Below are 57,671 nucleotides of genomic sequence, written 5' to 3'. Positions count from 1 at the left end.
GCGACAACGGCGTCGGCATGGACCGCGACGAGGTGGTGGCGAACATCGGCACCATCGCCAGCTCCGGCACCAAGCGCTTCCTCGAGGCGATGTCGGGCGAACAGAAGGCCGATGCGAGGCTGATCGGCCAGTTCGGCGTGGGCTTCTATTCGGCCTTCGTGGTGGCCGACAAGGTCACCGTAATCACCCGCCGCGCCGATGCACCGGCGAGCGAGGGCGTGAAGTGGGAGAGCGACGGCAAGGGTGAGTATTCGCTGGAGCAGGTCGAGCAGGCCGGGCGCGGCACGTCCGTCATCCTGCACCTGAAGGCCGACGAGGACGAGTTCCTCAAGCGCTGGCAGTTGCGTTCGCTGATCACCAAGTACTCCGACCACGTCGCCTTCCCGATCCGCATGCCGGTGGAGAAGGACGGCAAGCCGACCGACGAATTCGAAACCATCAACGCCGCCTCGGCACTGTGGACCAAACCGAAGTCGGAGATCAGCGACGAGGACTACCAGAGCTTCTACAAGTCGCTCGGCCACGATTTCAACGACGCGCTGGCGTGGACGCACAACCGCGTCGAGGGCAGCCAGAGCTTCACCACCTTGCTGTACATCCCCTCGCAGCCACCGTTCGACCTGATGATGGGCGGCCGCGACGAGCGCAAGGGACTGAAGCTGTACATCAAGCGCGTCTTCATCATGGACGCGGCCGAAGAGCTGCTGCCGAACTACCTGCGCTTCGTGCGCGGCGTGGTCGATGCCGACGACCTGCCGCTCAACGTCAGCCGCGAGATCCTGCAGCAAAACCGCCAGCTCGAGCGCATCAAGTCCGCCTGCGTCAAGCGTGTGCTCGACCTGATCGAGAAACTGGCCAAGGACGAGCCGGAGAAATTCGCCACCTTCTACAAGGCCTTCGGCAACACGCTCAAGGAAGGCATCAGCGAAGACGCCAACAACCGCGAACGCATCGCCAAGCTGCTGCGCTTCGCCAGCACCAAGGGCGAAGGCACGCAGCAGAACGTTTCGCTGGACGATTACATCGGCCGCATGGCCGCAGGTCAGGAAGCCATTTGGTACATCACTGCCGACAGCTACGCCGCCGCCTTCGGCAGCCCGCAGCTGGAAGCGTTCAAGGCCAAGGGCATCGAAGTGCTGCTGATGTTCGACCGCATCGACGAATGGATGATCGGTTCCCTGAGCGAATACGAAGGCAAGAAACTCAAGAGCGCCGCCAAGGGCGACGTGCCACTGGACGAGGCGGACAAGGCGAAGCAGGAAGAAGCCACCAAGGAAGCCGAGCCGTTGCTGAAGAAGCTCAAGGAGCTGCTCGGCGATCGCGTTGGCGATGTGAAAGTCTCCGCGCGCCTCACCGATTCACCATCGTGCCTCGCCCTCAGCGATTACGAAATGGCCCCGCATCTGGCGCGTCTGTTGCGCGAAGCTGGTCAAGACATGCCGGAATCCAAGCCGACACTGGAGATCAATCCGCAGCATGCGCTGCTGAAGCGCGTCGAAGCGGAAACGGACGAGGCGAAGGCGAAGGATCTGGCGACGCTGTTACTGGAGCAGGCGGAGATTGCGGCGGGCGCGCAGTTGCCGGATCCGTCGGCGTTTGTGCAGCGGATGAATCGGGTGTTGTTGGGGTGATTGGCAACTCTCGTTGCCGAGATGAGAAGGCCGCCAGCTTGGCGGCCTTTTTTTTGGCGACACATCACCGCGCGTCATTCGGCGGTTTTCCCCCTCTCCTATGGGGAGAGGGCTGAGGTGAGGGGTGGGTGCTCGCGGGAATCTCACCTATCTGTCGCCCCAGCGAAGAGTCACCGCTGCGCCTTGTCGATCAGTAGCGCCTCTGCTGATAAGCAGTACTTGCCCTTACGTAATTGCGGAAGCCATCTGCGATGGGTTCGAGCGCAGAGAAGGAGTCCACATCGGTCTGGTCTTGCAAGGCGTCCGTGCGGCCCGGGTCGAAGGGAACCGTCACACCGAGACGGCATTCAGAGCACTAGGATGTAGCGGGTCACCGGGACGCAAGGAAACATATGCAAATGATGAAGCTGGTAACCGCAGGCGTCCTCATGGTTCTGCTGACAAGCGCCGCCCATGCGCAGACCAATGCGGGCGAACAGAAAGCCGATCCAAACCTTCCCTTCACCATCACGAAGGTGGCGAGCTTCGATCTGCCCTGGCGTATCGCATTCCTGCCCGATGGCCGCATGCTGGTGACCGAGAAGGTCGGCCGTGTCGATCTGGTCACCCAGCAAGGCGAGAAGACTGAACTCAAGGGTGTCCCGGCCAGCTATGTTGAAGGCCAGGACGGCATGCTGGGCGTATTCCTCTCGCCCCATTACGCCACCGACCACAATGTGTATCTCACCTATGTCGCGCCGGGTGACTACGGCGGCGGCCTGGCGATGGGTCGGGGCCGGCTCGTGCTGGACGGCAAGCAGCCCCGGCTGAACGGATTCCAGGTGCTATGGCGCCAGATGCCCACGGGCAAGGGCGGCCAGGCAGGCGCTCAAATCGCCTTCTCGCCGGATGGCAAGTACCTCTTCCTCACGGTGGGCGACCGCCAGCGCTTCACTCCAGCGCAGGATCCCAACCAACCGGTAGGCAAGATCCTGCGGCTGACGTTGGACGGGAAACCCGCGCCGGGCAATCCGTGGGCAGGCAAGGTCGGTTCCCACACCATTTCGTTGATCGATCCGCCAACCGATACCGAGAAAGCCAAGACTGCGCCGGTGGTCAGCACCTATACGTTCCCCGGGCCCAACCTGACGCCGGCCGAAACCTGGACCACCGGCCACCGCACACCTTATGGCCTCGCCTTCGCTCCCGATGGTCGACTGTGGGAACTCGAGCATGGCCCGCGCGGCGGCGACGAACTGAACCTGATCAAGCGTGGCAAGAACTACGGCTGGCCGCTGGTCTCCTATGGCGTCAACTACAACGGCGTGCCCATTCCCAGTCCTGATACGCGGCCCGATCTCGCCAAGCCCGTGATCTATTGGGTGCCGGTGATCGCGCCGGGCAATCTGATGTTCTACAAGGGCCACATCTTCTCGCAATGGAATGGCAGCGCCTTGATCAGCGGCCTGGCCAGCGAGGCAATTATTCGCGTCACGTTTGACGGAAACGGCGGCGCCACCGTGGCCCAGCGCTGGAGCATCGGCAAACGCATCCGCGATATCGAAGAGGCGCCGGACGGTTCGCTCTGGATGGTGGAAGACGCCGAGCCCGGCGGCCTGTTCCGCCTCACGCCGAAATAGTTCGGCGGATCAGCCGCCGAACATTATCGGCAATGTGTTGCATCCGCCGGTTGCATCCGCCGCCGGAAGCGGACATCGCCACGATGACTCACTAAGCCGTGAAGGTGTTTGTGGGGAAAGGGCCTCAAAGCAATCTTGAGGCGGGCGTCCAGGCCCTCATCGGGCGAGGTAGAAATCCATGGGGATAAGCTCGACGGCCCATCCGCCTTCTTCGCCCAGCGTGGCGGCCGGATGCATGGATGCGATGCGCAGCGCCTCGTCATGGCTGTCCGCCTCGATGATGAACAGGCCGCCCACCACTTCTTTCGATTCGGTGTAAGGCCCATCGCTGATGTGCGTCTTGCCGCTGCGCGGGCGAAGCGTCCTCCAGCTGTCCAGATCGCCAAGCGACGCGGAGACCAAAACCTTGCCGGTAGCGCGCATCTTCTCGTCCAATGCCGGGCACTGGCTCACCAATGCCTTGACGTCGTCTGGCGCCATCGCGGTGAATTTTTCGGGGGTGAAGTAGGCCAGGCCGAGGTATTTCATGGGAAATCCTTTTGAGTGGGGATGCATTGATGACGAAGCTGATGATCGGAAATCGACAATGCTCAGGGAGAGTTTGTAGCGGGTCTCGGCCAGCATGTCTGCTTTGGGTCGAATGGGACCTTTTCAGAATCTAACCATCGGCGCCAACCGGCGGGCTTTTTGTCTCCTCTCCCCTTTGGGGAGAGGGTCGGGATGAGGGGCGGGTGCTCGCCACGAACTCACCTGACGAAGCGAGTAGAAACAAGCAGAGCTTTCGTGCTCCTGTGGAGCGCGAGTCACTTTTCTTTTGCTTGTCCACGTGTGCGCGGGAGTGTGCACGAACAGCGAAGCTGGCCCGAAAGGCGTAGGGCAGGATGCCCGGAGTCAAAGAGAAGTGACCAAGAGAAAACGACATCCCGCTTGGCGCTTGCCGGGCATTCATACCCGACACCAGCTCACCGCTGCACAGGGGCCGCGGGTAAAGCGGCGGCCCATCCTTCCCGCACTCGGTGCACCTGCTGCCTGTTGCTGTTGCCGGGATAAAACTTCGAGCAGAATGCACGATCCGCATCGGCGATACATCGGAGGTCGACATGTCAGCGAACGCAGCCATCTTCCGTCAGTTGCATGGTGGCCCGCAGCCGCTGCGGTTACCCAATGCCTGGGACGCCGGCAGTGCCAGGTTGTTCGAAAGCCTGGGCGCCGCGGCCATCGCCACCACCAGCGCAGGTTTGGCCTGGGCGCTTGGCTACGCGGATGGGGGAAAGCTGCCGGTGGACGCCGCGATCCATGCCGCGGCCGGCATCGCGCGCGTCCTCACCGTGCCGTTGTCGGTCGACATGGAAAACGGCTACGCCGATGATGCCGCGACGGTAGGCGAGACGATCCGGCGACTGCTCGATGTCGGCATCGCCGGCATCAATATCGAGGACGGCGCTGGCGCGCCAGCCGTACTCGCCGCGAAAATCGAAGCGATCAAGAACACCGCCGCAAAGGCGGGTTCGGACATCTTCGTGAATGCACGCACCGACGTGTACTTGGCCAACCTGGTCGATGCCTCGCGGCGGGTCGATGAAGTGCTGTCACGCGGCGCGATCTATCGCGCGGCCGGTGCCGACGGCTTGTTCGTTCCCGGCCTGCACGAACCGGCGGAAATCCAGGCCATCGTGGCGGGGGCAGGCCTGCCGCTCAACGTGATGGCATGGCCGGGCCTGATGCCGGTCGACGAGCTGGGTCAGCTCGGCGTGCGGCGCTTCAGCGCAGGCTCCGGTATTTCGCAGATGCTCTGGGGCAAGGCGGAAACATTGGCGCGGAATTTTCTCGATAGTGGGCGTTCCGAGTCGCTGGCCACGGGTGCTATGCCTTACGGCCGAATCCAGGCTTTGTTCGCCGGAACGTAGAGCGGCGGCCCATCCTGGCCCGCACGTCGGGTGTCCGCTTGCAGATTGACCACCCTACGGAGTCAGTCAAATCAAATCGTGGCAACCCCTATCTGTATCGGGCCATGTCTTAGATGTGTTGCCTCATGGCAAGGTGTCGTGCACGATTCAGGATCGGAATTGCGGTCAGGGGGACTGCCAAAATGGAATTACTTTTTCGTCAGTTGCCAGCCAATGAGATGGAGCGCCCGCCGACGCAGCGGGATCAGTTCGATAACGATGATGTCGAATTGGTCGATGCCTTGGTGCGTGAATCCATTCAGAACTCGCTCGACGCGAATGACAGGAACCAGTGCGAAAGGGTTCGGGTCTGCTTCCGCGTCATGCAGTTCAGCGGGAGTGGGCTGAGCGATGTCTTAAACTTTCTCAAGGTGGAGCAGCTCAACCCTCATCTTTCCGCAACCGGTCTATCGATGCTCGACACATCTGAGGAGATGTCGGTTCTCACCGTGGAAGACTTTGGTACAACCGGATTGACAGGGTGCTGGGACGGTTGGGATCAAGCACCCTTTTGTGACTTTTGGCGAAGAATGGGGCGCTCGCACAAGGGTGGTCAGGCGCTAGGCCGGTGGGGCTTGGGGAAGTTGGTTTTTTCGAGTTCATCTCGAGCCCGCGTGTTTCTCGGGCTGACCGTTCGAAGCGATGATGGTGAGCCGCTATTGATGGGGCAGGCAGTCCTCACCCATCACACGCTGCCCGATGGGACAAGGCTCGACTCACATGCGTTTTATGCGGTGAGGGGAGATGAAGAGTTCCAGTTGCCGGAACGCACTCCCCAGACGATCCTTGCGTTCAAGGAGCTCTTCGCCCTGAAGAGGACGGATGAGCCTGGCCTTTCGATCGTGGTTCCAGCTTTGCGGGACAACATCACGCTCGACCGAATATGCCAAGGTGTTTTGCGGAACTACTTCTTTCCGATTCTCTTTGGCCGGCTTGAGGTTCAGGTTGGTGACGTCCTCATCAACGAATCTTCATTTGCGGAACTTGCCGAGAAGCTCGATGCCGAACACTTCTCCGGCGGTCATCTCGCTGCATTCATTCAGGAAATGAAATCCACTCGGGATCCGGGTTTTCGGCCTTCGCTTGTTCTGCCCGCAGATTGGCACAGGAAGGATATGGAGGCTGTTCTCGTGGATAGGCTCGAATCATTACGCCGGCAATTCAATGAAGGCGCCATGGTGATGGTCAGAGCGCCAGTTCTCATGAAGCGCAAAAACGGTGAGGAGTTCCCTTCCTTCATCGATGCGTTTCTCAAGCGCGCGCCGTCTGATCACCAGCCGCTGTATGTCAGGCACGCTATCGTGCTGAACGCGGAGCACAAGTATTTTCGGGCGCGCAAGGTTTTCGGTGCGTTGATCGCCGATGACAGGGCTGTATCCGAGTTTTTGGGGGATGCCGAGAATCCCGCACATACAGGGTGGTCTGCGTCCGCAGAAAAAGTAACTGGTAAATGGCGTAGTGCCGGGGATCGTCTGAAGGACATTCGCCAGCTCTTGAAAAAGCTTCACAACGTGTTGGTCAGTGCGGTGGAGACGCTAGACAAGGATGCACTGGTAAGCGTTTTTTCTTTGCCCACAGAGGATGGCTCCAAACAGGCGGCACCCAAGGGTACCGAGGCTCGTCCACCGAAAGTGCCACCTATTGAGCCCAGGCCTCGAAGCTATCGGTTGAGCGATCTCCCTGGCGGGTTCAAGTTGCAGGATGGGAAGATTTCTGAAGATGACCTCCCTATCACGATTCGTGTCCGTGCTGCCTATGACGTTTTGCGTGGTAACCCATTCAAGAAGCACACCGCAGCTGACTTCGACTTCGCGAAGAAAGGCGTCGAGATTGAATCTCTTGGAGCGGAAGTGAGTGCGGCTTCCGCAAACACCCTGCTGGTTGAGGTCAGGAAGACTCGCTTTGTGGTCAACGTGACGGGCTTCGACGCCAACCGTGACCTCATTATCGATGCGGAGAAAACGTCATGAGCCGCCGGTTCAACTACACAGGGCGGAAGAAGCTGCTGCGCACGGATGTGCGTATTCACGTGCAAGAGGCAAAAGGTGGGCATCCACAGTCTTTCACGGCAGAGGTGAAGATTCCGGTTGACTTGAAACTCGATCCGCAGGCGCGAGTTTACGTGGAGGCTTACATCGGTGCTTCGTCCATGCGCTTTGACTTCGGAACCGCGTCTGCGGTGACGCCACCGGATGACTGTTCACTCACCGACATTGATGAGGGTGCACCCGTTCTGTTCAGGGTTAGGGTGGTCGACGAGACCCAGCACGTCGGTCGTCTCCTTGCTTCCGCCAACGGCATCAGGCCTGAGGGCGAGAACGATGGCAAGCATAGAAAATCTCTGCTCCCATTGCGCAGTTGCGACTTGGGTGAAGAGGTCTGGCGGTTGGTCTTTGATCCAGACGCCGGTCCCGAATTGGCGGTCAACAGTCGCGTTCCTGGCATCATGGAACGACTCAAATCCGACTCCGTCCTGATGGGAATGATTTACCCAGAAGTTGTCCGCCAGATAGCTCGGCGGATCTGGGATGAAGACTCTGGTGTCCCTGAAGATGCTGAATGGTTTACTGACTGGAAGTTATGGCTGGAGGAGCAACTTGGTCGAGCTGTATCTGCGGATGAAGTGACTGACGTCGATGAGCTTGCGGATGACATGGCGAAGAATTTCGCTACCAAACACAAGTTTGCGACGGCCATGGCGGAGTTGTCGGGGGAGGAAGCATGACTACGGTACGGATTCTCAATGATGCAGGGTTGCAACGGTTCAAGGAATACATCGCTGCAGTAAAGACAGCTCCTAAACTGGAGCCACCCAGGGAAATCCTTGAAGATGGAAAGTTCTCCGAGCCATTTACACCTTCGCTAGAGGTGGAGCTGCAGCAGTTCGAGAACGCCTACGACTTCGGTGTGTACCTCAATACGGTGTTTGCAGACTGCGAGCCCAGAGAGATATCCCGCAACCACGCTTTATGGTCTTGGTTCGCGCTCTTCTTCTTCGATGTGATAGCCAAATCCAATACATCCGGGGCGCGGAAAATTCTCGAGGAAGCGGTCTATGTTCTCGATAAGCGATTCAGCTTCCAGCGCTACTACCGGCACTTGGTGAGGACACCTTGGCTCGCCGTCTACAAACACGGAGAAGTGGCCAAGGTTCTGCTTATAGCTGCCGCGGGCGGCACTCGTACAGAGGTGGGGGAGCAGCTCGGAGCGTATCCCGACCTTTTTGGTAGTGAGAACATCATCGCGGCGGCCTACCGGATGTACTTCGATGTTGATGCGCAAAAGCCAAAGCGTGGTACCAGCGGCAAGCTGGGAGGAACTCCCCGCAGGCTCACGGCAGTCGTCCGTCAACTTCAGCTCACGTATGACCTCAACGATTGTCCCGTCGATGAATTTCTGGGGCTTCTCCCCCGAGAATTCTCCAAGTGGTTGCCGTCTGCCTAGGTAGGGGCATGCAACGTTCAGAGCCGAAGGAACGGCCTTTTTCTTGAGATCTCTTCATCGAAAAAGACGCGAAAAGTTATGACGTTGGCTTTGGTTGCGTAGCAAGTTTCCTTCGACTTTTTCAACGACTCGGGCACTACAAGGCAGATCCCGTTGTCAGCCATGTCCGAGATTGCATCTGCGGTCACGCGGTCATCTACTGTGGTAAGAAAGACATCTCCGTTGAATCGTTCAAGGGAGAGCTGTTTCCAACGCTCACGCAGAGTTGTCTTCAACGAAACGATCGCGGCGTCATTGAAACCCCGGGACTTCGACCTGAGGGTAGACACGTCTGGGAGAACGAAGTCGGGTCTTCGGCTTCCAAGGATGACCTGTTCTTCGTGGCGGATTCGACCGTCTCTGAAAACGCGTCCCACATGATGCTCGAAAGAGCGACCAGCCCGACTTTTCCTGGTCTGGGCGGCGCTGAGGAATGTGGCGTCCAGTTCGGGGAAGCCGCGGACGATGGCAGACACGAGATTGGCATCCATGGACACTGTTCTGAGTACCTGGGCGGCTCGGAATCTCACCTCAGACCGTTTGTACAATGCGTATTCGATGTCCCGGCTGATGCGCATGACAGCGTCTCCCGGGTTTGGGATATTCCAAGGGTCCATCTTGTCAAGATTGTTTTCCTCAAGCCAGGCAGCTTGAGCTTGTAGAGCGAAGTCTTCGGATGCAGGCATTCGCGATGCGTCCATGATGAACTGATCCAGACTGCCCTCACGTAGTGCTTTTGCCAGATCCTCAATCAACTGCTCGGTGTCGTCCTGCTTCGCGCCCGGGAGGTTGGTAGGGTCGAATAGCGCGAAGTGAAAGTCCGAGTCCAATGCAAACATGGACTCAAGGAGTTCCGCTTCCTCTGATGCAGAGTCAATGACCATGAACCAGTGGCTTGCCTCGCCCACGTCATGTTCAAGATATCCGCCAATCAGCCACGAAGCTGGCGTCAGATCAGTGAATTCACCGCGCGGAACGCGGGTGAAATGCATCTCGGTGCCCTTGTTTGAGTAGTGCTTGAGGGTTGAGTGTTGTGTCTCGCCGGTCGCGGGCCAGACTGTCCAGAACCGGGCATCAAATATGTGCGGCTTGTCGCTGTTGGTATTCAGAAGCGATGGAAAGAAATCAGACTCTCTGATTTCACGGGGAATATAGACCCCGTTCTGGTGGCCATTTTCGGCACCATCGGCCCAAGCGCAGTCGTTGCGCGCCAACTTCTTGATGAAGACGGTGGAGCTCTTCCCAACCCACTTCTGTATATCCGCCCATGATTGCTGCCGCATGCGTGCTTATCTCCAGCCCTTTCTTTAGGGCGATTGGGTCAGGTCCCGCTAGGGTGTTGGATGTTGAAACGAATGTCAGTAACCAATGATTGCAGCTTCCCCGTAGTCAATTCGCACTCCCAAATGACGATTACGCGCCAGCCGAGGTCTGCGAGTTGCTCGTTCGTTCGTTCGTCACGTTCGACATTCGCTTCAAACTTCTTTTGCCAGAAGCCAGCTCTGGTTGCTGGAATTGCAGCGTAGCGGCAGTCTTTGTGCCGATGCCAGAAGCATCCATGCACGAGCACGACCGTGCGGTACTTCGACAGCACGATGTCCGGTTTGCCAGGAAGATTTTTGGGGGCGACGCGGAAGCGCAAACCCGCCGCGTGAAGGTACTTTCTGACGATGATTTCCGGTTTCGTATCGCGCCCGCGAATACCGGACATCATCCGGCTTCGCGTGGCACGATCAACGATATCCGTCATCAGGCAGCCTGTTGCATTCCCATGCACTTCATGAAGATCGGGCAAGCGGCTTCGCAAACGTCGTCGCCGAACAGCGCGAACATGTCGGCCATGATTCCATCGAGTTTGGCGCACTCTGCAGGCGTGAATGTCCGTTCGTTCGTCGCGATCGTGAAGATGTCGTTTGGTGCATCTTCGGGATGGAACAACAGTCCGCGCAGCGACATTTCGGCGAACCAGATCGACATGCCTTTGTGGCTCTTGTTGGCGAAATCAGGAATGCGTGATGCGTTCACGGGACTCTCCTTGTTCAAGCGTAGGCCGTGAGTAACGGCTGTTGATGGATACCTTCTTCCTCTTGCCGGATCAATTCCACGACGCGCGGCACCATGATTCTTGCCACTTCGCGCATGACCGGCATGACAACGCTGTTTCCGAACTGCTTGTAAGCCTGCGTATCACTCACCGGAATCTTGAAACTATCCGGCAACCCCATCAGTCGCGCACACTCACGCGGCGTCAGCCGGCGCGGACGCTTGCGGGGCCCTTGCGACACCAGAATTTCCGAGCCGTCTTTGTAGTAACGCGCGGACAAGGTGCGCGTCACGCTATCGCCATCGACACGGCCGAAGCCGAATCCGTTGCCAGCGGCGCGATGCTTGGCGGCGTAGTTCTGCAGATAGGTCCAGAGGTTCGGGGTGAGCGTGTAGCGTGGATCGATCTTCGCCTTGGCGCCGATGGTGAAGTGCGATTCGGGCAGTTCGCTGCCGTCTTGCGGATGCAGGATGCTGCGGAGGCGCGGACCGTCCTTCGGCAATTGCAGGTCTTCCCACGCAAAGTCGGTGGGGTCGCGAAAGCCCACGATCAGGATGCGTTCGCGATGCTGCGGCACGAAATGCTGACCATCGATGACCTTGCAATGAAGGGTGTAGCCGAGGTCCTTTTCCAGCACTTTCTTGATGACGCGAAAGGTATTGCCCTTGTCATGACTGACAAGGTTCTTGACGTTCTCGAGTAGGAAGGCCTTGGGTTGCTTGGCCTTGATAATGCGAGCCACGTCGAAGAACAGCGTGCCTTGAGTCTCGTCGGCGAAGCCATGCTTGCGACCGAGCGAATTCTTCTTCGATACGCCGGCGATGCTGAAGGGCTGGCATGGAAAGCCGGCCAGCAACACGTCGTGATCCGGGATGTCGTTTTCATCTACTTGAGTGATGTCGCCGGCGAACGCGTGCATCGCGTCAGGGAAATTCGCCTGATAGGTTTTCTGCGCGTACGGGTTCCATTCGCTGGTGAATACGCAACGACCGCCGTAGGCCTCGAAACCCAGACGGATGCCGCCTATGCCGGCGAACAGGTCGATGAAGGTGAACTCGGCTTCGCCTCGCTTGGTTGGCGGCTCCAGCGGCAACAGGCGCTGGCGGATCGCATCGGCAAGATACGGAGGCGGCTCGGTTTCGCCGAGTTGCCAGCGACGCACAGTGCGCGCGTCGACGCCGAGCAATGAAGCAAGTTCCTTCTGCGTGTAGCGGCCCCGCAAGCTAGCCAGTAGGTGGCGGACGTCTTCCATGGGGCTTCCTTTAATTGGGAATATATGCGGTCAGTATGTCCGCTGTGTGTCCCTTTTCGCAAGGGCTCCAATCTTGAATCAAGCATGTGGCACTGTTGACTCAAGACTTGAGACTTAGCAAAGGGGAGAAAGGCATGACAAGCAGCAAACGCTCGACCCAGGCCATGGTCGGTCTGGCCGCAATCTTGGCCACGCTGTGCGCGTCGCCGGCGATGGCAGCCCGACCAGACGATGCTGCGCTGGTTGCACGCGTCGATCGCGTGCTCGCCACCACGCCGTTGATCGACGGCCACAACGATCTGGCGTGGGAAATCCGCGAGCGTTTCGGCAATGCGGCTGGCGTGGACCTTGGCGTCAGTACCGCGAATCTTCCGCTGAAGCCGGTAGACGGTGAAATGCCGTCGCCGCTTATGACGGATATCCCGCGTCTGCGCAAGGGTCATCTCGGTGCGCAGTTCTGGTCGGTGTGGACTCCGCCGACGATCACCGGTCCGGCGGCGGTGAAGATGACGCTCGAGCAGATCGATATCGTGCACACCATGGTGGCGCGCTATCCGAAGGATCTGCAGATGGCGTATTCGGCGGACGACATCATGCGGGCGTTCAAGGCTGGCCGCGTGGCATCGCTGATCGGTATCGAGGGTGGTCATCAGATCGACGACTCGCTGCCGGTGCTGCGCCAGATGTATGCAGTTGGCGCGCGCTACATGACGCTGACCCATACGCTGGACAACGACTGGGCCGATTCGGCCACGGATGCGCCGAAGCATCATGGGCTGACGCCGTTCGGGCGCGCGGTGGTGCATGAGATGAACCGCCTCGGCATGCTGGTCGATCTCAGTCACGTGTCGCCGGATACGATGCGCGCTGCCCTGACTGCCTCGGTCGCGCCGGTGATGTTTTCGCACTCCGGCGCGCGCGCGCTGGACGATCATCCGCGTGACGTGCCGGACGATGTGCTGAAGATGGTGGCGCACAACCACGGCATTGTCATGGTGACGTTTGCGCCGTCCTATGTGTCGCCCGCGCGCGCGCGCTGGGAAGCGGATCGTGCCGCCGAGCAGACCCGCTACAACGCACCACCGTACGCCGGCCTCTACATTGGTCAGCCCGAGCGGGCGAAGGCGGCGCTGGCCGAGTGGGACCGCAAGCATCCCCAGCCTATCGTCACGCTGGCGATGGTCGCTGATCACATCGAGCACGTGCGCAAGGTGGCAGGGATCGACTGCGTCGGGATCGGTTCGGATTTCGACGGCATTCCCGACACGCCGCAAGGCTTGGAAGGCGTCGACAAGTATCCGGCCCTGCTCGTGGAGCTGGCACGACGCGGCTGGACCGACGAGGAACTTGGCAAGCTGGCCGGTGGAAACATGTTGCGGGTGCTGCGCGAAGCCGCCGCCGTGGCCACGCGGCTGCAGGCAAGCGAGCCGCCGTCATCGGCAACGATCGGGCAACTGGATGCGGACGTCGCGAAGAAACCTTGAGGTGGGTGGAACCGGATTCGATCGCGCGGCATGACCTTCGGCATATCCGGTGCCGCGGCGCACGGTCTACGCTCGGGCATCTTCCGGGGAGATGCATCCATGTTCAAACCACTGATCGCAGGTATCGCGTTGGCACTCGGCGGCGCTGTCGCCGCCCAGGCTGCGCCCGCCACTCCGTCCGCTGCCGCTCCCATGGCTACGCCGGCGTGGGTGGCCAAGAGCAACGCCGACGCCCAGTCGGTGCTGAAGGTGCTGGCCGAGTTCAATCCTGAGTTCGCCTCGCAGTTCGGCTTGCCAGGTTACGACGACAAGTCCATCGACCTGAAGCCGGGGATCGAGCAGCGCTCGCGTGCCGCGATGACGGCGGCGCGCGACAGCTTGCAGAAAAAACTGGCGGCGGAAAACGATCCGGATGTGCGCCAGGATCTGCAGATCATGATCAAGGCGGCCGATCGCAATATCGAGGACAGCAAGATCAACGAGCAGTATCTGCTGCCGTATATCGACGTCGGCCAGACGGTGTTCCAGGGCGAGTTCACCCTGCTGCAGGATCAGGTCGCCGCCGCCCGCCGTCCGTCCGCGCTCAAGCGCCTGCAGTGCTACGTCGGCATGACTCCCGGCTGCACGCCGGTGACGAAGGAGGCGCAGGCGCTGTTCCAGGCGAAGCTGGACAACCCGAAGCTGATCGGCCCGTACAAGGTCGAGGTCGAGCAGAACCTGTCCAACACCGCGCGCTATGTCGACGGCATCCGCAAGCTGTACGCCAAGTACAAGATCGACGGCGCCGGTCCCGCATTGGACGCCATGCAGAAGCAGCTGGATGACTACGACGCATGGGTCAAAGCCACCGTGCTGCCGCATGCGCGCACCGACTTCCGCCTGCCGCCGGAGGTATACGCCAACAATCTCAAGCAGGTCGGCCTCGACATCAGCCCACAGGAGCTGATCAAGAAGGCCGAGCTGGAGTTCATGGAAACCCAGGCGCAGATGCAGATGATGGCATCGGACGTGGCGAAGGCCGAGGGCATGGCCCAAGGCCACCCGGTAGACGCCACCGACTATCGCGACGTGATCAAGGGCCTGAAGAAGCAGCAGCTCGACCGTGATTCGATCGAGCCGTACTACCACCAGGTCATCGGCAAGATCGAGGACATCATCCGCCAGCAGAACATCGTCACGCTGCCCGATCGCAAGATGATCATGCGCGTGGCGTCGGAAGCCGAGAGCGCGGCCGAGCCTGCGCCGCACATGGACCCGCCGCCGCTGATCGGCAACCACGGCGAGCGCGGCAGCTTCGTGCTGCCGCTCGGCAATCCGCCGAACGGCAAGGGTGACAACCAGGCTTACGACGATTTCACCTGCAAGGCCTGCGCTTGGACGCTCACCGCACACGAGGGCCGGCCGGGCCATGAGTTGCAGTTCTCGGCGATGGTCGAGCACGGCGTGTCGCTGGCGCGCTCGCTGTTCGCCTTCAACAGCGTCAACGTGGAAGGCTGGGCGCTGTATTCCGAATACATGATGATGCCGTACGAGCCGAAGGGCGGGCAGATGATCGCCCTGCAGCTGCGCCTGCTGCGCGCGGCGCGTGCGTTCCTCGACCCGATGCTCAATCTCGGGCTGATCACGCATGACCGCGCGCACGACATCCTGGTCAACGACGTGGGCTTGTCCGAAGCGTTCGCCCGCGAGGAACTCGACCGCTTCACGTTCCGCTCGCCGGGCCAGGCGACGGCGTATTTCTACGGTTACTCACGCCTGCTGGAGCTGCGCGCGCACACGCAGATCGAACTGGGTAGCAACTTCAACCTGAAGCAGTTCAACGATTTCCTGATCGCCCAGGGGCTGTTGCCGCCTGACCAACTGGCGGAGGCGGTGGACACGCGATTCATTCCCGCCCACGGCGGCAAGCGGGCGCAGTAAACCTATCGATCAGGTAGTCGCTACTGGCGCATATGATGTCAGTAGCGGCTCGCCGGTTTCTGCCGTCGTAGAGCTGAAGTCATCGCGCCAGGTGATTGTTGGATGTTCGCAAATTCTTGCTTTTGACAAGATGAAAATCGCTTCGGTATAAATCGTCTGTCCAAGGGAATGGCCTGAGGACATACAGGGGAAAACCGATGATCTTCAGCTCGTCTCGCGTGCGCATTGCGCGCGCCGCATTTTTTGCGCTCGTTGCCTGCGCCACGCTCTCCGGTTGTATCTCCGCAAAGATGTATGTGGATCCGGGCTTGCCCAAGGTCAGCCGGACCGACATGCCCGTATTGCCCGAGACGCATCCGGTGCAGGTGCTGTTCGAGTTCCAGACCAAGGGCAACGCCAATGCACGGGCGACTTCCGCGATCCAGCCACGCGTAGTGGCCGTGGCTGCCGAGTCCGGTCTTTTCAGCAAGATCTCGACCAGCGCGGATCAGTCTGACGCCGGCATCCTGAAGATCGTCATCAACAACATGCCGCTCACTGACAATGTCGCGGCGAAGGGCTTTGGCACTGGCCTGACGCTGGGTTTGGCGGGCAGCTTGGTCAAGGACGGTTATGTGTGCACCGCGTCCTACAGTCGCAATGGCAAGACCACCGACGTTCTCGTCGACCACGCGATCTACACCACGATCGGCAACCATTCCGCACCCGAGGGACTGACGCCGATGGATCCGCAATCGGCAGTTCATCTGGCGATGGACCAGATAACCTGGAACGTGCTGAAGCAGCTTGCCGAAAAGAAAGCGTTCTGAGGCCCTGATGCACATCCACTTACGCATGGCAGGCCTGCTGCTTCTGCTGGGGTTGGTCACCGGCTGTGCAAGCATCGCCGCTCCTACCTACCAGCCTTCCGTCGATACCACCCAGGTGCTTCTCGAACATCGTGAAGCACGGTTGGCTGTCGGGCCTTTCGTAGCCTCAGTCGGGGTGCCGAACACAGGCTTGAGTGTGCGCGGCAATCAGCTGTCGGCTGGCGGCAGCGACGGTACGTTTTCCGACTATCTGCGCAATGCCCTGATCACCGAACTGAAGACGGCGGGGCGATTCGACCAGCAATCACAGATGCGGATCGAGGGAGTGCTTGCCAACAACGCGCTGGATGCCGGTGCAGCGACGGGGAGTGCTACCGTCGCTGCACATTTTGTCGTGACGAAGGCCAGTGTGAATATTTACGACAAGACGCTGACAGTAACCCACACGTGGGATTCATCCTTCATGGGGGCCATCGCCATACCTTCGGCCGTGCAGAATTACGCCGGTGCGATCCAGAAGCTGGTATTCAAGCTGGTGACGGATCCGGACTTCGTCCGGGTGACCACGACCACGAAGGGTGTCTGACGAGTAAAACCAAAACCCGGCCGGAGTAAGCTGGCCGGGTTTTGGCGTAGACCATCAAACGGGGACAAGCCAGGCGCCGAACGGATTCAGCTAGCCGGCGTAGCCATTTTCAGCACTGCACCCGACCACCGGCAAGCTGCGTGCACGGATGAAAGACAGGCTTGGGCGGCGGCCCGTGGTCATGATCATGATCATGATCCCAGTATGGCGGCGCAGCACCCCAGTAGGCGGGTGCCTCACCATAGACCGGCTGGGCGAGCTGATCACGGTATTGGTCGTTCTGCTGTCGCAGGGCATCGTTCTCGGCGCGCAACCGGCGGTGGTTGGCTGCCGCGTCGAGGAGTGCTTGCTGCCGGGCGTCCTCGCTGCGCTGTTTCGCCGCGAGCGCCTCGTCGGCCTGCTGCTGTGCTCGGGCGTCCATCCGCTGCTGGTAGGCGTCGAGACGTTGCTGGTAGAGCGCTCCGAGGTGACGCGAGTCCGCGTAGCGCTTCGCCAGAGCGTCCTGGCCCAGGTCCAGATACTGGTCGATGATTTCGCTATCGCTGGCCTGATGGATCAACTCGCCTTTGCCGGCGGGGCAAGGGTGGTCGGTGTATTCGACCTGGCCGGCCCTGGTGCATTTGTAGATGCTTTGCGCACCCGCCACCTGCGCGGTGAGCAGCAGGATGGCGATGCACCAAAGACGCTTGCTGGTAGCCAAGGTGTTCATCATGACGCTCATTTTGCACCGACCTTGCCGACGTTGCGTAATGAAAATGTCGAGGCTGCGGCCAGGTAGCGTTTCCCGGGCCGGTTCAGATGGTTTCGAGGCGGGTTTGGGGTCGCCGTCCGGCCTGCTTCCAGCTGCGCAATCCGATCACTGCCAGCACGATGAAACCGGCATACAGCACCGAGGTGATCATCAGCGACTTGTAGACGTATTCGCCCACGTAGATCACGTCGACCACGATCCACAGCCACCACGCGGCGATATGCCGGCGTGCCTGCCACCATTGCGCGACCAGGCTGAAGGCGGTCAGTGCCGCGTCCAGCCAGGGCAGGGCGGCGTCGGTCCAGCGGTGCATGACGAAGCCCAGTGCGAGCGCACCGACGGCGCCGATCAGCAGATGCACGCTGGCCTGCGCGACCGGCAGCGGCGCGACCTGGACCAGGCCGTCGTCGCCGAGGTTCTGCAGCCAGCGTACCCAGCCATAGACGATCAGCACGCCGAACGCGACCTGCAGCAGCGCGTCGGAATAGAGCTTCGCATCGACGAAGATCCACGCGTAGATCACCACCGACAGCAGCCCGATCGGCCAGCACCACGGCTTGCGTTTGGCAGTGAGCCAGACCGCCCACGCGCTGATCAGGGCGCCGATGAGTTCGATCCAGGACATCAGAGGTCGAAGGTCACGGAGAGTCGCGCCAGTCGCGGCGCGCCAGGGAACAGGTAGCTGTCGCCGCCGGAGGTGCCGGTGTCGCGCCAGTAGAAATGGTTGAACACGTTGTCGATATTCAGCCGCCAGGTCATCGCGTGGCCGCTCCATTGGGTGACGTAACGCAGGCCGGTATCGAACACGTTGTACGCCGGTACGCTGATCAGACCATTCGGCGTGGCGGGGTTGGAGCTGCTGTAGCGCCAGCCACCGAGCAGGCTGATATTTGCCGCGAACGGCAGGCGATAGTCCAGGTACATCGATGTGCGCAGGCGCGGCACGTTGACGATCTGGTGGCCTTCGTAGCTGGGCGTGCCGGTGTCCTCGGCGCGCGCCTGGATCAGGTTGGCGCTGGCGGTGAGGCGCAGGTTGTCGCTCAACTTGCCGGCGGCATTGAGCTCCAGCCCGGAATGCACTTCGTTGCCCTGCTGCACGAAGGTGAAGCCCTCGGCGGTGTTGTCGGGTCGCGCGAACTGGTACGGCTGATGGATGCGGTATAGCGCGGCCTGAAGGCTCAGCGCATCGCTCCACTCGTATTTGACGCCGGCTTCAGCCTGGCGCGCCAACAGCGGCGCCAGCACGTCGTTGCCGTTGGATGCCCAGTACGGCGCTTCGCCGCCCAGCGACAGGCTTTCGCTGTAGCTGACGTAAGCCGTCAGCGCTGCAGTCGGCTGCCACAGCACGGCAGCCTGCGGCAGCAGCTTGTTCTCCACGGTGTGGCGCTGGAGTACGCCGCTGTCGTCGAACGCGCTCTCGTTCAGCCGCACGTAGCGGCCGCCGGCGAGTAGCTGCCATTGCGAGCCGAAATGCACGCGATCGAGCGCGAACAGCGAGCGCTGCCAGCTGTCCAGCCGGCGCGCCGAGGGTCCGGGCTGGTTCGGCGACGGCGCGAAGTAGGGCGGATCGACCTCGTCGATATTCGCGGTGCCGACATAGTCGTAGACATACGGGCGCTGGTTGAGCGTGCGCTGGAACGTGCTGGCGCCGACACTCATCTCATGCGTGAAGATGCCGGTATCGAAGGTGCCCTTGAGCACCGCGCGCAGCTCGTCGTTCTGGCGGGTGTCGTCGGGGCTGCGGTAGTCGTAGACGTCGTAGTCGCCGTTCGGCGCGAAGAAGTAGCCCGGCGTGGCGCCGCTGGCACAGTCCGGCGAATAGAAGCAGCCGTAGGCGAAGGCCACGTTGTCATCGATCACCACGTGACTGTGCCCGGCCGATACCTGCGCCTGCCAGCGGTCATTGAACTCGTAGTTGAAGCGCAGTGTGCTGTTGCTGGCGTGGATGCCGACCGGCTGCTGCCACGGCTCGAAGCCGAGCATGCGGGTGCGGCTGGGATTTGGCGGGATCACCGTGCCGCCGAGCAGCTGGTAGCCGGAAACCGAGCGCTGGCCGCTGGTCTGATAATCGGTATCCAGTTGCAGCGTGGCGTTCGAGCTGATCTTCCAGTCGGCGGCCAGCGAGATGAAATTGCGCCGGCCATCGGCATGTTGCACGTAGGAGTTCATGTCCTCGTGCGCGGCGTTCACGCGCACGCCGAAGTCTGGTGTCAGCCAGCCGCCGATGTCGAGTGCTTCATATCGCGAGCCCTCCGAGTCGGTGCCGACAGTGGCGGTGTGCACATCGTCTGGCCGCTTGCTGACGTAATTGACGAGGCCACCGGGCGCGACCACGCCGGCTTCCAGGCCGGCGAGACCCTTGAGTATCTCCACCTGCTGCTTGTCTTCCAGCGTCATGTACTGCTCGCCGGTCATGCTGAGGTCGTTGAAGCGGAAGCCGCTGGCCAGATCCAGCGCGAAGCCGCGGATCGCGATGTCCTGGTAGTAGCCGACCGGCGCGTAGTTGTCGCCGAGGGCGGCATCGGCATGCGCCAGCTCGCTCAGCGTGCGTGGCTGGCGGTCGTCGAGCAGGTCGCGGGTAATCACCGTGATCGCCGCGGGCGTATCGTGCAGCGGCGCGTTGCCGAGGCCGCCGAGATCGGTGTCGGTGGCGCGATAGCCTTTGCTGGCGTCCGCGTGCACATGCACCGGTGCCAGCGGCGTAGCCTGCGGCTGGGTGGTGTCGTCACCCTGCGCGTGGGCGAGCGTGATCGCCGAAAGCAGGGCAAGGATCAGCGGAGTGCGGGCGAGGGAAGTGCGGAGTAGGGCCATCGTCATCGTCTTCTGGGGAACGGACGAAGCGACGGCGATCCGGACGCCCGAATGGACGCGCCAGATCAGCAAGCTCCCTACGCCGGTACAAACCGGATCAGGTTCCAAGGGACTCTCTCAGCCCGGCAATCGCCGGGCACCCCCGCTTCAAGAACGCCTATTGAACCACGAAATTACTGCTATGGGGTCATGCGCAATCGCGGATGGCCTGCAGAAGGCGCTGTCCTGGTGGCGTGCCAAACCATGCCGCGTGGCCGATCAGGAAGGTGTCGTAAGCCACGTCGGCGTTGGCGCGTGAGTGGGTGATCGCCTGGAAATACTCGACCTCGGACAGCGCGAAATCCACATGCACAAGCGGCAGCAGGTCGGCCAGCAGATGGATGTTCGCGGCATCCAGCCGGCGCTGTTGTCGGTAGCCTTCGATCAGCGCGCGGGCGATGTCGGGATGCACCGCTGCGTCGCCGGTGTCCAGCGCCAGCCAGGCGATCGCGTTGCGCTCGATCGCGGTGGCGAGATCGAACAACGCGAAGTTGGCCGCGGCGAGGCCGAAGTCGAGCACGGCCGTGATGCGTGCATCCGCACTGTCGCCGCTCCAGCACAGGTTGGAGACATGCCAGTCGCCGTGCGTCCACAGTCGTGGCTGCTGCGCCAGTCGTGGCTGGGCGGCGGCATGCCAGGGTGTGAGCAGTTGGGTTAGATCGGTCGGCCAGTCGCGATCGCGCAGATAATCGGCCAGGCCCGGTCGTGCGGGCAGCTGCGCCTGCAGCGTGGCGATCGGATCGGGTGAGGTGACCAGTTCGCTGCGTGCGACCAGAATATGGGTGTCGCGCTGGGGTGCGCGATAACCCTCGGCCGCATCATGCAGTGCAGCCAGCATGTGGCCGGCGCGCAGCGCGTGCTCGCGGTTCGGCAACGGCGACCACGAGATCGCCTCGCGGTAAAGGTCGATGCCGGTGGCGCGCTGGTGCACTTCGTAGATCCAGTCGCCGATCGCCACCGCGGTGTGCCCCTGCGCATCGCTCAGCACCCGCGGTATCGGCATGCCGTTGGCGCGCAGGTGGGCGATGAAGCGATGTTCCTCGCTCAGCGTGGCGACCGAACGCACGCTGTGGTGGTGGCGTTTGACGAAGACGACTCCGCCGGCCGTCTCGACCAGGCAGGCGGCCGATAGCGGACGCGGGCTGTGCCAGTCGATACGCACGGAGCTGCCGAGTTGCGGGTAACCGTGCAACAGCGTGTCGACCTCGTCCGTGGTCAGCATGGGCCAGTCCGGCACGGTGTTGTCGCCGGCCAGTCCGTGCGCGAGATGGGTGGGGTCGTTCATGGGCAGACGGTTAGAGACAGGCAGCGATTATCCCTGAAGGCACCTCGAATGCCGGGATTTTTCCCGATCGTTGTAGGAGCGGCTTCAGCCGCGACTCGGGCCGCGGCAGATTGCGGTCGCGGCTGAAGCCGCTCCTGCAGGGCCGGCAGGAGGCATGCCACGCTGCTTTCGGATGGAAGCGCCATCGCGTCTAATGGAGCGCCTTTCCCATGTGCCGCCATCCGATGAGCGCGATGTTGCTGCTGTTCGTCTGTCTGATCCTGGGCGTGCTGGTGGCGCGCTTTGCGCAGCCGCCGGCGGGCATCGTGGCGGGGATCAACTGGTGGGTGATCAACGTGGCGCTGCCGGCGCTGGTGCTGGATCTGATCCCTGCGGTGAAGTTCGATCCGCAGCTGTGGTTTCCGGTGGCAGCGATGTGGCTCACGTTCGGCGGTGCCTGGCTGCTGTTCGGCCTGCTCGGCCCGCGGCTGGGCTGGTCGCGGCAGCGCACCGGCGCGCTGATCCTGGTCTGCGGCCTGGGCAATACCGCTTACATGGGTTATCCGTTGATTGAGGCGTTGCATGGCAAGCCGGGCTTGGCACTGGCGGTGGTGGCCGACCAGATCGGCGCGTTTCCGGTGCTGGCCTCGGCCGGCATCGTGGTGGCTTCGATCTATTCCGGGCGTGCTCCACAGCCGCGGCTGATCGCCAGGCGCATCGCCACATTCCCGGCTTTCATCGCGCTGGTGGTGGGCATCATCGTGGGTCTGCTCGGTGGCTGGCCGGCACTGCTGCATGGGGTGTTTGCGCCGATCGGCGTCACGCTGACGCCGCTGGCGCTGTTCTCGGTCGGACTGCAGTTCAAGTTCCACCCCGGCAATCGCCAGCTCGGCGCGGCCGGTTGGGGACTCGGCTGGAAGCTGCTGCTGGCACCATTGCTGTGCTGGGCGATGGGCATGGCAGCCGGTGTGGGCGGGCTGGTACTCACCGTTGGCGTGCTGCAGGCAGCGATGGCGCCGATGGTTTCCGCAGCGATCCTGGCCGATGAATACGAACTGGAGCCGTCTCTGGCGAATACTGTGCTGGGTGCCGGCATCGTGCTGTCGTTGATCACCGTGCCACTGGGCAATCTGCTGCTGGGGTAGGAACCATGCCGGCTTGCGCTGGATCGCCGCTGCGCCGAGACTAATCGGCAACTCATGAACGGATAAGGGGATCCTGTCATGGCAGGTTTTGAACTGATCAAGCGCTTCTTCGGCAGCGATCCCGCCGAGCGCCGTACGGCGCCGCGCAGTGGCGTACCCAAGGGCGCCTTGATACTGGTGGTGGATGACTCGGCCACCATCCGCGCGGTACTCGGCAAGATGCTCAGCCAGGACAACCAGGTAGTACTGAAGGCGCCGGATGGCGAGACGGCGATCGAACTGGCGCGCAAGGAATGCCCTGACCTGATCTTTCTCGATATCGTGATGCCCGGCATGAATGGTTTCGCGGTGCTGCGCGCCTTGCGTCGTGACCCGCTGACTCGACACATCCCGATCGTGATGATCAGCGGCAACCTGCAGGCGACCGAGCAGTTCTACGTGCAGCGATTCGGCGCCGACGATTTCATGAAGAAACCGTTCGGCCGCAGCGAGGTATTTGCGCGCATCCAGCACCTGACCCAGAGCGGTCGGCTGGTGGTGGGTGAGCGTGCGCCGCAGGAGACGGTGACGGGAGAGCCTGAGCACAGCGCCGCCGAGCATGCAGCGATTCCGGATATCGCGATGCCGGATCCGCACGATCTGATCCTGCCGCCCGGCGGTTCTTCCTGAGTCGTTCGCCGGCCCGGACGCGCCATGCACGCTACCTCGATGACTGAGCTGCGTGTCGACGTGTGGCTGTGGGCCGCACGCTTTTTCAAGACGCGCAGCCTCGCCAAGCAGGCGGTCGACGGCGGCAAGATCGATGTCAACGATGCCGGCTGCAAACCGGCGAAGCTGCTGCACGTCGGCGACCATTTGAAGATCAGCCGTGGCGAGGAGCGGCTGGAAGTCGAGGTGCTGGCCTTGTCCGACAAGCGCGGCCCGGCCAGCGCGGCGCAGGCGCTGTATCGCGAAACCGAACCTAGCCGTGTGGCTCGTGAAGTCGCACGCGAGCGGCGCCAGCTGCTCGGAGCTAGTGGTCCGGTCAAGCGCCCGGACAAGCATGCGCGTCGTCAATTGCGCCAGATGAAAGACTCACGCTGAGCAGTGCATCCCAGAATATCGGCCGGATCTGCAGCAACATCGGCGCAAATCCACGGGGTCGCACTGATGGCGCGGCCTCCCACGACCCGGGAGCTGGTATGGACGGACTCGCATTGAGGAACGGCATCGGCTTCTTCAAGCGTCTGCTTGGTGGCGGCAGTGATGAGCAGCGAGCGCAGTTGCAACTGCAGACGACCTCCGCTGCACGCATGCTGGTGGTCGACGATTCACCCACCATCTGCGCTGTGCTGGGCAAGATGCTGGGTCAGGATGGTTACCACGTGACCAAGGCACTCGATGGCGAAAGCGCGATCGAGCTGGCGCGCAGTGAACTGCCGGCGCTGATCTTCCTGGACATCGTGCTGCCCGGCATCAACGGTTTCGCGGTGCTGCGCGCCTTGCGCCATGACGAACTGACCCGGCACATTCCGATCGTGATGATCAGCGGCAACCCGCAGGCGACCGAGCAGTTCTACGTGCAGCGCTTTGGTGCCGATGACTTCATCAAGAAACCGTTCGGTCGCGCCGAAGTGTCCGCGTGCATCCATCAGCTGGTCTGCTCGGGACGACTGGCAGCACGCGTTGCAGCGCCGGAGGTGGTCGTCCTGCCATCACTCGTGCCCAGTCATCTTGAGCCGGTGACCATGCCCGGTCTCGCCGCCTGAGCACGTCGCAGACGATTCCATGCGGTGTCTGCGATCCGCCCTCACGGATCGCAGACACCCGGCCCGGTGCAGACAGGGTCAGCTGTGCAGCTACTTCAAACCTGGATGCCGAGTGCTTTAGCCACGCCAGCGGCGTACGCCGGATCGGCCTTGGCGAAGTGACCAAGCTGGCGACGCACGATTTCCTCCGGCACGCCCTGCATCGCGGCGGCGATATTTCCGAACAGCTGCTGCTTCTGATCCGCGCTCATCAAGCGGAACAGATCGCCAGGCTGGGTGTAGTCGTCGTTGCCGACTCGGTGGTCATAGCGGTCGGCATCACCGGAGATCTTCAGCGGCGGTTCCTTCACCGACGGATCCTCGACCGGGCCGCCGAACGAGTTCGGCTCGTAGTTCACGCTGCCGCCGCCGTTGTCGCCGTAGCGCATCGATCCGTCACGCGCGTAGTTGTGCACCGGGCAGCGCGGCTGGTTCACCGGTAGTTGGTCATGGTTCGCGCCAAGTCGGTAACGCGCCGCATCGGCGTAGGAGAAGATGCGGAACTGCAGCACCTTGTCCGGGCTGAAGCCGATGCCGGGCACCACGTTGGCCGGCGAGAAGCTCGACTGCTCGACCTGGGCAAAGTAATTGTCCGGATTGCGGTTGAGTTCCATCACGCCGACTTCGATCAGCGGGTAGTCCTTGTGCGGCCAGACCTTGGTCAGGTCGAACGGGTTGTACGAGGTCTTCTCCGCGTCGGCCTCCGGCATGATCTGCACGTACAGCGTCCACTTCGGGAAATCCTTGCGCTCGATCGCTTCGTACAGATCACGCTGGTGTGATTCGCGGTCCTCGCCGATCAGCTTGGCCGACTCGGCATTGGTGATGTTCTTGATGCCTTGCTGGGTCTTGAAGTGGAACTTCACCCAGTAACGCTCGCCGGCGTCGTTCCAGAAGCTGTAGGTATGGCTGCCGAAGCCATGCATGTGGCGCAGGCTGGCCGGGATGCCGCGGTCGCTCATCAAGGTGGTGACCTGATGCAGCGATTCGGGCGACAGCGACCAGTAGTCCCACATCGCGGTGGCACTGCGCATGTTGCTGCGCGGGTCACGCTTCTGCGTGTGGATGAAGTCGGGGAACTTGTACGGATCGCGGATGAAGAACACTGGCGTGTTGTTGCCGACCAGATCCCAATTGCCTTCCCCGGTATAGAACTTCAGCGCGAAACCACGCACGTCGCGCTCGGCATCCGCTGCGCCGCGCTCGCCAGCGACGGTGGAGAAGCGCGCCAGCATCGGCGTCTGCGTGCCCGGCTTGAACAGCTTGGCCCGGGTGTACTTCGTGATGTCGTGGGTGATCGTCAATGTGCCGAACGCGGCCGAGGCCTTGGCATGCACGACGCGTTCGGGAATGCGCTCGCGGTTGAAGTGCGCGTGCTTCTCGAACAGTTGATGGTCCTGCACCAGCAGCGGGCCGCGCGGGCCGGCGGTGAGGCTGTTCTGGTTGTCGGCCAGCGGCGCGCCGGCATCGGTGGTCAAGGTCTTGCGATCATGGCTCATGGGCGGCTCTTGCTCGGGGGGACTTCCGCAGGCTACGCCCAGGAATGCATCGAGGGAATTTGATTGTGTGGATGCTTCCGATAGCCAGCGACTATCGGAAGCTCACTTTCAGCTCCGGTCAGCAGGAGCGCGAGCTGCAACGATGGCTGAACAGATGCCTGGACAGTTGCACCGACTGTCAACGTGATTCGTGTCCATGCCGTTCCTCGCACTGTGCCAGCCAACCGACGATGGTCTGGAACAACGCGGGGGAAGGGGGCCTGAATATTTCGATCGCGATGATTCAGCGTGCGGGTGTCGGTCAAGGTACACGGATGCCATATTTTCCCTGTGGCACCGGTGCAGTTCTCTTCGATGCATGTCCAATCCTGCCAATTAACATGAACGAGGGTGTTACTCATGAATACAAAGACGACGTTCCGCTTCAGCCTGATGGGCCTGCTGGTATCCGCCGCATTCGCTTCTGGTGCCGTAATGGCTCAAGCCGCGCCGCAGACCGATGTGCCGGGTCATCCGCGCGTCAATGAAGTCAACAATCGCCTGGACAACCAGCAGAACCGTATCCAGAACGGCGTGAAAGACGGCCAGATCAACGCCAAGCAGGAAGCGCGCGACGAAAAGCAGGACTCCAATATCGCCCAGCGCGAAAGCGCAGACGAGGCCAAGCACAACGGCCATCTCACCAAGGCGGAGCAGCACAATCTCAACAAGTCCGAGAACCACGACAGCCGTCGCATTCATCGGCAGCGCAAGAAGGGTTGATCCGCTGACGTAAGAAGACGCGTAGCCTTACCTGCTGTTCCGAGCCTCCTCGTGTCCGCACGAGGAGGCTCTTGTTGAAGGGTCACCGAAACCCGGGATTTCGTTTGAGTACACGTCGGACAAGCGGTCTGTTGCTGTCACTGATGCTCGGCGGCGTACTGCTGTTGAGCGGCTGCCACGGCAGCCTGTTTGCTGCGCTCAATACCACCGACGAACATAAGGGCATCGTTGTCGAGCGCCATGTTGTGTTCGACGCACAGCATCATCTGGCGCTGGACATCTATCGTCCTGCCCATGCGCAACATGCGCCCATCGTGGTGTTTTTCTATGGCGGCGACTGGACGCATGGCAAGCGCCAGTGGTACCGGTTTACCGGTACCGCGCTGGCCGCTCGCGGCGTGACCGTGGTGATTCCGGATTATCGCAAATACCCCACGGTGAAAATGGATGGCTTCATGCATGACGCCGCGCGCGCCGTGGCATGGACACACGAGCACGCCACGCAGATCGGTGGCGATCCGCAGGATATCTTTGTGATGGGGCATTCGGCTGGTGGCCAGATCGCCGCACTGCTGGCCACCGATCCGGTGTGGCTGCAGGCATACGGCATGCAACCACGCGATCTCGCTGGATTCATCGGCCTGGCCGGCGTCTATGACTTCGTGCCGATCGCGGCGAAGGAAAAGGACATGCTCGGCATGTTCGGCAAGACACCGGCCGAGCAGCAGCGCGCACAACCCGTTTCGTTCGTGCATGGCGCCGAATCGCCGATGCTGTTATTGCACGGGACGGCCGATCATGAAGTCGATCCATCGAACAGCAAGTCACTGGCGCATGCGATGCAGGCGCAGCACGAGGACGTGACCTTGAAGCTCTACCCGGGTGTCGGTCACTCGGACCTGCTGTTCTCGATGTCACGACCGTTACGCGGGCAGGCACCGACGCTGGACGATGTGCTGACCTTTATCCACTCGCATGAGATGGGTGCGGCAGGCGACGAATCGCCTGACCCGTCACCCTAGTCAGTTTTTATCTGGCGAGACAGGTTTGCGTGATATGCGAAGCCATCGCGTCATTACTGCGTGCGCATTCAAGGCAGCGATTTCAGACGATAGAGTGCTTCCAGCGCTTCGCGCGGAGTCAACGTGTCCGGGTCGATTTCGTCCAGCGCGCGTTCTGCTGCGGACGGTTGCGCGGGGGCAAACAGACCCAGTTGCGGTGAGGATTCTGCGGCAGGTTTGGCGGCCGATGCATGGTTGTGCATGCCGCGTTCCAGCTCGGCCAGCGTGCGTCGTGCGTCGGCGATCACCGATTTTGGCAGGCCGGCCAGTGCGGCTACCTGCAGTCCGAAGCTGCGGTTCGCCGGGCCGTCCTTCACCGCATGCATGAACACCAGTTGTTCGCCGTATTCGACCGCGTCCAGATGCACGTTGGCGATGGTCGGAAACTCGCTGGCCAGTTCGGTCAGTTCGAAGTAGTGCGTCGCGAACAAGGTATAGGCGCGGCTGTTGCGTGCCAGATGCACGGCGGCGGCGCGTGCCAGCGACAGACCGTCATAGGTGCTGGTGCCACGGCCGACTTCGTCCATCAGCACCAGGCTGTGTTCGGTGGCGTTGTGCAGGATGTTCGCGGTCTCGCTCATTTCCACCATGAAGGTGGACTGGCCCCGTGACAGGTCATCGCCGGCGCCGATGCGGGTGAAGATGCGGTCGATCGGGCCGATTACTGCGCGTGATGCGGGTACGTAGCTGCCGATATGTGCGAGCAGCACGATCAGCGCATTCTGCCGCATGTAAGTGGATTTGCCGCCCATGTTCGGGCCGGTGATTACCAGCATGCGGCGCGCGTCGCCAAGTGCGAGGTCGTTCGGCTCGAACGGTTCGTCGCGGACTTTCTCGACAACCGGATGACGGCCGCGCTCGATCGCGATGCCGGGTTCGTCGGTGAGTTCAGGTGCCGCCCAGTCCAGCGCTTCGGCGCGTTCTGCCAGCGTGGCGAGCACGTCGAGTTCGGCCATCGCGGCAGCAGCGGCTTTCAGCGGTTCGAGTTTCTTGGTCAGCGTGTCGAGCAAGGCCTCATATAGCGCGCGTTCGCGCATCAGCGAGCGTTCCTTCGCCGACAGCACCTTGTCCTCGAATGTCTTCAGTTCTTCGGTGATGTAACGCTCGGCATTCTTTGTCGTCTGCCGGCGCGTGTAATGCGTGGGTGCCTTGTCGGACTGGCCCTTGCTGATCTCGATGTAGTAACCATGCACACGGTTGTAGCCGACCTTCAGGGTATTGATGCCGCTGGCGGCTTTCTCGCGCTCCTCCAGCTCGACCAGATACTGGTCGGCATGGGTGGACAGTCGGCGCAGCTCGTCGAGTTCCGTGTCGTAGCCGTCGGCGACCACGCCGCCGTCGCGTTGCAGTACCGGCGGTTGCGCCACGATGGCGCGAGCGAGCAGGGCGGCGCTGTCGGCGTGATCGCCGATGCGCTCGACCAACGCGTGCAGCAGCGGACTGTCCAGCGAGGCGATCTGTTCGCGCAATATCGGTGCGGCGGCGAGGCCATCGCGCAACGTGGACAGGTCGCGCGGTCGTGCCGAGCGCAATGCGACGCGGGCGAGGATGCGTTCCAGGTCGCCGATGCCGCGCAGCTGTTCACGCAATGATTCGTAGCGACGACTGTCGATCAGCGTACCGATCGCCTGATGGCGTTGGCGCAGCAGCTCGCGCGAGCGCAGGGGTCGATTCAGCCAGCGGCGCAGCAGGCGCGCGCCCATCGGCGTCACCGTTTCGTCGAGCACGCCGAGCAGGGTGTGTTCGGTGCGGCCGCTGGGATGGGTGTCCAGTTCCAGATTGCGGCGCGTCGCGGCATCCAGCGCGATCGTTTCGCTGGCACTTTCCACCGCCATGCCGGTGAGGTGCGGCAGCGCACTCTTCTGGGTTTCCTCGACATAGCCGAGCAGGCAACCGGCTGCGGCCGTGGCGAGCGGCAGGTTGTCCATGCCGAAGCCGCCGAGGTCGCGGGTGCCGAAGAAGCGGTTGAGCTCACGTTTCGCCGCATCGCTGTCGAAGTGCCACGGCGGCCGCTTGCGCAGGCCGGGCAGGTTGCTGACCAGTTTCGGCCAGGCGACACTTTCGTCGACCAGGGTTTCGGCCGGTTGTAGCCGGGCCAGTTCAGCCGCCAGCGCTTCGGCATGCGGTACTTCGTTGAGCAGGAAGCGGCCGCTGGAGAGGTCGACCCAAGCCAAGCCGTACGTACCATTCGCTCCTGCGGCGATCGCCAGCAGCAGGTTGTCGCGACGTTCTTCCAGCAGCGCTGCATCGGTCACCGTGCCTGGCGTGACGATGCGCACCACCTTGCGCTCGACGATGCCCTTGGCCAATGCCGGGTCGCCGATCTGTTCGCAGATTGCCACCGACTCGCCGAGGCGCACCAGCCGCGCCAGGTAATTCTCCGCCGCGTGATACGGCACACCGGCCATCGGAATCGGCGCGCCAGCCGACTGCCCGCGCTGGGTCAGCGTGATGTCGAGTAGTCGCGCCGCCTTGCGTGCATCTTCGTAGAACAACTCGTAGAAGTCGCCCATGCGGAAGAACAGCAGTACCTCCGGATGTTCGGCCTTGGCCGACAGGTACTGGCGCATGAAGGGTGTGTGCTTGGTGAGATCGTCGTGGCTCATGCAATGCAAGTCTTGGCGTGGTCGCGCGTAACGGGTAAAACGATGGCCCTGCGCATGGCGCAAAGCTCATTCAAGTCCGGGAGTCTCGCATGGAGTTGTCGTCTGTTCCTACCGATGCCGAATTGCTGGCGCTGGCTGGCGAGGTCGCGACCGAGGTGCAGCAACGCAAGCTGACCCTGGTCACGGCCGAATCCTGCACAGGTGGCTGGATCGCCAAGACGCTGACCGATCTGCCCGGCAGTTCGGCCTGGTTCGATGCCGGTGTGGTGACCTACAGCTACGAGGCGAAGGAAGCGTTGCTGGGGGTCAACCCGCGCACGCTGGAACATGCCGGCGCGGTCAGCGAGGAAACCGTACTGGAAATGGTTTCCGGCGCGCTGGCGCGCTTTGGTGCCGGTGTGGCGGTGGCGGTGACCGGCATCGCCGGGCCGTCCGGCGGCACACCGGGCAAGCCGGTGGGTACGGTCTGGATCGGCTGGAAGCGTCGCGGCGGTTACGGCCATGGGCGGTTGTTCCACTTTCCCGGTGATCGCGAAGCGGTCAGGCGGCAAACCGTGGCGGCGGCGCTCATCGGTTTGCGCAAAACGCTGACGGAATGAGCTGGCACGGGCGCTCAGATCGGCTTGACCGGTGTGGGATACTGCCAGTCTGCAAGCGATCCGACTGATCGCAGCCCGTGAGACCCGATCCGGGCATCATGTTCACCATTCACAGCCCAACCGGATACAAGACGATGGATGACAACAAGCGCAAGGCACTTACTTCCGCCCTCGGCCAGATCGAAAAGCAGTTCGGCAAGGGCGCGATCATGCGCATGGGCGACCGCGTCAACGAAGCGATCGAGACGGTTTCCACCGGCTCGCTGGGGCTGGATATCGCACTCGGCGTCGGCGGCCTGCCGCGTGGCCGCGTGGTCGAGATCTACGGGCCGGAGTCATCCGGCAAGACCACCATGACCTTGCAGGCGATCGCCAGCTGCCAGCGCGCCGGCGGCACCGCCGCGTTCATCGATGCCGAGCACGCGCTCGATCCGACTTATGCGGAAAAGCTGGGCGTCAAGGTCGATGACCTGCTGGTGTCGCAGCCGGATACCGGCGAGCAGGCGCTTGAAATCGCCGACATGCTGGTGCGCTCGGGCGCGGTCGACATGGTTGTGGTCGACTCGGTCGCCGCGCTGACGCCGAAGGCGGAAATCGAGGGCGAGATGGGCGACTCCCACGTCGGCCTGCATGCACGCCTGATGAGCCAGGCGCTGCGCAAGCTCACCGCCAATATCAAGAAGTCCGGCACCCTGGTGATCTTCATCAACCAGATCCGCATGAAGATCGGCGTGATGTTCGGCAGCCCGGAAACCACCACCGGCGGTAACGCGCTGAAGTTCTATGCCTCGGTGCGCCTGGACATCCGCCGCATCGGCGCGGTGAAGAAGGGCGACGAGATCATCGGTTCGGAAACCCGCGTCAAGGTGGTCAAGAACAAGGTGGCGCCGCCGTTCCGCCAGGCCGAGTTCGAGATCCTGTACGGCGAAGGCACCTCGCGCGAAGGCGAGATCATCGAGCTGGGTGTGGCACAGAACCTGATCGACAAGTCCGGCGCCTGGTACAGCTACAACGGTGACCGCATCGGCCAGGGCAAGGAGAACGTGCGCCAGTTCCTGCGCGACAACCCGGCGATCACCAACGAGCTCGACAAGTTGCTGCGCGAGCGCCTGCTGGTACCGGTCGGCAAGCCTGCCGCCGCGGCACCGGAAGAGGCGCTCGAGGAAGCGTGAGCGGTGACTTGTAACAGTCTGTTGCGGAAAACATGGCCCGGCTTGCCCGGGCCATGTCCGTTTGCATGTTCATGAAACGGCCGCCCGGCAAAGACGATCCGGCCAAGCCGAAGCGAAGCGCCTACGATAAGGCGCTCGGGCTGCTGGCGCGCCGGGAACATTCGCGCAAGGAGCTGAAAACCAAGCTGCGCCAGGGCGGTTACGAGGGCGAGGAAACCAGCGAGGCGATAGACCGTCTCGGCGAGCAGCAATACCAGGATGATGATCGCTTCGGCGAAGTGCTGCTGCGCAGCCGGATCGCGCAGGGCTACGGCCCGATGCGATTGCGGATGGAGCTGAAAACCCACGGTTTGTCCGATGCGCGTATCCGCGAACTGCTCGACGCAGCCGAGGTCGACTGGGACGCTTCTGCTGCCGCCCAGTTGCGTCGCCGTTACGGCGGCGCGGGCACGGCGGACCCCGCCGAACGCACCCGTCGGGCGCAATTCCTCTTGCGCCGCGGCTTTGCCGCCGCCACAGTACGGAATGTTACCCACGCCGATGTGGACGAAGCCGACGACGATGTTTCCTGAAACCCATCACCCAGGGGCGATGGATGGACTGATCGAGTGGCTGGGCCGCGGTGTGGCCATCTAACGCCAGCCACCATGATCCGCATGAAAACCTCCGAAATCCGCTCCACCTTTCTCGATTACTTCCGCTCCAAGGGCCACACCATCGTGCCGTCCAGCTCGCTGGTGCCGGCCAGCGATCCGACCCTGTTGTTCACCAACTCGGGCATGGTGCAGTTCAAGAACGTGTTCCTCGGCAGCGAAAAGCCGGGCTACCTGCGTGCGGCTGACGTGCAGCGCTGCCTGCGCGCCGGCGGCAAGCACAACGATCTGGATGCGGTGGGCTATACCGCACGCCATCACACGTTTTTCGAGATGCTCGGCAACTGGTCGTTCGGCGACTACTTCAAGCGCGATGCGATCATCTACGCATGGGAGCTGCTGACCGGCGTATTCAAGCTGCCGGCGGACAAGCTGTGGGTCACCGTCTATCACACCGACGACGAAGCGTTCGACATCTGGAACAAGGAAGTCGGCGTGCCGGCCGAACGGATCGTGCGGATCGGCGACAACAAGGGTGCACCGTTCGCCTCCGACAATTTCTGGCAGATGGCCGACACCGGCCCCTGCGGCCCGTGCACCGAGATCTTCTTTGATCATGGTGCCGACATCGCTGGCGGGCCGCCCGGCTCACCCGACGAAGATGGCGACCGCTACATCGAGATCTGGAATCTGGTGTTCATGCAGTTCGACCGCGCGCCGGATGGCACGCTGAGCCCGCTGCCGGCACCTTGCGTGGATACCGGCATGGGTCTGGAGCGCCTCGCCGCGGTACTGCAGCATGTGCATTCCAACTACGAGATCGATCTGTTCGCGCACCTGATCCGTATGGCGGGTGAGCTCACCGGTACGAAGGATCTGGCGAACAAGTCGCTGCGCGTGATCGCCGACCACATCCGCGCTTGCTCGTTCCTGATCGTCGATGGTGTGCTGCCGTCCAACGAAGGTCGCGGTTACGTGCTGCGCCGGATCATTCGCCGCGCCCTGCGGCATGGCTGGATGGTCGGTGTGCGCGGCGACTTCTTCTGGAAGATGGTCGCGCCGCTGGTCGAGGAAATGGGCATCGCGTATCCGGAGCTGGCCGCGAAACAGGCCTTCGTCGAGGAGGCGCTGCGCACCGAGGAACAGCGCTTCGGCGAGACGCTGGAACACGGCATGCGGCTGTTCGATGAGGTCGCTGGCAAATCCGGCAAGATCATTCCCGGTGCGGATGCGTTCCGCCTGTACGATACCTATGGCTTCCCGGTTGACCTCACCGCCGACATCGCGCGTGAGCGTGGGCTGGAAGTCGACATGGACGGTTTCGATCGATCGATGAACGAACAGCGCGAGCGCGCCCGCGCCGCTGGTCGCTTCGAGGCCAAGGGCCAGATGCCGGCCGAGCTGGCCAGCCAGTTGAAGCCCACGGTTTTCCTCGGTTACGAGGCGCTGCGCAGCCAGGACAGCAAGGTGCTTGGCATCGTGCGTGGCGGCAAGCAGGTCGATCAACTTGGCGACGGCGAGGAAGGTCTGCTGATCCTCGACCGTACGCCGTTCTACGCCGAGTCGGGTGGCCAGGTCGGTGACACCGGTGAGTTGCTCAATGCGGCCGGCCGGTTTGAAGTCAGCGATACGCTGAAGATGGGTGGCGTGTTCTTCGGTCACGCTGGCGGCTGGCAGGGTGGACAACCGCTGCGTACTGGCGACGTCGTCGAAGCCAGCGTGGATGCCTCGCGTCGTCAGGCGATCATCCTCAACCACTCGGCGACACATCTGCTGCATGCAGCCTTGCGCAAGGTGCTCGGCGATCACGTGGCGCAGAAAGGTTCGCTGGTAGCACCGGAGCGTCTGCGTTTCGACTTCTCGCATTTCAAGCCGTTGAGCCACGATGAACTCGCCCAGGTCGAGGCGATGGTGAATGCCGAGGTGCGCCGCAATGCGGCCGCCGAAGTGCACAACATGGGTTACGACCAGGCGATCGAGTTCGGTGCGATGGCGCTGTTTGGCGAGAAGTACGGCGACGAAGTGCGCGTGCTGAAGATGGGCGAATTCTCCACCGAACTGTGCGGCGGCACTCATGTCAGCCGCACTGGCGACATCGGTCTGTTCAAGCTCGTCAGCGAGGCCGGCGTGGCTTCCGGCGTACGCCGAATCGAAGCGGTGACTGGCGCTGGCGCACTCGCTTACGTGGCCGACGAAGAGCGTCGCCTGGGCGAGTTCTCGCAGCTGCTTTCCAGCAGTGGCGACGATGCGGTGGAAAAATTGCGCCAGCTGTTCGATCGGCAAAAGAAGCTCGAGCGCGAACTGGACTCACTGCGAAGCAAGGCCGCCGGTTCTGCGACCGCCGATCTGGCCGGTTCCGCAAAAGATGTCGGGGGCATCAAGGTAGTCGCCGCGCGGCTGGAAGGGCTCGACGCCAAGTCGCTGCGCGACAGCGTGGACCAGCTCAAGCAGCAGCTTGGTGACTGCGTGATCCTGCTGGCCGGTGCGGCAGATGGTCGCGTTTCATTGATCGCCGGCGTGCATGGCAAGGCGCTTGGCCGGATCAAGGCTGGCAGCGTGGTCGCGCATATCGCCGCACAGATCGACGGCAAGGGCGGTGGTCGGCCTGACATGGCCCAGGGCGGCGGCTCGGATGCGCCCAACCTGCCGGCCATCCTGGCAGCATTGCCGGATTGGATCGCCGCTCAGTGAATGCGGCCTGCATAGGCCATTTGTTCGTGTTCAGGCGCATTGCGCATGCTAATCAGGCTCAGTTAGTATCGGCGCAGTGTCGACGCTGCCCGTGACGGTGGCGTCGCCAGTCAGGACGCTCAGGAGGTGTTTTGGCTGTGAGCCGGGAAGGCGGTAGGGCCTTCGACGGATCAATCGTCGAACTGTGGATGGATGGGCTCAGGGGTGAGGCGCCGTCGATCTGCAGGCCTGTGACCAACAGCATTAATGGAGTAAGAAATCATGTTGATTCTGACCCGCAGGGTCGGTGAGACCCTGATGATCGGCGACGAGGTGACCGTTACCGTTCTGGGCGTGAAGGGCAATCAGGTGCGTATCGGCATCAATGCACCGAAGACGGTTGCCGTGCATCGCGAAGAAATTTATCAGCGCATCAAGGGCGAACACGAAGGCGGCAGCGTCCCGGATGAGCCGGCCGAACACTGATCGCAGTATTTAAGACTTTACCTGGACCTCGCCGGCCAGTATCCTTGCCGGCTCCGCAGTAATGCGGATAAAACCCCGGAGAGATGCCCGAGTGGCCGAAGGGGCTCCCCTGCTAAGGGAGTATAGGGTCAAAAGCCTTATCGAGGGTTCGAATCCCTCTCTCTCCGCCAGATACGCAACTAAGCCCCTGAAATGCGGGGCTTTTTTGTGGCTGAAATTTACCTACCCATGATTTTACCCATGCCAAGGATGGCCTTTGGAAAGGTCGTTTCTGGACTGGTGAAGCGGATTCGATTTTCAGTCCTAGTCGCGAATCAAGGGTTGATACAGCCACGTGCCGAGCTTCGCAAGGCCGAGTAGGAGACCCCAAAACCCTGCCGCATTTCGAGCCACTATTCAAGCAAGCGATATTGATCCTGGGTGAGCTGCGCCAGGTAACCCGATAGCTGATGGAAGTTTTGAGGCTGGTCAGCGTGTAGGTCGCGGACCTCATCGCGGTGACGGCAAATTAACGCGTCAGCATGGCGGGGAAGGGGCTCATGTGAACCCCGAATCCCCACATCTGTGGAGAGTTAGTGTTGCAAGACGAAACAAAAAAAACCGCCCTTGGGCGGTTTTTGAAGTTGGCGCGGGGGGAGGGAATCGAACCCTCTATCTCTACGGTGCTAGCAGACACTGTTCACTATCGTCTCAAAGATGACATGGTTCGGATCGGTCCACACCCAGCCCCGCGAGATCCCCTCACCAAACATGCCTTTTAAACTATCCATACGAATCTCCAGTGACGTATCAGTTAGGTAGAAGAAAAACAAATCTACATAGACCGCTATCAACACGTGAGCCAGCACGGAATCCGAACCACATCCTTTGACCACGACAGCTACCAGAGCTGCTTTGAGCGCCATACCGATGGGCTCAGAGCCGCATGGGACATGCTTTCACTGGCCCTCCTGTCGAGCTACGTCGGCTTCAATGAGTGATCCAGTGATGAGTCAATGACACGCTACGAAATATAAGACTGCGACAACGCAGTGCTGTGCACGTATCTCTTCGCGAGAAGCAATGTAGTGGTATTGACTGATGAAGGAATCATCGATTAGCCTGTCACCGCTGGTTCCATCAGCAGCCCTTAAACTGGGGCTCGAGTGGCGTGATGCCTCACAGGTCGATCGTGCGTGATCTTGCGTATAGCTAGGTTGCGTGCGTTTCCATAACCTGCGCTTGAGGCAACTATGAATACCAACGCCAAACCGTCGTTTGTCCTTAACGACGACGACAAAGCCGTACTCGAGGCTGTGCTCACACAGCTCGACATCTTCCCCGAGTCCTTGTTTATACCGGCACCCTTTTCGGTGTCGCAGCTCACTTCAGCTCTCAATGGTTCGGAGCCAATCTCACTCTACCAGCTGCTGGCGAGTGCCCATTTCGGGTTCTTGCCGATCCCGAGCAGCTACAGGGCGTTTTGCAACCATGCCGAGCGAATCAATCGATTCCGACCAATATGGGACGCTCTTGAGCTGCTCAATGACCCTCTGGGGCGAGAGAACGAGGCTGCTCGCGAATTTGGTTTCCATAACCGCGATGACTTGAAGCAGTTTTATCGCGCGTTGAACGAACTCGCAGAGTCCTTCGGTTTCGACTCCTTTGAAGCGGTTTGGGACAGCGGAAACTCCGCCACGCAGGGCAACGATGGGACAAGCCCGGATGAGTACAGGGTCTATGCGTCTGGGCCGGCTTTCTTGGGGGAGTTTGCCAAGCGGGCGCGTGCGGCCGACATGCCCGATGTCACTTTCGGTGTCCACGGCGACTGGGTGCTTTACCTGCATCGCGACGGGGACACTGTGCATGCCCACCCGATCGATCCGGTGTTGTTGCGCCATGGAGGTTTTGAGCCACACACGCCTGAGTTTCGAGAGCTTGTGCCGGACGAAGTCATCGAAGCGCTGTTCGAGTTGGCGTCCACAAATTATCCCGGGTGCTTGTTCGACCTTGTGCCACCGCCGATCCACATGGCCATTGAGCTGATCACAGGGGACTCGAAATGAACGCACCGTATCCGGAAAACTTTACTAGCGTACCTTCTAGCAACTGCCTTCCCATGCGCAGCGAATGTGCCGACAGCGTGAGTGCCATTGGCCGATCGAATGCACACTCTGGCCTTATGGCGCAAAGTGACATCCTTAAGCGCATCGGTCGTTCGAAATCCTGGGCGTACGGCAATGACCTCGTGCCTATCCACGATGCTGAGGGAAAGCAACTCAACGCCGACGCGAAGCCACCATTTCCTTGGCACCAGCTGCCGAAACCGCGCATCAACGCGGGGAAGAAGCTCTGGTTGGCGGCAGATATCGAGGAGTGGTTCCGCCGCTTGGAGGCTCGCACATGCCAATCGGCAGATGCCTTCATAGCCAGCCCGAAAGCACGCCGGAAGGTGACGCCATGAGCCTGAACAATAACGTCATTCGCGGGCTTGAATCTGACGAGAAGTCGGTGAGTCCGATCACGTTGGCCTTACGCGAGCTTCAGCCGAACCAACGCCGCCGTAAGCAGAAGGATTTCGAGGCGCATTACGATGAAATTGCAGCACTGATCGAGCATGGCGTTTCGCTCAAAGACCTCCGCTTAGCCCTCGCGACGGGTGGTCTTTCGATGTCGGCAGCAACGTTCAAGAAGAAGTTCGAGACAGAACGCAAACGCCGTTCTCGCACCAATCAGACGGATGAGGTATGTGGCGGGAAACCACCAAACTCCACGAACGACGGGATCGGGGCGCCATGAGCGCCTCTCACCGTCTTCCGTCAGAAGTTATCGACGCACTCCCGCCCGTCCTAAGTGAACTTGTCCGTCAACGATCGGCAAGTCGCATCTTTTCATACGAAATGGTGCTCACCACGGCTCTCCTGGCGATGTCAGCAGCCTGTATGTCTCGCGCAGTGGTCGAACATCATGACGGCATGGTCAGCCCACTCATGGTGTATGGAATTATCGTTGCCGAGTCGAGCATCGGTAAGTCCCCTGTGTTCGATGAACTGTTCAAGGAAATACTGCGCCACGACAAGTTCGGCAATTTAGCTCTTGATTTAGCGACGAAACGCTTTGCGCGTGCCATGGAGTACTGGAAGATCAAGGACAACGTCTTGAAGAACGCCATCGTCAAAGCTATGCAACTTGGTGAACCAGACGATCATTTCTGTTCAGATCGTGAAGCTCACGAGGAAAACAAGCCAGAAGAGCCTCTCCGTCGCATCTGCATGATTCAAGGCATGAGCAGTGTCGCTTTCATGAAAGCCATGAACGGCAAGCGCAACCGAGTCATCCTTGCTCACGCCGAGGCGAAGTCAATCTTCGATAGTGAAATGATGGAGTTGATCGACTTGTTTTGCACGTTCTGGGACGGGAAGAATTCATCCTCGTATGAAAGCGCCGTCGCCAAGTACGTCATTGACAACCCCTATCTGGCAATCCTCTTCGTTACACAGCCAATCTTTTTCAAGCAATTCATCAAACGGAATAGGGGCGCGGCAGCAGGATCAGGCTTCACTGCGCGCACCTTGATCGCCATGGCGACCACAACACCCATCGACAGCGATGAGAGCCTCAGAGCTTGGAAAGTATCAAGTGCGTATCATGATCGGATGGTGGAAGCTCTGACTGAAGCTGACATTCGTTTTGCCGCGAATGACGTTTCACAAACGATTCTGACTCTGTCACCCGAAGCTGAATTGCTTTGGGATCAAGAGTTCAAGGCAATTAAACGTGAGATGGAGCCCGGCGGTAGGTACGTTGGCATCAAGCCTTTCGCTGGAAAATACATGGAGAACGCGACGCGCATCGCGGGCATCTTCCACTTCTTCTTCTATAGCAACAGCACGATCATTCAAAAAGAAACTATGCGCAGCGCAATCGACGTTGCCTTTTTTTATCTCGTAGAACACAAACGAATCTTCGACGAAGATGATGGTCTGACCAGGACCGTCGAGGACGCATGGCTCGTGCTCAAGCATTTGTACAAAAAATATTGGGTGAAGGGGAGTACGCAGGTTCTCTACAACGGTGCCCTGAACGGAGGACCACCCTCCACCCGTGCGGGCGTCCGATATTTTCAGCCGGCCATCGATCACCTGATGAACAAAGGCTACCTCACCACTGGAATGTGTGGTAGGACAAAGATCATCTACCTCACGTTGGATGCGTTTCGAAAACTTGCGCTAAAGACATTTGATAGCCCGATACCGGAAGATTTTTCCCAAGCATCCCCATTCATACAGAGTTGCAACAATCAGTCTGAAAGTGCTCGCGCCACGCTGTCTTTTTTTGACTTTGGTCTTGGTGCGTCCGCCGGCCGACAAGGAGACGGTACGAACGGCACCGGGAGCACAGCTGGGCTTAGCTAGCGCGGTCTGCGCCTACTTCGGATTTGAGGCGGTACTTTTCCGAAACCTCCGCGATTCTGCGACAACAATCGCAGAATCGCAGGATTCTGGAAAACAGAGGCATCTATTTTCCTTCGGCCCCTTCGTTGGGGCCGTTTTTTTGCCCGAGTACCTAGCCATACCTCTGATGGTTACGCCCCTCACCCCGCCTACTTGTCGGGCCTACCAGCCACGTAGTGAGTGCGATCCTGTTCCGTCATGGTTCTGATGCGCGCTTGACCTAAGTGGCGCTCAGGTTGTTGTTCAATGCCACGCTCCTTATAACTGCGATGATCGACACGTGCTTTCTCGCCCACTTCCGCCAACATCTGGTTCTGTATGCTCGCTACACGCTTGCGCTTGTCGATGACATCATCCCGCAACTGCATGGGACTTTTGCCGCCGCTGTCTTTCTTGCAGCCACCCCGCGCCGGGAACTTCGGATTGTTGCGCATGAAGGTTCCCTCAGGTGAACGCACTATTCCGTCAGGTAACCTGTCCGAGGTCATCAGGTGTAAGTGAGTGTTTGCCTCTTCTCCTAACTTGGCATCAGGCGCGTGCAGTGCGAATTGATACGGCTTGTTACCGGCCAAGTCTTCGACGAGCCTCTTGGTGAGCGCAATGTTCTGCTGAGTGTTGAGTTCGTTTGGCAACGCAATGATCATTTCTCGGTACGTCGCGCCGTTGGCGCGTTCATACCTGTCAGCCGACTTCCAGAACGCTAGGGAATCGTTCTCTGCCCACTTAGGCATGTTGCCGTACCCTGTGGCCAGTAGATCCTCCTTCTTCGTGTACTTGCCATCACGAAGGATGTACCTAGCATGCTCAGCTGCACCTCCTTTCTTGCCGCTCTTGATTTCAAAGTGGTAACTGGCCATTTGTGCACTACCCTTTCTCGATGAGATATATAAAAAAACCGACGAGTGGTAGCTCGTCGGCTGCTTGGAAGCGCCCATTGCAGGCCGTTTTAGGTTGTCAGAAGTAGAAAGGGTAAGTGCGCGTACGCATTCCCCCCCCTATTCAAGTAATTGATCAAGCTATCTAGACGGCCATTCATGTGAGGTACTAAGGACTACTACCTCACACATATATGCGTACGCGAGTAGAAGTTACCCGTACCTGGCCTGTAGTGCCGATGTCATATCGCGCAGCACGACTCACTGAGCAAATGGTCTCTGAGGCTTAGACGTGGTTTACGATTGAGCAGTCCGACTACGTCACACTGCTTCGCTGATCACAGGCCATGCCACAACGAACTACTTTCTTGGTTAGACGGAATCAAGAGGTAGAAATAGACAGTCCGCTCCATATAGAAGCGGCGTGCTTGAGCGTCGGCATTCTTGTGAGCCTGGGCTTCCCAACGAGTCTTTTGTCACATGACACGCGCAATGTGTCCGCCAGCGGTTTCTGGTGTTGCTGTCCGCCTGTTGCTAGACATGTCATCGAAAAGGCGTAAATAACCCGGCATCTGGCTGTTGCGACGCCGCGTCCATCCGCATTCGGTGAGCGGGGGGCGACATGAACTGAAGTGGGCAGGCACTACTCTGACAATCGGGCCAAGTGCAATAGCACGCCAGCCAGACTCTTTAGGTCTTGCGTGTTGTGTGCCAGCACCCGCCTCAGGTTCACCGCCGAGCCGCCACGTAGATAACTGAGCCATGCAGCTGGTGCTTCCGAGCCGGGCAAGTCATCTTCCCGCACGACACCAAGCAGCTCCCGCTCGGCGGTGACGAGACGGCAGTTCTCCCACACGCCTTTCCAGTGTCGACGCACCGGATGGAGCAGATCCAGATGAACCAGCCCGGACAACGGGTCCGGCAACCGAGCCAAGCGGTAGCGCGTCTTCAGCAGGGGCGAGTCGTAGCACTTGCCGTTGTAGCTGACGAGCACGGTGTTTGGCTGCAGCCACTGGGCGAACGTGCGCAGCATCGCTGTCTCTGCACCCATCGTGGTCGTTGTCAGCTGGCGTACGCGGAAGCGACCGTCAGTCAGCCAATCCGCGGCTCCGATCATCCACGCGCGGGTGCCAGCGCCTCCGGCCAGACCGGTCGTTTCGGTGTCGAAATGCAGCAGCCGGTCGTAAGCGACAGGTTCCTGCCAACGTGCGAACGCGGTATCAATCATGGGGGACGGGCATCCCCAATCCATGGTCGCTCCGGTGAGGAACAGCCCCGGTGCGATCTCGACCCCGGGCACGAATCGGTCACTGGACGAGGCACGCTGCGTCACGCCCTGCATGCGAGAGCGACCCTGGATTAGTCGGAGCACGTCAGGTGCGAGGGTGGGCTTCGGCAGAGCCACCGCAGACGCTTGGCCAGATTGTGTACGCAACTGGCGCAGCCGTGCCGCCAAGGCGCTCACAGGGCCACCAGCAGCGCCAGCACGCGCAGCGCCAAGGCCTTCGGCGTCGTCACCGCTTCCTCGTCCGCAGCCAACACCGGACCCACGCAGCCTGGACAGCCATCACGACAATCGCAGCGTTCGATGAGGGTCACCGACTGTGCCACGAGATCCTCGCGGCAGTTGAACAGCGGTTCGCTTTGACCGATACCACCGGGAAACGCGTCGTAGAGGTACACCGTAGGTGTGAACGGCGCATCAGCTGCCAGAGAAGCGGGCTGCCCGTCGCTGCCTCGGATCTGCCCGCGACCCGCAACGTCCGCACTGACGAACCATGCGCCGTCGCCGCTGCCCACCGACTTCTGCAGGTCGCGTGCTTCCGCCATCACCGCGACGGTCGCCACGATGTGCAGCGCGTAGGCGGCTCCAAGAAAACCATCGAGAGCCTGCTGGCGTTGCTCGAATGCGGCATCAAGCACGACCTGCGCGAGCTGCCACCACACGGCTGTGGTGTGCAACTCCTGGTCGGGCAGATTGACCGGACCAAAGCCGATGTTCTCGTGCGAGTAGAAGCGGATCTTCTTGTAGCCGGGCACACGGCGCACGACATGTACTTCGCCATGATGGGCCTGCCCACATCCGGCGTTGGACGTGTCAAAGCAATCGAGCACTTTCAGCTTTGTGTAGTCGATCGCGTCGGTGTAGTAGTCCACGTGTGTGCGGGTGACATAGGCCTTGCGACCTTCCCAGTCGAGCCGCTCTACCTGATAGGGCACGGACTGGATCATGTGGATGGCGCCCTCATAGAGCGTCACCGGCGCAGCGGTGTAGTCGACTTCGGCAATGATCGTCTGGCGTCCATTGGTGCGATCGACCACCACGAAGTTGCCGTCGGCCACCGAGCGCAATGACACGGCGATGGCCGGGTAACTGTCGGCGATCCATTCCCAACGCTCGCCTTCGCGATGCAGCACGCCTTCCTCACCCAGCACGTCGAGCCAAGGCGTCGCGACTTCGGTGCCGAACATCTCGTCACCGATGAACGGCAGCTCAAAAGCAGCACAACGAATGTGGTCGAGCAGGATCAGCGGCTGGTCGGGCTGGATGCGGGCGTGTTCCGGCGGCGCGCCCTGGAAGAATTCCGGGTGTCGAACAAGGTATTGATCGAGCGGGTCGGAGCTGGCCACCAGCACCCCGAGCGCTGCCTGCTGCCGGCGACCGGCGCGGCCGAACCGCTGCCAGGTGGCGGCAACGGAGCCGGGATACCCGTTGAGCACGACGACATCGAGACTGCCGATATCCACGCCCAGCTCCAGGGCAGATGTGCTCACGATTCCATCAATTGTGCCCGCACGCATCTCACGCTCTGCGGCGCGGCGTTCCTTGGGCAGGTAGCCGCCACGGTAGGCGCGAATCCTGGCGGGTTTACGCGGATCACTGTCGAACACGTCCTTCAAGTACTTGGTCAGCACTTCGACCATGGTGCGCGACTGCGCAAACACCAGGGTCTTCATGCCCGACTTGATCGCCAGTCGCGCGATGCGGTTGGTCTGCGACCGCGCCGAGGCGCGTAGGCCGAGATCCGGATTGACCACCGGCGGGTTCCACAGCAGCACGTGCTTGTCGCCGGTCGGAGCGCCGCTTTCGGTGATCGCGGTGACGACATCCTCGATGAGTGCTTCGGCGTGCTCCTTCGGATTGCCGATCGTGGCGGAGCAGAGGATGAACTGCGGCGTCACGCCATAGAACGCACACACACGCTTGAGCCGGCGAATGACATTGGCCACATGCGAGCCGAACACGCCGCGGTAGGTGTGGACTTCGTCGATCACCACGTAGCGCAAGTTCTCGAAGAACTGCGCCCACTTGGTGTGATGCGGCAGGATGGCCTGGTGCAACATGTCCGGGTTGCTGACCACGATGTCGCCATGCAGCCGGATGGCTTGGCGTGCGTCACCGGGCGTGTCGCCATCGAAGGTGAAGGCTTTGACGCCCAGATCGCCGGCTTGATTGAGTTCGAGTAGTTCGGCCACCTGATCCTGCGCCAGCGCTTTCGTCGGAAAGAGATACAGCGCCTTGGCGTTCTGGGTCATCGCGGCGGTGATGACAGGCAACGTGTAGCAGAGCGACTTGCCAGAGGCGGTGGGCGTGACGATGGCGACATGGGCGCCGGATTGCGTCGCCGTCCACGCCTCAGTCTGGTGGCTATACAGCTGGTCGATGCCACGTGAGCGCAAGGCTTGCGCGAGCGCAGGTGGCAGATCGTCGGGTAACGGGGCGAATGTCCCTTCACGGCCCGGCACCATGAAAGCACCGGTGATCCTCGCCGCGTACCGCTTCGTGAGCCGCTGCGCCAGCGAGCGGCCATCGCTGGGGTTGCTCAGGACGAGTTCGTCAGATGCATAGCGATCGGGAAGGGCGTTCATGCGGTGGCCTGGGTGAGTGATGGGAGCAGTGAATCGCGGAGCTATCTCACGCCGTGAGATCACTTCGGGGGACGCTGGGGATGAAGTCGCCTTCGAAGCCGTATGCGATCACCGTGCTAAGCCATTGATCCGTCTCAAGTGGTTGGGTACGGCTTTTTTTCAACTTCCATTTTCACCTAAATAGGTGAAACTATGCGAGCCATGACCATCCAGATCACCCAGCGTCAATTGAACGTCCTCGCTTTCATCCGCGCCCGGATTGAGCGGGACGGACAGGCGCCCACGCTTGAAGAAATCGGCGACGCACTGAGCATCGGCAACGTCAGTGCGGTGCTCAAACACGTCCGGTCGCTCGCCGAGAAGGGCCGGCTGACAATCGAACCCGGCCATGCCCGCGGTATCCGACTGGTGCGCGAATCCGATCCCTTGGATGCCGACACGCTGGAACTGCCGCTGATTGGTCGCATTGCGGCCGGCGAGCCCCTGTTTTCGGAGTCACGGGTCGATCGCAGCCTGCGTGTGTCCCGTTCGCTGTTTCGGTTGCGACCGGACTACCTGGTGAAGGTGGTGGGCGATTCGATGCGCGACGAAGGCATCCTTGACGGTGATCTGGTTGCAGTGCACGCCACGCCGGTGGCCCGTCATGGCCAAGTGGTCGCCGCGCGTGTGGATGGCGACCGTTTCACGATCAAGCGGCTGCACTGGAAGGGCGATGTGATCCGGTTGATGCCGAACAGTCCGGGCTTCAAACCCATCGACGTGGATCCCACCGAAGACTTCGCCATCGAAGGTCTGTTTGCAGGCCTGCTGCGGGGCAGCTGATGAGCGCCGTGGTTCCACTCTCTGCATTGCTCGATGCACGTCAGGTCTGGCGTGGCCGTGCTCACGAGGTATCAGTCGGCGATCAGCCCACCGGTTGGTGTGCACTTGATGCGGTGTTGCCTGCAGGCGGGTGGCCCGAGGCTTCGTTGTCGGAAATCTTGTTGCCTGTCGATGGGGTAGGTGAGCTTCGTCTCGTGCTGCCCACGCTTGCAAGGTTGACCCAAGGTCAGCGTAACGTCGTGATCGTGTCACCTCCGTATGCGCCGTGTGTCGCCGGCTGGCGCCAGCAAGGCGTTGACATGCGTCGTGTGGAATTCGTCGATGCTGGTGAGAAGGATGTGCTCTGGGCCACCGAGCAGTGCCTGCGATCGGGAAGCTGCGCCGCGGTGCTGGCGTGGCCGCATCACGCCGACGATCGCGCCTTGCGTCGTCTGCAGGTGGCTGCGGTCACCGGACAGGCGCTGGCTTTCGTATTCCGTGATCGCTCCCACCTGTCCAACGCATCGCCTGCTGCGCTGCGTCTGGAACTGGAAGCGCCACCGCGCCCGCAGATCTGGGTGCGCAAATGTCGAGGCGGAGCCGTACCCGCCCAAGCCATCCCTTTGCCGCGTTCTGTCCATTGATGGCGGCCAGACATGCTTTGGCTCTGCATCTACCTGCCAAGTCTGGCACTGGACGGAATTCTCCGACGCCGGTCCACGGACGATCCGTTGGTGCTCATCGACGGACCCGTCAACGCACGCACGATCGTTTCGGCCAATGAAGCCGCCCGCGCGGCAGGCTTGCATGTCGGTCAACGTCTAAGCGCCGCACAAGCACTGCTGTCGCAGTTCGAAGCGATCCCGTATGACCGGGAGTCGGTGGAGCGGTGGCTCCGGTTCCTGGCTGCTGTGGCTTACCGATACAGCTCCGAAGTCAGCCTGCTGCCGCATGCGATCGTGCTGGAGGTCAGCAAGAGCATGGGCTTGTTCGGGCCGTGGCCACGGCTTGAATCCATGTTGAGGGCCGACTTCACCGACCTGGGATTTCGTCATCGCATGGCGGCGGCGCCGACGGCTCACGCCGCGCATGTGCTGACGACGGTTTCCGATGGACAAGCAGTGTTATCAGTGGACACGCTGCGGAACGCCCTGCAGCGTGTGCCGATTGCGAAGAGTCGGTTGCCCGCGAATGCCATCGCAGCGTTGCCGAGCATGGGCATTCGCACGGTGGGTCAAGTGTTGGCATTGCCGCGCGATGGATTGCGTCGACGATTCGGCGCGGAACTGTTGGCGGCGCTGGATCGCCTAACCGGTGACCTGCCGTCTGGGTTAGAGCTGTATCGGCCACCGGACACGTTCGATCTGCGCATCGAGTTGCTCCACGAGGTCGAGAACCAATCCGCGCTGATCTTTCCGGTGCGGCGCATGGTCGATGACCTGGCCGCGTATCTGGCCGGCCGCGATGGCGGGGTGCAGCGCTTCTTGCTGCGCTTGGAGCACCGCGAAGGCCGCTTCACGGATGTGCAGGTGGGGTTGCTGGCGTCGGAGCGTGACGGTGCTCTGTTGTTCGAGTTCGCACGGGGGCGGCTGGAACACGTGACGCTGCCTGAGCCGGTGCTGGCGCTCCGCCTGATCGCTCGCGATCTGCCGGCGTTCGTGCCCGCGGGACGTGACCTGTTCGACGAGCGACCGGCGAATGCGTTGCCGATCGAACAGGTGCGCGAACGGTTGCGCGCGCGGTTGGGGGATGGCGCGGTCTATCGACTGGGCAGCACGCAGGACCCGCGCCCTGAGCGTGCGCAGCGCGAGGCCGCGCACGATGAAGTGCCCATCGAGCCGCACCCACGTCCCACGTGGCTGCTTCCACGTCCCATTCCCTTGCGCGGTGGCAACCCGATCATCCTGGCCGGTCCGGAACGCCTCGAAACGGGTTGGTGGGATGGCGGTGAAGTGTGTCGCGACTACTACGTCATCGAAACCTCGCTGGGGCAAGAGGCCTGGGCGTTCTGCGTGCCCGATGAACAGACTGGCTGGATGATCCACGGGTGGTTCGCATGACGGCTTACGCGGAGCTCCACTGCCTGTCGAATTTCTCTTTCGGCCGCGGCGCGTCCAGTGCACGCGAACTGTTCGAACGAGCGAAGACTTGTGGTTATACCGCTCTTGCGATCACCGATGAATGCTCACTCGCTGGCATCGTCCGCGCGCTGGAGGCCTCACGCCAAACGGGCGTGCCGTTGATCGTCGGTTCGGAAATCAAGCTCGACGACGGCCCGAAGATCGTCGTGCTGTGCGAAACGAAGGAGGGTTACACATCCCTCTGCGGTCTGATCACGCAGGGGCGCCGAGCTTCGGAGAAAGGCACCTACCGTTTGACGTGTGCTGATGTGGCCACCGGCTTGCCGGGCACGCTGGTCCTGTGGGCGCCAGACTTGGTCGTCGACATGGCTCACGGTCGTTGGGTGCGACAGACATTCGGCGATCGCGCTTGGTTGGCCGTTGAGCTGCATCGTGGACCGAATGACGCACGGCGGGTGCGGGTGCTTGAAGCGATTGGCAGCGAGATCGGTCTGCCGCTGGTAGCGGCGGGCGACGTGCACATGCATATCCGGCGACGGCTGGCTCTGCAGCACACGCTCACCGCGATCCGGCACCGCGTGCCCATTGCCGAAGCGGGCGGGTTGATCGCGCGCAATGGCGAACGACACCTGCGTCGCCGGCATGTGCTCGCCAAGATCTATCCCGAGGCCTTGCTCGAAGAAAGTGCACGGATCGCAGCACGATGCACCTTCACGCTTGACGAGCTGCGCTACCGCTACCCGGCTGAGCTTGTGCCCGAAGGCCATACCGCCACCAGCTGGTTGCGCCAGCTGACGGAGGAGGGCGCACGCTGGCGTTGGCCCAAGGGTGTGCCGGAGAAGGTGCATAAGCAGATCGAACACGAGCTGGGGTTGATCGAAGCGCTGCGCTACGAGTCCTATTTCCTCACCGTGCACGACATCGTGCGCTTCGCGCGCAGCCAGGGAATCCTGTGTCAGGGCAGGGGGTCGGCAGCCAACTCATCGGTGTGCTTCGCCCTCGGTGTGACTGAGGTCGACCCGATGAAGATGAGCCTGCTGGTCGAGCGATTCATCTCCAAGGAGCGCAATGAGCCACCCGACATTGATATCGACTTTGAGCACGAGCGCCGCGAAGACGTCATCCAGTACATCTACCAGAAGTACGGGCGGGAGCGTGCCGCGTTGGCGGCTACGGTCATTTGCTACCGCGGCAAGAGCGCCGTGCGGGATGTGGCCAAGGCCATGGGATTGCCGCTGGATCAGGTCGATCAGTTGAGCCAGGTATTCGCGTGGTGGGACGGCGATGAATCACTCGCCGAACGGTTGCGCGAGCGAGGATTTGATCCCGAGAGCGCGGTCATCCGCCGCATCGTGAAGCTGACGGCGGAGATCCTGAACATGCCACGGCATCTGTCGCAGCACGTCGGCGGGTTCGTGATCTCCGATGCGCCACTGAGTGAGCTGGTGCCGGTGGAGAACGCTGCGATGCCCGATCGCACCATCATCGAATGGGACAAGGACGACCTCGACACGATGAACCTGCTGAAGGTCGATTGCCTGGCATTGGGCATGCTCACCTGCGTGCAGAAATGTTTGAACATGCTGCGCGACCAACGCGGGCAGGATTACTCGATGGCCACGTTGCCATCCGAAGATCCAGACACCTACGCCATGATCCAGCAGGCAGACACAGTGGGCGTTTTTCAAATCGAGTCACGTGCGCAGATGGCCATGCTGCCGCGACATCGCCCGGAGAACTTCTTCGATCTTGTGGTGCAGGTCGCAATCGTTCGGCCTGGCCCTATCCAAGGCGACATGGTGCACCCCTATCTGCGGAGGCGAAGGGGCGAGGAGCCTGTCGACTATCCGTCGGAAGAGTTGAAGGAGGTATTCGAGCGCACGCTGGGCGTGCCGCTGTTCCAGGAGCAGGTGATGAAGCTGGCCATGATCGCGGCAGGTTACACGGCCGGGGAGGCGGATGGACTCAGGCGTGACATGGCCGCGTGGAAGCGACGTGGCGGGTTGGAGAAGCACCGCGAACGCATCCTGACCGGCATGACCGATCGGGGTTACACCGCAACTTTTGCCGAGAGGTTGTTCGAGCAGATGAAGGGCTTCGGATCGTATGGGTTCCCGGAGTCACACGCGGCGAGTTTCGCTGGCATCGTGTATGCGAGCTGCTGGCTGAAGTGCCACGAGCCAGCGGCCTTCGCCTGCGCGTTGTTGAACAGCCAGCCCATGGGCTTCTATGCGCCGAGCCAGATCGTGCAAGACGCCAGGCGTCATGACATCGACGTTTTCCCCATCGACGTGCAGTGCAGCGATTGGGACAACACACTTGTCACTCGCGAAGAAGAACCTCCTGCGGTCCAACTTGGCTTGCGCCAGGTGCGTGGATTCAGCGAAGAAGCCGCGCGGCGGATTATGGCCGCTCGCGCGCAGCGTCCGTTCGCAGAAATCGCGGATCTCTGCGCGCGAGCGGCCGTGGACAAGCGTCATCAGGACTTGCTGGCGCAGGCCAGCGCCTTGCAGGGTCTGTCGCGGCATCGGTACCACGCGCACTGGGAGATCGCTGGTGTAGAAAAGCAGCTGCCACTCTTCGGCAACGTCAGTCCGGCAGAAATTGAGGTGGCGTTGCCGAAGCCGACGCAGGCCGAGGACACACTGGCGGACTACGCGCGCACCGGGCTGACGTTGGGCGTGCACCCCATGGCGCAAATCAGAGATCGGTTGCGCGCCGCTCGATGCATGGACTCGCAAACGCTGCGGAAGCGCCCTCACAACAGCTATGCGCGTGTGGCGGGTGTCGTCACGATGCGTCAGCGGCCACAGACGGCCAGCGGGGTCACGTTCCTGACGATGGAGGACGAGCACGGCATGGTCAACGTCGTTGTCTGGCGCGATGTCGCTGAAACCCATCGGCGGGTGTTGCTGGAATCAGAACTGCTGGGAATCGATGGACGCTGGGAAGCAGTCGATGGCGTGTGCCATCTGATTGCCAGTCGGTTGCTCGACATGAGCGAGCTGCTCGGAGGTCTCGATGTGCGGTCGCGGGACTTCCACTGAGCGCCTCGGGCGAAACACGCGGCCCCAAGGGAAGGTCTGGATATCTCGGAAAAGTGCGAGAAGCACACACCAGCGATGACGACATCCAGGCTATCCAGGGTCAGCTGCATACACCGGATTGAATGCATCACACGACCGATCAACGATGACCAGCCCGCCGGCCAGTATGATCAGCTGCAGATCCACGTAGACCGGCGGAAACCGACCCTTTTCAGCCGATCACGACCGACTGCTTTCAGGAAAGCGGATCAACCACCATCTACCCAATTCGACGGCATTTTTCGCTTGGGGGTCGAGGTTAGCGGTAGCGCCAACGTCCGCTAGATCCTAGCGCGACAATTAGCCCGCATTGCTTTCCTATCAGATTTTCGCCCCACATCTGCCTCGGAAGCTGCATGGGCATTCCTGCATAATCGCTAAAACGGAAGGATTCAGATGACAAGGATCAGCGCGGGTTTGATGTGGGCAGCTCTTGCACTCGTTTACTGCGGTACGTCGTTGCCAGTCGCAAAAGCGGCAACATCCACAACCCCGCAGGGAACCCCCGCCTTCGCCATGGCCCGTCCAGGCGCAAGCAAGCGATTTGTGACGGATGGTTCCTCAGGCTACATCATCGACAGCGCCGGCCACCTATGGGCCTGGGGAGACAACAAGGTCGGCGAACTGGGTGATGGGACAACCGTGGATCACGCAACTCCGGTGCGGGTCCAGTTCCCTGCCGACTTAGGGGATGCTTCGATCATCACTGTGGCTGTCAACGGTCACCACTCCGCCTACGCTCTCGACAGCGCTGGCCATCTCTGGGCCTGGGGAGACAATGCCCACGCCCAATTGGGTCTCGGCCATGGGGACCTTGCGAATCGTTCAAAACCGACGCAGGTGCGTTTCCCCGCCGCCTTGGGAGCCGCTTCGATTGTCAGCGTGGCGACCGTCCATAACGACTTCGGCCCCGTTTATGCCGTCGACAGCGTAGGCCATCTCTGGGCTTGGGGAAGCAACTGGCACACCCAACTGACGGATGGGCCAAGCAAGGATCTTTCCACCCCGGCGCGCGTCCTGTTTCCATTGCCTCTCGGGAATGCGTCGATCGTGCGCGTCGAGGTCGACGACGACGACAATGGCTTCCTCTCCATTTACGCACTCGACAGCGCTGGCCATCTCTGGGCCTGGGGAGACAACGAGGCCGGACAACTGGGCAATGGTTCGAAGAGTGGCTCCTTAACCCCTGCCCAGGTTCAGTTCCCCGGATCATTGGGGAGCTCCTCAATCGTCAGCATGGCGACTGGCAGCGCTGGCAACGGCTATGTCTACGCGCTCGACAGCACAGGCCATCTTTGGGCTTGGGGAAGCAACGGGTACGGCCTAGGGCTGGGCTCGACGAAAGGTCAATCCACTCCGGCCCGTATTCGGTTCCCCAGCCCGTGGTGGCGGCGGTCGCCCTCGATTGTTCGCGTGATGGCCACCCATAACAGCGAGGGTACCGCCTATGCCATCGACAGCACCGGCCATCTCTGGGCTTGGGGAGGCAACAAATACGGTCAATTGGGCAATGGGACGCTCAAGGATCACGCCATCCCAGTGCGAGTCCAGTTCCCGTCCGCCTTGGGCGGTGCTTCGATTATTCGTGTAGAAGCTGATCGCTACGCCGCTTATGCCGTCGACAACGCAGGTCATCTCTGGGCTTGGGGAAACAACCGGTATGGCCAACTTGGCAATGGCTTACTCGCGAATCGCTTCAATCCACCGGCGCTGGTACAAATTCCCGTTGCTCAGGGACCCGCGTCGATCGTCAGCATGGCGGCCATGAGCACCGACGCCCGCTCCGCTTCCGCTTACGCTATCGACAACGACGGCCATCTCTGGGCATGGGGATACAACCGGAACGGTCAACTCGGCAATGGGTCGAGCGAGATCGTCGCATCCCCAATGTTGGTGCCGTTTCAGCAAGACTTACCGGATCAGGCGCAGGCTCCCGCACGCGACAAATGGCGCGCCACTCCGGGTGCCTCCCTCCCGAAACCGCAATTCCTTTATGTAGCGAACAGCCGCAGCATCTCGGCCTACCGTATCAACGCCAGCACCGGCGCCTTGACCGATGTCCCGGGCAGTCCGTTCGCGGATCAAGGAGGCCCAAAGTTTCTCGCGGTAAATCCGTCTGCCACCTTGGCCTATGTGGCAAACGTCACCGGGGGCACCGTCTCGGTCTACGGCGTCAACACCACCACCGGGGCCTTGACCGAAATCGCGGGCAGTCCGTTCGCAGCGGGAAGCCAGCCCTATGTCGTCAAGGTAAGCGCAGACGGCGCGATGGTCTATGTCGGGAACCGGATGAGCCAGGCTTTCACACCCTACCGCATCGCCCCCACCACGGGAGCAATCACCCCTGCCACAGGCGACAACGGGAATTCCATTCGCCATCTTGCCGAGTATCTTCCCGCCCCAGATGCGACTGTCAGTCCAGCAGGCCCATTCGCCTACTGGTTGGTCAACGACGGAATCGAGGCTTTCCGCATTGATGCCGCGGATGGCTCCAACCAAGAGATTCCCGGCACCAAGATCGCGAATCCAGATGCCAAATCGATCACGATCAATCCCGAGGGCACCTTGGCCTATGTGACGGAACAGCATCTCAACAACACCGGCGATGTCCTGGCCTACCGCCTCAACGCCACCACGGGCGAGCTCACGCCAGTCCCGCGCAATCCGGTCGCGACGGGACTTCAGAACCCCGTTGCTGTGGCGGTCAACCCCACAGGCACCTTCGCCTATGTGGCGAACAAAGGCTACGGATTCGCCGAAGGCACCATCTCTGCCTACCGCATAAATGCCACCACCGGGGCATTGACCGAAGTTCCTGGCAGTCCGTTCGCGACTGGAACTCGTCCCGCATTCATAACGGCCGTGCAGCCTTGATGGTTGAGTCCAAAACACAGGTTTGTAGCCAACCACGAAAGATCAACATGAAACACACACGACAGACCACTCCTACGACTGTCAAGCTCATTCTCGGCTTGATGGCAATCTTATCGATGACAGCGTGCTCCACGCTCGGGGGGATGCAATCAGCAGCACCCAAACCGCAGTACCTCTACGCCGCAAATGCTGGTGACAATACCGTGTCAGCCTACCGAATCAGCACCACCACCGGCGCGCTCACGCAAGTCCAAGGGAGCCCGTTTGCCATACGAGCGGCCAGCTCCTCCATCACGGTCAACCCCGCAGGCACTTTCGCCTATGTGCTGGACTATTTCGGAGGTAGGATCTCGGCCTATCGCATCAATGACTCCACCGGCGCACTTGCACCCATTCCGGGCAGTCCGTTTGGCATGGGGTATCAAGGAAGCCCTATTGCGATCAACCCAACGGGCACCTTCGCCTATGTGGCGAGCGGATATAGCAACACCGTGTCGGCCTACCGCATCGATGCCTCCACAGGTGCGCTCACGCCCATTCCGGGTAGTCCGTTTCCTGCAGCACCGGGGGCTCTGTCAGTCACGATCGACCCAGCAGGCTCCTTCGCCTACGTCGTGGGTGGCAACATCGGCACGATCTCAGCTTTCAGCATTGACGCCGCTACTGGCGCGCTTTCTCCCGTCAAGGGCAGCCCATTTGTCACAGGAAACGCTGCCACGTCCGTGACGATTAATTCCCAAGGCACCTTCGCTTATATGGCGGGCAGAAACGGCATTTCGGCCTACCGCATCGATACCGCAACCGGCGCACTCACCCCGGTTGCAGGCAGTCCGTTCGCAGCGGCCGAATCCGGCTCCACATCCGTGGTTGTCAACCCCGCTGGCACCTTCGCCTATGTGACGGGCAACAGCACGATCTCAGCCTACCGCATCGATACGACATCAGGCGCGCTCACCCTGGTTGCGGGCGGTCTGCCTGCTTACGGCACTTCGGTAGTTATCAACCCCGCAGGCACCTTCGTTTATCAGGGGACTGGTGGCGGGAGCGCCGTCTCAGCTTTTAGGGTCAACCCCACAAACGGCGCCCTAACCCCTGTCCCAGGCAGTCCGTTCGCGGCGGGAGCGAACCCAGCGTATCTAGCGATCGCGCAACCTTGAGGCCGTGACGCTCAGCTATGCCTCCATTTACCGGGTCGAGTGCATCTTCGGATTCGTCGTCGGCATGAATTTCACGTTCGGCGCTGTGCTTTCCGCTCTGATCGCAGTTGTATTTGCAACAGTCTCAGTCGTGGCGCATTTCGTCTTCAGGACCATTCTGTCCGTAATACGATCTCCTGTCCGCCAAGTCCCGCTCGACAGTTCGTTCAAGCAGATACGCTGACGTGCGCCGCCTGACTCCAAGCGTTGGAATCAACTACGAAATGCATCCTTTCGGCGGTATTCATCGTTTTGAATGGCTGCTTTGGGGCGAAGTGCTTCAAGCATCGGCTGTCCGGAGTTGGCCGGATAGCGACCATGCCACATGCCGCCATCCGGCTGACAGTTCGATCAGACTTCGGTCTGCTCTGCTATCTCAAGAGCATCTTCCACTTCGATGCCCAGGTAACGTACTGTGCTTTCGAGCTTGGTATGTCCCAGGAGCAGTTGCACGGCACGTAGGTTCTTCGTGCGTCGGTAGATCAAGGTAGCCTTTGTACGACGCATGGTGTGCGTACCGTACGCAGCGACATCCAATCCGATTCCTTCGATCCATGCATTGACGATTCGTGCGTACTGCCGGGTCGACAGGTGGTCCGAGTTGCGGATCCTGCTTGGGAACAGAAAGGCGTTGGATTGAAGCTGAGCCTGTTTGATCCAAGCGGAAATTGCATCTCGCGTCGGCGCGGTGATTTCAAACTGGACCGGCCGTCGCGTCTTTTGTTGAAGGACGATGGTGCGAGATGAAATGTGATCCGCAGACCCAACATCGCGCACCCGTAGCTTGACCAAGTCACACGCCCTGAGCTTGCTGTCGATCGCCAGATCGAACAATGCAAGATCCCGAATGTTCCTTGCCAGCTGAAGGTGTATCCGAATGGCCCAGATATCGCGAAGCCTGAGCGGGGCCTTCTGACCGGTGAGTTTGCCCTTGTTCCATGGTTCGCGGCGTTGGACGGATGGATCGATCGTATTCATGGGGGACTCCTACCGAGGTGGTGGAGCCTGCCAGCGTGCACCTATGCTGCGAATGGGCAATGTTCGACCCTTAGCCGACGTTGGATACAACGCCAGCGAAACCATGCTTGCTAAAGTTGCAGGCGATCGGGTGGGCTGACCGTTCTCTGAAGCACCTGCTGGACAGGCGTACAGCCGCCGGCGGTGTGGGCAGGCGCACGCCAGTTGTGAAGAGGAAGGCGAACTGCCATGTCAGACTCTGGCTCGCGGTTGGAAACTTGCGATGGAGCGCATCCGGCAGATTCGCATAGCCTCGATCACACCCCAAGTCACGCTAGTGCGGCGCCGAACCCAGAGTGTCTGTATTCTCGTAGAAGCCTCTCTTCAATCGGGACGGCTAACTCTGGGCGTGGTGATGTTCCATCTGCGGGAGCGCCGCCCAAATTTGCATCGCCTTTCCTTGGAGTTGTGAGGCATGAAGACACGACTCGGTCCTGACGGACTACATATCTTTGACCGAAGAACAGGTCTGAACGTCTTGTTCAATGAAGTGCAAGTCGAAGAGTCGAAGTGGAGCTCAGCGCCTCGCCAAGTCTCACTAGCGCTCACCAATCTTTGCGATCTTCACTGCGCTTACTGTTATGCCCCGAAGCACCGTGCGATGTTGAGCGCGGACGCGATCGCCGACTGGCTGATTGAGATTGACCAGGCTGGATCTCTAGGGGTTGGATTCGGCGGAGGAGAGCCGACTCTGCATGCGCAGTTCGCAGAAATCTGCAGTCATGCGGCGAAGAAGACTAAGTTGGCTGTGACTCTCACGACGCACGGCCACCGACTGCGCGCACCATTGCTGGACAAGCTCAATGGGAACGTGCATTTCATCCGAGTTAGCGTCGATGGCGTGAGAGAGACTTACGAAAATAATCGCGGCAGGCCCTACGCAAGCCTGCTTGCTCGACTTCGTGACGCCAGAGCACAAGCACAACTTGGCATCAACATAGTAATCAATGATCAGACCGTTGACGAACTCGACGAATTGTCGGAACTCGCTCATGAGATCGATGCGTCAGAAATTCTTCTACTTCCGCAACGTGCCACCTCCAGCGTAGGCGCGGCCAGTGACGCAGTAGGCCGAAAAATGTCGCATTGGGTTGCTGGATATAATGGACGCGTGCGCCTTGCCATAAGCGAGGAATCGTCGGGGGGCCTAATGACATGCGATCCGCTTCCGTTAGAGAAGGCGCTGAGGTCCTATGTGCACGTAACTGCATCAGGGGTCGTCAAGGTTAATTCTTATGCGACGGATGGAGTCAACATAGGAGCCGAAGGCCTGTTGGCAGCAATACATCAGCTAGGGATGCTCTGATCAATTAAGTTAGAAACGGCCGTCCAGACGGCCATGAGAAAGCACCGGACCTGCTACGGGGAAAAGGTGTCTGTGGAGGCAGGTCGCCGGCACCGCCGTGCCGATTTACCTCG

At 61.0% G+C, this 57,671-nt stretch carries 47 protein-coding genes, 2 tRNA genes and 1 riboswitch (1 of these 50 running past the window's edge); of the genes, 33 read left to right on the top strand and 16 right to left on the bottom strand.

Annotated features, from left to right (window positions below; translation table 11 throughout):
* Together htpG and B0E48_RS06215 are read left to right on the top strand one after the other, a co-directional pair.
* Window positions 1-1,631, top strand: partial view of a molecular chaperone HtpG gene (htpG, locus tag B0E48_RS06220; protein WP_077517114.1) — the 3' portion only. The gene continues 238 nt to the left of window position 1, outside the view; only the last 1,631 of its 1,869 coding nucleotides appear in the window; its start codon lies beyond the left edge, outside the window; the stop codon is at window positions 1,629-1,631.
* A 428-nt stretch (window positions 1,632-2,059) separates the two neighbouring features.
* The gene (locus B0E48_RS06215; RefSeq protein WP_254423884.1) at window positions 2,060-3,250 is read left to right on the top strand and encodes a PQQ-dependent sugar dehydrogenase; all 1,191 of its coding nucleotides are present in this window, start codon (window positions 2,060-2,062) and stop codon (window positions 3,248-3,250) included.
* Window positions 3,251-3,406: 156 nt separating this feature from the next.
* On the opposite strand, the gene B0E48_RS06210 is transcribed toward B0E48_RS06215, so the two are convergent.
* The gene (locus tag B0E48_RS06210; protein WP_077517111.1) at window positions 3,407-3,778 is read right to left on the bottom strand and encodes a YciI family protein; all 372 of its coding nucleotides are present in this window, start codon (window positions 3,776-3,778) and stop codon (window positions 3,407-3,409) included.
* 572 nt (window positions 3,779-4,350) lie between these two features.
* On the opposite strand from B0E48_RS06210, the gene B0E48_RS06205 reads away from it, so the two are divergent.
* From B0E48_RS06205 to B0E48_RS06190, 4 genes are all read left to right on the top strand, one after another.
* Window positions 4,351-5,157: an isocitrate lyase/phosphoenolpyruvate mutase family protein gene (locus B0E48_RS06205; RefSeq protein WP_077517109.1), complete on the top strand. Its 807-nt coding sequence runs from the start codon at window positions 4,351-4,353 to the stop codon at window positions 5,155-5,157.
* Window positions 5,158-5,339: 182 nt separating this feature from the next.
* Window positions 5,340-7,166, top strand: a complete 1,827-nt coding sequence (locus B0E48_RS06200) for a hypothetical protein (RefSeq protein WP_077517107.1) — start codon at window positions 5,340-5,342, stop codon at window positions 7,164-7,166.
* Entirely contained in the window at window positions 7,163-7,921 is a 759-nt protein-coding gene (locus B0E48_RS06195; protein WP_077517106.1) for a hypothetical protein, read from the top strand. Before B0E48_RS06200 ends, B0E48_RS06195 begins: the two co-directional genes overlap by 4 nt.
* Window positions 7,918-8,640 (top strand): hypothetical protein, encoded by a 723-nt coding sequence (locus tag B0E48_RS06190; RefSeq protein WP_077517104.1) that lies wholly within the window; start codon window positions 7,918-7,920, stop codon window positions 8,638-8,640. Before B0E48_RS06195 ends, B0E48_RS06190 begins: the two co-directional genes overlap by 4 nt.
* Before the next feature lie 17 nt (window positions 8,641-8,657).
* Here B0E48_RS06190 and B0E48_RS06185 read toward each other — a convergent pair whose 3' ends face one another.
* Genes B0E48_RS06185 through dcm form a run of 4 tightly spaced genes read right to left on the bottom strand, consistent with a single transcriptional unit; the run spans window position 8,658 to window position 11,975 of the window.
* Window positions 8,658-9,962, bottom strand: coding sequence for a type II restriction endonuclease (locus tag B0E48_RS06185; RefSeq protein ID WP_077517103.1), 1,305 nt, complete (start codon window positions 9,960-9,962; stop codon window positions 8,658-8,660).
* A gap of 38 nt (window positions 9,963-10,000) precedes the next feature.
* Entirely contained in the window at window positions 10,001-10,429 is a 429-nt protein-coding gene (locus tag B0E48_RS06180; RefSeq protein WP_077517101.1) for a very short patch repair endonuclease, read from the bottom strand.
* Window positions 10,429-10,704, bottom strand: a complete 276-nt coding sequence (locus B0E48_RS06175; RefSeq protein WP_077517146.1) for a hypothetical protein — start codon at window positions 10,702-10,704, stop codon at window positions 10,429-10,431. The genes B0E48_RS06180 and B0E48_RS06175 overlap by 1 nt, the downstream gene beginning before the upstream one ends.
* Before the next feature lie 14 nt (window positions 10,705-10,718).
* Window positions 10,719-11,975, bottom strand: coding sequence for a DNA (cytosine-5-)-methyltransferase (gene dcm, locus B0E48_RS06170; RefSeq protein ID WP_077517100.1), 1,257 nt, complete (start codon window positions 11,973-11,975; stop codon window positions 10,719-10,721).
* 134 nt (window positions 11,976-12,109) lie between these two features.
* Between dcm and B0E48_RS06165 the strand changes: the two genes are divergently transcribed.
* The 4 genes from B0E48_RS06165 to B0E48_RS06150 all read left to right on the top strand — a co-directional run bounded on the left by B0E48_RS06165 (window position 12,110) and on the right by B0E48_RS06150 (window position 16,774).
* Window positions 12,110-13,459 carry a dipeptidase gene (locus tag B0E48_RS06165; RefSeq protein ID WP_077517098.1) on the top strand — a complete coding sequence of 450 codons (1,350 nt, stop codon included), beginning with the start codon at window positions 12,110-12,112 and terminating at the stop codon, window positions 13,457-13,459.
* Between the two features lie 99 nt (window positions 13,460-13,558).
* Window positions 13,559-15,379 (top strand): DUF885 domain-containing protein, encoded by a 1,821-nt coding sequence (locus B0E48_RS06160; RefSeq protein ID WP_077517097.1) that lies wholly within the window; start codon window positions 13,559-13,561, stop codon window positions 15,377-15,379.
* A 197-nt stretch (window positions 15,380-15,576) separates the two neighbouring features.
* Window positions 15,577-16,188, top strand: a complete 612-nt coding sequence (locus B0E48_RS06155) for a hypothetical protein (RefSeq protein ID WP_077517095.1) — start codon at window positions 15,577-15,579, stop codon at window positions 16,186-16,188.
* A gap of 25 nt (window positions 16,189-16,213) precedes the next feature.
* On the top strand, window positions 16,214-16,774 hold the full coding sequence (locus B0E48_RS06150; protein WP_077517093.1) for a hypothetical protein: 561 nt from the start codon (window positions 16,214-16,216) through the stop codon (window positions 16,772-16,774).
* 109 nt (window positions 16,775-16,883) lie between these two features.
* Here the strand turns inward: B0E48_RS06150 and B0E48_RS06145 are convergent, their stop codons facing one another.
* The 4 genes from B0E48_RS06145 to B0E48_RS06130 form a co-directional block, all read right to left on the bottom strand.
* Complete coding sequence (locus B0E48_RS06145; RefSeq protein ID WP_254423883.1) at window positions 16,884-17,486, bottom strand: DUF4124 domain-containing protein; 603 nt, start codon at window positions 17,484-17,486, stop codon at window positions 16,884-16,886.
* A gap of 82 nt (window positions 17,487-17,568) precedes the next feature.
* Window positions 17,569-18,150: a nicotinamide riboside transporter PnuC gene (gene pnuC, locus B0E48_RS06140; protein ID WP_077517092.1), complete on the bottom strand. Its 582-nt coding sequence runs from the start codon at window positions 18,148-18,150 to the stop codon at window positions 17,569-17,571.
* Entirely contained in the window at window positions 18,150-20,336 is a 2,187-nt protein-coding gene (locus B0E48_RS06135; protein WP_139350181.1) for a TonB-dependent siderophore receptor, read from the bottom strand. Before B0E48_RS06135 ends, pnuC begins: the two co-directional genes overlap by 1 nt.
* A gap of 57 nt (window positions 20,337-20,393) precedes the next feature.
* A riboswitch (TPP riboswitch) is annotated at window positions 20,394-20,490 on the bottom strand.
* A 33-nt stretch (window positions 20,491-20,523) separates the two neighbouring features.
* Window positions 20,524-21,660 (bottom strand): phosphotransferase, encoded by a 1,137-nt coding sequence (locus tag B0E48_RS06130; protein WP_077517090.1) that lies wholly within the window; start codon window positions 21,658-21,660, stop codon window positions 20,524-20,526.
* 233 nt (window positions 21,661-21,893) lie between these two features.
* Between B0E48_RS06130 and B0E48_RS06125 the strand changes: the two genes are divergently transcribed.
* The 4 genes from B0E48_RS06125 to B0E48_RS06110 all read left to right on the top strand — a co-directional run bounded on the left by B0E48_RS06125 (window position 21,894) and on the right by B0E48_RS06110 (window position 24,532).
* On the top strand, window positions 21,894-22,784 hold the full coding sequence (locus B0E48_RS06125) for an AEC family transporter (RefSeq protein ID WP_077517140.1): 891 nt from the start codon (window positions 21,894-21,896) through the stop codon (window positions 22,782-22,784).
* 78 nt (window positions 22,785-22,862) lie between these two features.
* Window positions 22,863-23,453, top strand: coding sequence for a response regulator (locus B0E48_RS06120; RefSeq protein WP_077517089.1), 591 nt, complete (start codon window positions 22,863-22,865; stop codon window positions 23,451-23,453).
* 39 nt (window positions 23,454-23,492) lie between these two features.
* The gene (locus B0E48_RS06115) at window positions 23,493-23,867 is read left to right on the top strand and encodes an RNA-binding S4 domain-containing protein (RefSeq protein WP_077517087.1); all 375 of its coding nucleotides are present in this window, start codon (window positions 23,493-23,495) and stop codon (window positions 23,865-23,867) included.
* A 98-nt stretch (window positions 23,868-23,965) separates the two neighbouring features.
* A complete protein-coding gene (locus B0E48_RS06110; RefSeq protein WP_077517086.1) occupies window positions 23,966-24,532 on the top strand; it encodes a response regulator in 567 nt (188 codons plus the stop codon).
* A gap of 95 nt (window positions 24,533-24,627) precedes the next feature.
* Here B0E48_RS06110 and B0E48_RS06105 read toward each other — a convergent pair whose 3' ends face one another.
* Window positions 24,628-26,070, bottom strand: a complete 1,443-nt coding sequence (locus tag B0E48_RS06105) for a catalase (RefSeq protein ID WP_077517084.1) — start codon at window positions 26,068-26,070, stop codon at window positions 24,628-24,630.
* Between the two features lie 399 nt (window positions 26,071-26,469).
* Here B0E48_RS06105 and B0E48_RS06100 point away from each other — a divergent pair, with 399 nt between their 5' ends.
* Together B0E48_RS06100 and B0E48_RS06095 are read left to right on the top strand one after the other, a co-directional pair.
* A complete protein-coding gene (locus B0E48_RS06100) occupies window positions 26,470-26,832 on the top strand; it encodes a hypothetical protein (protein ID WP_077517082.1) in 363 nt (120 codons plus the stop codon).
* 104 nt (window positions 26,833-26,936) lie between these two features.
* Window positions 26,937-27,854 (top strand): alpha/beta hydrolase, encoded by a 918-nt coding sequence (locus B0E48_RS06095; protein WP_254423882.1) that lies wholly within the window; start codon window positions 26,937-26,939, stop codon window positions 27,852-27,854.
* A 68-nt stretch (window positions 27,855-27,922) separates the two neighbouring features.
* Here B0E48_RS06095 and mutS read toward each other — a convergent pair whose 3' ends face one another.
* Entirely contained in the window at window positions 27,923-30,499 is a 2,577-nt protein-coding gene (gene mutS, locus B0E48_RS06090) for a DNA mismatch repair protein MutS (protein ID WP_077517080.1), read from the bottom strand.
* A gap of 89 nt (window positions 30,500-30,588) precedes the next feature.
* Between mutS and B0E48_RS06085 the strand changes: the two genes are divergently transcribed.
* The 6 genes from B0E48_RS06085 (at window position 30,589) to B0E48_RS06060 (ending at window position 36,189) form a co-directional block, all read left to right on the top strand.
* The gene (locus B0E48_RS06085; RefSeq protein WP_077517078.1) at window positions 30,589-31,098 is read left to right on the top strand and encodes a CinA family protein; all 510 of its coding nucleotides are present in this window, start codon (window positions 30,589-30,591) and stop codon (window positions 31,096-31,098) included.
* A gap of 134 nt (window positions 31,099-31,232) precedes the next feature.
* Entirely contained in the window at window positions 31,233-32,270 is a 1,038-nt protein-coding gene (gene recA / locus B0E48_RS06080; RefSeq protein ID WP_077517076.1) for a recombinase RecA, read from the top strand.
* A 32-nt stretch (window positions 32,271-32,302) separates the two neighbouring features.
* Window positions 32,303-32,842: a regulatory protein RecX gene (locus B0E48_RS06075; protein ID WP_077517074.1), complete on the top strand. Its 540-nt coding sequence runs from the start codon at window positions 32,303-32,305 to the stop codon at window positions 32,840-32,842.
* 84 nt (window positions 32,843-32,926) lie between these two features.
* The gene (gene alaS / locus B0E48_RS06070) at window positions 32,927-35,554 is read left to right on the top strand and encodes an alanine--tRNA ligase (RefSeq protein WP_077517072.1); all 2,628 of its coding nucleotides are present in this window, start codon (window positions 32,927-32,929) and stop codon (window positions 35,552-35,554) included.
* A 261-nt stretch (window positions 35,555-35,815) separates the two neighbouring features.
* The gene (gene csrA, locus B0E48_RS06065) at window positions 35,816-36,019 is read left to right on the top strand and encodes a carbon storage regulator CsrA (RefSeq protein ID WP_077517070.1); all 204 of its coding nucleotides are present in this window, start codon (window positions 35,816-35,818) and stop codon (window positions 36,017-36,019) included.
* A gap of 77 nt (window positions 36,020-36,096) precedes the next feature.
* Window positions 36,097-36,189: transfer RNA gene (locus B0E48_RS06060), tRNA-Ser, on the top strand.
* 454 nt (window positions 36,190-36,643) lie between these two features.
* On the opposite strand, the gene B0E48_RS17730 is transcribed toward B0E48_RS06060, so the two are convergent.
* Window positions 36,644-36,751, bottom strand: a tRNA-OTHER gene (locus B0E48_RS17730).
* Between the two features lie 500 nt (window positions 36,752-37,251).
* Here B0E48_RS17730 and B0E48_RS06050 point away from each other — a divergent pair.
* Genes B0E48_RS06050 through B0E48_RS06035 form a run of 4 tightly spaced genes read left to right on the top strand, consistent with a single transcriptional unit; the run spans window position 37,252 to window position 40,413 of the window.
* Window positions 37,252-38,064, top strand: a complete 813-nt coding sequence (locus tag B0E48_RS06050) for a hypothetical protein (protein ID WP_077439051.1) — start codon at window positions 37,252-37,254, stop codon at window positions 38,062-38,064.
* Window positions 38,061-38,462 (top strand): hypothetical protein, encoded by a 402-nt coding sequence (locus tag B0E48_RS06045; protein ID WP_139350180.1) that lies wholly within the window; start codon window positions 38,061-38,063, stop codon window positions 38,460-38,462. The genes B0E48_RS06050 and B0E48_RS06045 overlap by 4 nt, the downstream gene beginning before the upstream one ends.
* Window positions 38,459-38,797: a hypothetical protein gene (locus B0E48_RS06040; RefSeq protein ID WP_077517068.1), complete on the top strand. Its 339-nt coding sequence runs from the start codon at window positions 38,459-38,461 to the stop codon at window positions 38,795-38,797. Before B0E48_RS06045 ends, B0E48_RS06040 begins: the two co-directional genes overlap by 4 nt.
* Window positions 38,794-40,413 carry a YfjI family protein gene (locus B0E48_RS06035; RefSeq protein WP_168170302.1) on the top strand — a complete coding sequence of 540 codons (1,620 nt, stop codon included), beginning with the start codon at window positions 38,794-38,796 and terminating at the stop codon, window positions 40,411-40,413. Before B0E48_RS06040 ends, B0E48_RS06035 begins: the two co-directional genes overlap by 4 nt.
* Before the next feature lie 188 nt (window positions 40,414-40,601).
* Here the strand turns inward: B0E48_RS06035 and B0E48_RS06030 are convergent, their stop codons facing one another.
* The 3 genes from B0E48_RS06030 to B0E48_RS06020 form a co-directional block, all read right to left on the bottom strand.
* Window positions 40,602-41,309: a MobA/MobL family protein gene (locus B0E48_RS06030; protein ID WP_077439057.1), complete on the bottom strand. Its 708-nt coding sequence runs from the start codon at window positions 41,307-41,309 to the stop codon at window positions 40,602-40,604.
* Window positions 41,310-41,970: 661 nt separating this feature from the next.
* Window positions 41,971-42,555 carry a ribonuclease H-like domain-containing protein gene (locus tag B0E48_RS06025; protein ID WP_254423881.1) on the bottom strand — a complete coding sequence of 195 codons (585 nt, stop codon included), beginning with the start codon at window positions 42,553-42,555 and terminating at the stop codon, window positions 41,971-41,973.
* 233 nt (window positions 42,556-42,788) lie between these two features.
* Entirely contained in the window at window positions 42,789-45,197 is a 2,409-nt protein-coding gene (locus tag B0E48_RS06020; RefSeq protein WP_077439061.1) for a DEAD/DEAH box helicase, read from the bottom strand.
* 201 nt (window positions 45,198-45,398) lie between these two features.
* Between B0E48_RS06020 and lexA the strand changes: the two genes are divergently transcribed.
* The 6 genes from lexA to B0E48_RS05990 all read left to right on the top strand — a co-directional run bounded on the left by lexA (window position 45,399) and on the right by B0E48_RS05990 (window position 55,196).
* Window positions 45,399-46,019 (top strand): transcriptional repressor LexA, encoded by a 621-nt coding sequence (lexA, locus tag B0E48_RS06015; RefSeq protein ID WP_077517064.1) that lies wholly within the window; start codon window positions 45,399-45,401, stop codon window positions 46,017-46,019.
* Window positions 46,019-46,642: a translesion DNA synthesis-associated protein ImuA gene (imuA, locus tag B0E48_RS06010; RefSeq protein ID WP_077517063.1), complete on the top strand. Its 624-nt coding sequence runs from the start codon at window positions 46,019-46,021 to the stop codon at window positions 46,640-46,642. The genes lexA and imuA overlap by 1 nt, the downstream gene beginning before the upstream one ends.
* 12 nt (window positions 46,643-46,654) lie before the next feature.
* On the top strand, window positions 46,655-48,058 hold the full coding sequence (locus B0E48_RS06005) for a DNA polymerase Y family protein (RefSeq protein ID WP_077517061.1): 1,404 nt from the start codon (window positions 46,655-46,657) through the stop codon (window positions 48,056-48,058).
* Window positions 48,055-51,126: an error-prone DNA polymerase gene (locus tag B0E48_RS06000; RefSeq protein WP_077517059.1), complete on the top strand. Its 3,072-nt coding sequence runs from the start codon at window positions 48,055-48,057 to the stop codon at window positions 51,124-51,126. The genes B0E48_RS06005 and B0E48_RS06000 overlap by 4 nt, the downstream gene beginning before the upstream one ends.
* A 435-nt stretch (window positions 51,127-51,561) precedes the next feature.
* Window positions 51,562-54,039, top strand: a complete 2,478-nt coding sequence (locus tag B0E48_RS05995) for a beta-propeller fold lactonase family protein (protein ID WP_077517057.1) — start codon at window positions 51,562-51,564, stop codon at window positions 54,037-54,039.
* A gap of 47 nt (window positions 54,040-54,086) precedes the next feature.
* A complete protein-coding gene (locus B0E48_RS05990; RefSeq protein WP_168170301.1) occupies window positions 54,087-55,196 on the top strand; it encodes a beta-propeller fold lactonase family protein in 1,110 nt (369 codons plus the stop codon).
* 390 nt (window positions 55,197-55,586) lie between these two features.
* On the opposite strand, the gene B0E48_RS05980 is transcribed toward B0E48_RS05990, so the two are convergent.
* Window positions 55,587-56,213 (bottom strand): tyrosine-type recombinase/integrase, encoded by a 627-nt coding sequence (locus B0E48_RS05980; RefSeq protein WP_077517051.1) that lies wholly within the window; start codon window positions 56,211-56,213, stop codon window positions 55,587-55,589.
* Between the two features lie 454 nt (window positions 56,214-56,667).
* On the opposite strand from B0E48_RS05980, the gene B0E48_RS05975 reads away from it, so the two are divergent.
* Window positions 56,668-57,558 carry a radical SAM protein gene (locus B0E48_RS05975; RefSeq protein ID WP_077517049.1) on the top strand — a complete coding sequence of 297 codons (891 nt, stop codon included), beginning with the start codon at window positions 56,668-56,670 and terminating at the stop codon, window positions 57,556-57,558.
* Window positions 57,559-57,671: the final 113 nt, after the last annotated feature.

The sequence above is a fragment of the Rhodanobacter sp. C03 genome, from assembly GCF_002001175.1.
Classification (GTDB): Bacteria; Pseudomonadota; Gammaproteobacteria; order Xanthomonadales; family Rhodanobacteraceae; genus Rhodanobacter.
The sequence above is the reverse complement of the archived record's forward strand: the minus strand, read 5'-3'. Positions and strand labels throughout refer to the sequence as shown.

Coding starts and splice junctions, on each gene's coding strand:
- B0E48_RS06020 (WP_077439061.1), bottom strand. CDS start 45,197: ATGAACGCCCTTCCCGATCGCTATGCATCTGACGAACTCGTCCTGAGC.
- lexA (WP_077517064.1), top strand. CDS start 45,399: ATGACCATCCAGATCACCCAGCGTCAATTGAACGTCCTCGCTTTCATC.
- B0E48_RS06185 (WP_077517103.1), bottom strand. CDS start 9,962: ATGCGGCAGCAATCATGGGCGGATATACAGAAGTGGGTTGGGAAGAGC.
- B0E48_RS06135 (WP_139350181.1), bottom strand. CDS start 20,336: ATGGCCCTACTCCGCACTTCCCTCGCCCGCACTCCGCTGATCCTTGCC.
- B0E48_RS06125 (WP_077517140.1), top strand. CDS start 21,894: ATGTTGCTGCTGTTCGTCTGTCTGATCCTGGGCGTGCTGGTGGCGCGC.
- B0E48_RS06120 (WP_077517089.1), top strand. CDS start 22,863: ATGGCAGGTTTTGAACTGATCAAGCGCTTCTTCGGCAGCGATCCCGCC.
- dcm (WP_077517100.1), bottom strand. CDS start 11,975: ATGGAAGACGTCCGCCACCTACTGGCTAGCTTGCGGGGCCGCTACACG.
- imuA (WP_077517063.1), top strand. CDS start 46,019: ATGAGCGCCGTGGTTCCACTCTCTGCATTGCTCGATGCACGTCAGGTC.
- B0E48_RS06005 (WP_077517061.1), top strand. CDS start 46,655: ATGCTTTGGCTCTGCATCTACCTGCCAAGTCTGGCACTGGACGGAATT.
- B0E48_RS05995 (WP_077517057.1), top strand. CDS start 51,562: ATGACAAGGATCAGCGCGGGTTTGATGTGGGCAGCTCTTGCACTCGTT.
- B0E48_RS06130 (WP_077517090.1), bottom strand. CDS start 21,660: ATGAACGACCCCACCCATCTCGCGCACGGACTGGCCGGCGACAACACC.
- B0E48_RS06150 (WP_077517093.1), top strand. CDS start 16,214: ATGGCAGGCCTGCTGCTTCTGCTGGGGTTGGTCACCGGCTGTGCAAGC.
- B0E48_RS06110 (WP_077517086.1), top strand. CDS start 23,966: ATGGACGGACTCGCATTGAGGAACGGCATCGGCTTCTTCAAGCGTCTG.
- B0E48_RS05975 (WP_077517049.1), top strand. CDS start 56,668: ATGAAGACACGACTCGGTCCTGACGGACTACATATCTTTGACCGAAGA.
- B0E48_RS06190 (WP_077517104.1), top strand. CDS start 7,918: ATGACTACGGTACGGATTCTCAATGATGCAGGGTTGCAACGGTTCAAG.
- B0E48_RS06105 (WP_077517084.1), bottom strand. CDS start 26,070: ATGAGCCATGATCGCAAGACCTTGACCACCGATGCCGGCGCGCCGCTG.
- B0E48_RS06165 (WP_077517098.1), top strand. CDS start 12,110: ATGACAAGCAGCAAACGCTCGACCCAGGCCATGGTCGGTCTGGCCGCA.
- B0E48_RS06040 (WP_077517068.1), top strand. CDS start 38,459: ATGAGCCTGAACAATAACGTCATTCGCGGGCTTGAATCTGACGAGAAG.
- B0E48_RS06210 (WP_077517111.1), bottom strand. CDS start 3,778: ATGAAATACCTCGGCCTGGCCTACTTCACCCCCGAAAAATTCACCGCG.
- recA (WP_077517076.1), top strand. CDS start 31,233: ATGGATGACAACAAGCGCAAGGCACTTACTTCCGCCCTCGGCCAGATC.
- B0E48_RS06205 (WP_077517109.1), top strand. CDS start 4,351: ATGTCAGCGAACGCAGCCATCTTCCGTCAGTTGCATGGTGGCCCGCAG.
- csrA (WP_077517070.1), top strand. CDS start 35,816: ATGTTGATTCTGACCCGCAGGGTCGGTGAGACCCTGATGATCGGCGAC.
- B0E48_RS06195 (WP_077517106.1), top strand. CDS start 7,163: ATGAGCCGCCGGTTCAACTACACAGGGCGGAAGAAGCTGCTGCGCACG.
- B0E48_RS06035 (WP_168170302.1), top strand. CDS start 38,794: ATGAGCGCCTCTCACCGTCTTCCGTCAGAAGTTATCGACGCACTCCCG.
- B0E48_RS06075 (WP_077517074.1), top strand. CDS start 32,303: ATGGCCCGGCTTGCCCGGGCCATGTCCGTTTGCATGTTCATGAAACGG.
- B0E48_RS06050 (WP_077439051.1), top strand. CDS start 37,252: ATGAATACCAACGCCAAACCGTCGTTTGTCCTTAACGACGACGACAAA.
- B0E48_RS06085 (WP_077517078.1), top strand. CDS start 30,589: ATGGAGTTGTCGTCTGTTCCTACCGATGCCGAATTGCTGGCGCTGGCT.
- B0E48_RS06000 (WP_077517059.1), top strand. CDS start 48,055: ATGACGGCTTACGCGGAGCTCCACTGCCTGTCGAATTTCTCTTTCGGC.
- mutS (WP_077517080.1), bottom strand. CDS start 30,499: ATGAGCCACGACGATCTCACCAAGCACACACCCTTCATGCGCCAGTAC.
- B0E48_RS06115 (WP_077517087.1), top strand. CDS start 23,493: ATGACTGAGCTGCGTGTCGACGTGTGGCTGTGGGCCGCACGCTTTTTC.
- B0E48_RS06145 (WP_254423883.1), bottom strand. CDS start 17,486: ATGATGAACACCTTGGCTACCAGCAAGCGTCTTTGGTGCATCGCCATC.
- B0E48_RS06100 (WP_077517082.1), top strand. CDS start 26,470: ATGAATACAAAGACGACGTTCCGCTTCAGCCTGATGGGCCTGCTGGTA.
- alaS (WP_077517072.1), top strand. CDS start 32,927: ATGAAAACCTCCGAAATCCGCTCCACCTTTCTCGATTACTTCCGCTCC.
- pnuC (WP_077517092.1), bottom strand. CDS start 18,150: ATGTCCTGGATCGAACTCATCGGCGCCCTGATCAGCGCGTGGGCGGTC.
- B0E48_RS06155 (WP_077517095.1), top strand. CDS start 15,577: ATGATCTTCAGCTCGTCTCGCGTGCGCATTGCGCGCGCCGCATTTTTT.
- B0E48_RS06160 (WP_077517097.1), top strand. CDS start 13,559: ATGTTCAAACCACTGATCGCAGGTATCGCGTTGGCACTCGGCGGCGCT.
- B0E48_RS05990 (WP_168170301.1), top strand. CDS start 54,087: ATGAAACACACACGACAGACCACTCCTACGACTGTCAAGCTCATTCTC.
- B0E48_RS06215 (WP_254423884.1), top strand. CDS start 2,060: ATGGTTCTGCTGACAAGCGCCGCCCATGCGCAGACCAATGCGGGCGAA.
- B0E48_RS06200 (WP_077517107.1), top strand. CDS start 5,340: ATGGAATTACTTTTTCGTCAGTTGCCAGCCAATGAGATGGAGCGCCCG.
- B0E48_RS05980 (WP_077517051.1), bottom strand. CDS start 56,213: ATGAATACGATCGATCCATCCGTCCAACGCCGCGAACCATGGAACAAG.
- B0E48_RS06180 (WP_077517101.1), bottom strand. CDS start 10,429: ATGACGGATATCGTTGATCGTGCCACGCGAAGCCGGATGATGTCCGGT.
- B0E48_RS06045 (WP_139350180.1), top strand. CDS start 38,061: ATGAACGCACCGTATCCGGAAAACTTTACTAGCGTACCTTCTAGCAAC.
- B0E48_RS06025 (WP_254423881.1), bottom strand. CDS start 42,555: ATGATTGATACCGCGTTCGCACGTTGGCAGGAACCTGTCGCTTACGAC.
- B0E48_RS06030 (WP_077439057.1), bottom strand. CDS start 41,309: ATGGCCAGTTACCACTTTGAAATCAAGAGCGGCAAGAAAGGAGGTGCA.